Here is a 57,180-nt window from a genome sequence, read left to right as displayed (position 1 = left end):
TCACCGTCGGCGCGTTCTTGCGCGCGAGCTCGAACAGATGCTTGACCTTCTGAATGCCGACGCCGTAGTACTTCGCGCTGAAATAGCTGCCCGTGATCGCGATGAAGTTCGCGCCGCATTCGCCCGCGAGCGCTTGCGCGAGCCGCGTCTTGCCGACGCCGGGGCCGCCCGTCATCAGGATGCCGCAAGGCGCGCGCACGCCCATGCCGGTAAATTGTGCCGGCTCCGTGAGCCAGGCTTGCACATCGGCGAGGGCGGCTTTCGCTTCGCCCGCGCCGATGACATCGTCGAAACGCAGCGTCGGCGAAGTGCCGAGCAACTGCGCGCCGCCGCGCATCTCGCGGCGCATGAACCACAGCAGACCGCCGACCATCAGCAGTGGTAGCAACAGGCTCAGCGCGTCGCGCGAGCGGTCGAACATCTCGGCCCAGCGCGCGGCGCCGGTGCGCACATCGGCGTCCGGCAGCCAGACGAGCTGATAGGGCGAAGTGCTGCCTGGCTTCAGGTCGCCCAGCAGCAGTGAATTGGAAAACGCGCCGTTGTGATCGGCCACGTAGTATCGGTCGCCCTTGAGGGTCGACACGAGGATCGCCTCGCGGCTCACGCCGATCGCCGCGACCTGGCCGCCGCGAATGTCGCGCAGCATTTGCGACGCGTCCTTCTCCTGATGCGCCCATGCCGACGCGTCATGCCGCATCTGGTTCGCCACGCCGCTCAGCGCGGTGGGTTCGGGTTTCGCAAAATGCAGTTCATTACGCCAATGAAGAAAGCCTACGGTGGCCACGACCGCGACGGCGATCGCGCCGCACGCGACATAGCGGCCAATACGCGACCGCAACGAATTCCTTGCCGGTTTCATCAATTCTTTCCTAATGGGGCCGCAATGGCGCCGCATTCAAAATCTGGTCGTCGGGACAACGGGCGTCCGGGCATGCCGGAGTCGTGTATTCCATGCATTCGGTGGTGGGATGCTTGCCGCGCGCGATGAGACGCTCAAGAGGGCGAAGCGATCGACCTTGAACCGCAGATCGTCAATCATGCGAGCATGGCCCTTATTACTGGGGATAGCTCCGCTGAATGGTGCCCGTATTGCATGACCATTCAACAACGCGGAACGGTGCACGAACGGAAGTCAGCCGCGCCGTGTCGATTTGACGTCTTGGTTTTTATTAACGGCAAACGGCGCGCTTTTTTAACGGCCGTTCGTTTAGGCGAGGCAATCCGCGCTCGTAATTCGATCCAGGTTCGATGCAGGTTCGATGGCGTACGCAGGGGCGGAGCCAAGGATATCACGGCAAAACTGTCCGCTCCATCCGGTAAGGAATACTGCTTGCTTCAGTGTGGGCACGGTCCGTGCGAATGCCTTCGCACCGACCCTTTAAAACCCCAAGGAGATACCGTCATGCTCTACTATGCGTTGGTGTTTTTCATCATCGCGATCATCGCCGCGGCGCTCGGCTTCGGCGGCATCGCGGCGGGCGCCGCGGGTATTGCGAAGATCCTGTTCTTCATCTTCCTCGTGATCTTTCTGGTCACGCTCGTCATGGGCCTCATGAGGCGATGACGTCATTGAAATTTCTGCTTACGGCGTCGTGTCCGCATGGGCGGCACGACGCCGTTTTCACTACGCCTGATGATTCATCCCATCGCTCGCTTCGTCGATCAGTCGCAGCGACGCATCCGCATCGTTCATCTGATTGATCGAGAGCAACGCGAAGCGCGCGAGGAACAGCGGCGCGTTTGCTTCGCCGAGTTGCGTCATCGTCTTGCACAGCCGCGTGTAGACGGCGTCGAGTTGTGCATCGGTCATCATGTTCTCCTTCGATCAGATTGAGGCGGACAGCGCGCGTGTAATGGCCGCTTCGAGATCGCGCGGCTGGGCGTCGCGCCAGCGTCCGAGCACATGGCCGTCGGGGCGCAGCAGATACACGGTGCCGGGGTACGCGTCGTAGCGTTCGAAGATGCGTCCCGTGTGATCCCATGCGTGCACGCCGGGCGTCTGAGGATTGAGCCGCGCGCAGAGCGGCACGGTTTTGAGTTGCACGCCGCCCGCGCGCAGCGCATTCGCGAGCACGGCGAATGTGGCGGGCGCATTGCCATCTTCCGTGAAGCACAGCGCGGTGAAGCATGCGCCGGCGAGATCGGTCAGATGCGCTTCGCGACCATGCCCGCCTTCGACGATCGTCACCGGACATTCCGCCAGCACCGAGCCGGGTGCGGGACCGGATGCGAATGCATCGCGATCGGGTACGTTCAGCGGCGAATTCGTATAAGTAATCGCGGAGGTCTGCCGCGGATTGATCAACGAACGCACTTGCGGATGCTTCGCGGCGAGACTCAGCACGGCGGTGCGCATCAGCTCGAACGCGAAGGAGGGCGGCGCCATGAATTCCGTGCTCTTCGTGCCGTAACTCAGATTCTCGTGCGTCGCCGCGACGCGCTCGTCGGAATAGCTGTCGAGCAGCGTGTCGGAAGCGAGCCCCTTCACGACGAACGCGAGCTTCCATGCGATGTTGTCGGCGTCGTCGATGCCCGAGTTCGCGCCGCGCACGCCGAAGATCGGCACGAGATGCGCGGCGTCGCCCGCGAACATCACACGACTGTGGCGATAGCGTTCGAGCGTCAGCGCATTGGCCTTGTAGATGGTGATCCAGATCGGCGACCATGCGCCGGTTTCGCCCATCATGTCGAGCAGGCTTTGCACGCGCGGCATCACGTTTTCGGGCTTCACGGCTTCGTCGGCGTCCTCGCCGTCGCGCAACTGATAGTCGATGCGCCACACGTTGTCGGGCTGCTTGTGCACGAGCACGGTCGAGCCCGGATTCGACGACGGATCGAAGTAGGCGAGGCGCTCCGTCGGCCGCTCGCTGTCGAGTTCGATATCGACGATCACGTAGCGCCCTTCGTAGCTCGTGCCCTGCAGTTGCAGGCCGAGCGCCTCGCGTATCGTGCTGCGGCCGCCGTCGCAGGCCACGACCCAGCCGGTGTCGAGCGCGTAGTCGCCATCGGGCGTCGTGAGTTGCAGCGTTGCGCCGTCGTCGCGCGAGTCGATCGACTTCACGCGCGTCTGCCAGCGGATGTCGATCAGGTCGGCGCGCTTTTGCGCGGCGTCGAGTAAATACTGCTCGATGTGATATTGCGCGAGATTGACCATGGGCGGCAGCTTCTGGTTCTCGTCCTGCGGCATCGTGAAGTGCAGCACTTCGGTGTCGCGATAGAAGCTGCGTCCGCCGGTCCACGGCAGGCCGGTTTTGAGGAAGCCGTCGAGCGCGCCGAGCCGCTCGATGATCTCCAGGCTGCGCCGCGAGATGCAGATCGCGCGGCTGCCGTGGCAGACCGAGTCGTCCGCTTCGATCAGCACCGAGCGCACGCCATGATTCGCGAGCCCGAGCGCGACCGCGAGACCCACCGGTCCGCCGCCGACGATCGTCACCGCATGGCGGGTCTCATCGACGCCTTGCTGCAGCTCGGGAATGCGCGCCGCGTATTTCTTCGCGCTGAACGGATAGGGTTTGAAAGACTTGTTCATCGAATGCTCCTTGCTTGATGCTTCAAACGGCGTGCGTCGGGGTTCGCTTGATCGGCAGCATCATCACGACGACCGTGCCGATCAGGAGCAGCACCGCCGAATAGATCAGCCCGGACGTGAAGCTGTGCGTCGCGTCCCTGAGCCATCCGACGATCAGCGGATTGAGCGCCGAACTGATATTGCCCGTCGCGTTGATGACCGCGATGCCGATTGCGCGAGCCTTGAAGCTCAACGCGTGATCGGGCGTGGTCCAGAAGATCGACATCGCCGTGTACGAGCCCGCCGACGCGAGGCATACACCGAGCATGCGCATCGCCGGATTCGCGGAGTACGCGGTGCACAGCCAGCCGAGCGCGGAGAAGAGCATCGGCAGCATCAGATGCCACTTGCGCTCCTGCTTGCGATCCGAGCGTCGGCCCCACGCGATCATCGCGACGATGGTGCAGATTTGCGGGATCGCCGCGAGCAGACCGATCGTGCGATTGCTCGCATCGGCGCTGAAGCTCTTGACGATGAGCGGCGTCCACACCGCGACCATCGCCAGCGTGTTGACGAGGCAGAAATACGCGATCGCGAACTTCACCACGGCCGGCGACAGCAGCTCGGAAACGAGGTTCGTGCCGTGCGTCTGCGCGGTCGTGTCGCCGCGATGCTCCGCCGCGAGCGTGACGGCGAGCACGCGCTTTTCATCGGCGTCGAGCCAGCGGGCGTCGTCCGGTTTGTCGTCGAGATAGCGATAGACGACGAGGCCGAGCAGCGCGGACGGCAAGCCTTCGAGCAGGAACAGCCACTGCCAGCCCTTGAGCCCGAGCGTTCCGTCCAGCCCGAGAACGAAGCCCGAGAGCGCCGAGCCGACCGCCGCCGTCACCGGCATCGCGATCATGAAGAGCGCATTGGCGCGCGCACGATACGCGCCGGGAAACCAGTACGTGAGATAGAGCAGGATGCCGGGCAGAAAGCCCGCTTCGGTCACGCCGACGAGCACGCGCAAGATATAGAGCGAGGTCGGGCTGGTCGCGAACATCGTGGCCGTCGACGCGAGTCCCCACGCGATCATGATCGTGCCGATCCAGCGGCGCGCGCCGATGCGCGCCAGCACCACGTTGCCCGGAATGCCGAACGCGATGTAGGCGACATAGAACAGCGTGGTCGCGAGGCCGAATTGCGTGCTGGAGAGGCCGAGGTCCTTCATCATCGTCAGCCCCGCGAAGCCGATGTTGATGCGGTCCAGAAAGGAGAAAAAGAACAACACGAACAGGAACCCCAGCAAATGCCGCGAAACTTTCGCGATCACCGCCTGTTCGTGCGTCCGCGATGCGGCGGGGTCGGGGCTCGCGTGCAGCGCGCCGTGTGGGCTGGTCGATTCCATGTCGTCGTCTCCGGTTTGCACATCGCTTCTACGGGCCGGTCATCGGCGCGTGGCGATGCGTCGCAGTATGGAGCGCGCGATCACGCCGCCTGTCCTCAAATTGGGTACAGCGCGGGACCTGGAAAGGCTTGGGGAAAACACCAATGCGCCGGGGCCGTCAGACCTTGCCCGCCCCGATGCACAGCGCGAACAGTTGCCGCTGGCTCGAAATGCCGAGCCTGCGATACGCGCGCTTCTGATAGGTGACGACGCTGGTCGCCTTGATGCCCATCGCGTCGCCGATTTCCTGCGCGCTGCGTCCTTCGAGCACGCCGGTCAGGACGTCGAGTTCGCGCTTCGAGAGGTCGGGGCACAGGCCGCGCAGGCGCGCGAGCATCAGGTGCGAGATGGGCATGTCGCGCTGCCCGCAGATGGCGTAGTGATGCCGCGCCGCGTGCGCGATGAGCGGGGCCATCGCTTCGATCAGCGCGATCTCGCGCGGATGGTAATTGCCGAAGCGCTGGTCGCGATAGAGATTCACCGAGAGCCACAGATCCGCCGAGGGCTGCACCAGCAGCGACACGCGATCCGATACGTTCGGCTGGCGATAGCAGGCGGCGCGGTACGCTTCGTTGGCGATGTCCTCGCTGGTCTGCTGATGCAGCACGAGCATCGCGCCGGGTTTATCGCCGGATTTGTTACTTCGGGCGGATGAGACGATCTTCTGATTGCCGTCGAGCGCGTAGAAATGGCGCGCGTAGGTGTCGGCGACATCGCGCAGAAAACGCCCGCCGCGATGATCCGCCACCGATACCGTGCGCGGCCGGTTGCCGAATTCATACGCGAAGATCGTGCATTGCGAGATCGCGCCGATGTCGCCGAGCAGCTTCAGCACTTCGGCGGCGAGCGCGTTGGAGTCGTCGGCGCCGATGGACGACACGAGCCCCGTCGCGCGGCTCAGATCGAGCTGCCCGGGGGAAGTCGCGCGGTCGAGTCGCCATGAGCGCATGATGTGCGGATTTGAAAGCGTGAGCGTCCCGCCATTTTAAGCGCGCGAGGACGTGGCAACCTGCACGACTCACAAACTCCGCGAACGCGCCATGCGTATCAGCTTTTGCCTCTGCGTGCCGGTCTTTGCGCTCGCCATCGCGGGATGCGCGTCGAAGGCCGGGAAAACCGGGCAGGAGGAATTCGCTTACAGCACCGTCGTCGTCGAGCTGCGTCCGGCTCCCGGCGCCGCCCGCGCGCAAGCCGGCCAGACCGCGCTCGATTACGTAAACGCCCGCCGCGAGGAAGTCGGGCTTCCGGCGATCGCCGCGGATCACGGCATCGAGGCGGCGGCATCGGCGCATGCGCGCTATCTGGCGATGAACCGCGCCGGCACGCACGAGGAAATCGAAGGCAAGCCGGGCTTCACCGGCGCCGACGTGCTCACGCGCGTGCGCCTGCATACGCGCGCCCACAGCGCGAGCGAGGTCGTCGCGCTGATCGGCGCTTCGCAGATGCAGAGCCCACCCATCGAGCATATTTTCGCGTCGCCGTATCATCGCGGCGCGCTGCTGTTCGACTGGGCGCGGGGCGGCGAGGCATCGGCGTTGGTATCAAGCGCGAGCGCGGGCGCGGTGACCGTCGTCGACTTCGCGGATATCGCGCCGGCGCTCGCCGACCACGAACTGATCGCGTGGCCGTACGACGGCCAGACGCAGGTTCCGGCCGCGTGGATCGACAACGAGCAGCCCGATCCGATGGGGCCGGAGAGCCGTTATCGCGGGCAGGTGCTGGGTTATCCGATCACGCTGTCGGGCGGGCCGAACGCGCATATCGAACTGAAGAGCTTCGAATTGCGCGACGCGCGCGGCTCGACCATCCCCTGCAGGATCGCCCCGCTTGCGCTCGCCGACGCGGCGCGCAACACCGCCATCTGCACGCCCTATGAACCGTTGCGGCACGCGACGCGCTACACCGTGCGCGCGCAGGGCACGCTCAGGCAGCTTTCGAAGCGCGCGCGCTTCGACCTGAGCTGGGCGTTCACCACGACGAGCGATGCAGCGCGGCCCGAATCGGTGGCCGTGACCGGGCAGCGCTGAACGTCACGTCACGCGAGCGTCACGCAACTCGCAAGCAACTGGCGCGCTTCGATCATCTGCGCGCAGTCCTGCCCTTCGTCGATGCCGTCGACCACCGGTTCGAGACACGCGCGCGCCTCTTCGCTGCGTCCCTGCGCGTGCAGCAAAGCCGCGAGTTCCATCGACGCGCGCAGTTCGAGCAGACGCAGATTCTGCATGCGCGCCTCGGCGGCGGCGGCGCGCATCGATTCGATGGCCGCGCCCGGCGCGGCGTCGGGATCGAGCCGCTCGATCACGCCGGCGGCATAGGCGAGGTCGACGATGCCGATCTGCTCGCCGGTGCGCAGGCAGTTGTCGTGCGCGGCCGCGATGCTGTTGCGTGCGACGTCGAAGCGTCCGAGATGCGCGAGCGATTGCGCGCGCCACGCGTGGATATAGCCGAGATCGTTGCGCCCGCCGTTGTCCGCTAGGTGCGCGATGGCCTCGTCCAGACGCCTCAGCGCGTTTGCGTGCTGTCCCTCGCGCGCGAACGCGACGCCTTCGTAGACCATCGCCCAGCCTTTCCAGAAGGGCAGGCGCTGCGTGTCGCACAAGTCGATGCAGCGGCGGCACAACTCGCGCGCCGTGCCGATGTCGCCCGCTTCGACGAACGGCCGTGCGCCGACGCTGATCGCCTGCGACAGCACGAACGGCTGCGCGAGCGCATCGGCGTGCTCGACCGCCATGCGCGCCAGCGCGCGCGCCTGATCGAAGCGTCCCGCCGCGAGATGGCAATAGCTGAGCCAGCAGCAGGCGGTCACCTTGGCGTCGTTGAAGCGCCCGTAGCCGCGATAGCGCTCGACTTCGTAGGTATCGATCACGTATTGCAGCAGCGCCGTGCAGCGCGCGAAGTCCGCGCGTTGATAGAGGATCGGGCCGACCGCCGCATAGGCGACGATCTTGCTGTCGGTGTCCTCCGTGTGTTCGGCCAGGCCGATCAGCCGCTCGGTCGTCGCGAACGACTTGCGCGAGTCGGCGGCCGCGTACGCGCAGGTGTTGATGCCGACGAGCGCGAGCACGAGCAGGCGTTCGTACGTGACGCTATCCAGCAGCGCTTCCGCGCGCGCCCACAGCACGGAAACCTCGCTGCACGCATAGCCCTTGAGCGCCCAGTGACACGCGGCGCCCGTCACGAGCAACGCGACTTCGCAGTCCGCGCGCTGCGCCGGATCCGCCTGGGCGACGAGCGCGAGCCCCGAGTCGACATGCGCGAGCGCTTCGCGGTGCCGGTTGCGCGCGATCGCGGCGCGCGCCGCCGCGATCCACTGTTGCAGCGCGCGATCGACCATGCCGGCGCGCGTCAGATGCTGCGCGAGCAGTTCGGGGCTCGCCTTGGCGCGATCGCAGAACTCTTCGGTGAGCGCCCGCGCGATGCGCGCGTGAATCCTCACGCGCTGGCTCTTCAGCAGACTGTCGTAGGCGACGTCGCCGACCAGCGCGTGCTTGAAACGATAGACGGCATCGTCGCCGGAACCGCGCCGGAACACGAGGCCGCTCGCTTCGAGCGCGGCGCACGCTTCTTCGAGGCGTGGCGGATCGATCGCGGCGATCGCGGCGAGCAGCGCATGATCGAATTCGCGGCCGATGCACGCGCCGATCTGCGCCACCGCCTTGACCGGCGCGAGGTGATCGAGCCGCGCCATCAGCGAATCGTGCAGCGTGAAGGGAATCGCGAGCGGCGCGACCGGCCCGCTGGTTTCCCAGTGATCGCCGGCGTCGCGCAGAAAGCCGGCTTCGAGCACCGTATGCGTCAGCTCTTCGACGAACAGCGGCACGCCGTCGGCGCGCTCCAGAATCTGCTCCAGCACGTCCGGCGGCAGCGGCTTGACGGCGGTCAGCTCCCTGGCGATACGCGCGCCCTGACGCCGCGCGAGACGGTTCAGATGCAGCAGCGTGACGTTGCCGTGCGCGGTCCAGGCCGGCGTGAACTCGGGCCGGCAGGTGATCAGCAACAGGATCGGCCAGTGGCGAATCCGCTCGATGAAGCGCGCCATCGTCTCGAGCGTGTCGGCGTCGGCCCACTGCGCGTCCTCGAAGATCATCAGGACCGGCTGGCCGCGCGAGAGCCTGAGCGGCTGCTCCACCAGCGCCTCGATGGTCACTTCGCGCAGCCGCTGCGGCGAATCCATGCGCGGCGGGTAGCGTCCCGTCGGCAGCGAGAGCAGGGCAGCGAACAGCGGTCCGATTTCCTCGCGCTCGGCGGGTGTGAGCTGGAGGCGCGCTTCGAGCTTGTCGAGCTTCGCGTCGGGCGTGTCGTGACGCTGAAAATCGCAGGTTTCGGCAAGATGTCCAATGATCGGATGAAACGACGAACTGGTCAGAAACGGCGAGCACTGGTAGAGCAGCGTCACGTGCTGGCCGTCGATCAGCCGCTCGCGCAGCACATGGGCGATGCGGCTCTTGCCGATGCCCGGTTCCCCCGCGAGCAGCACGGCCTGGCCTTCGCCGTCGCGTGCGGTGCGCCAGCGCGACACCAGCAGTTCGACTTCGTGCTCGCGGCCGACGAAGGGCGTGGTGCGATCCGGGCGGATCGCGCTGAAGCGGCTTTCGCGCTGCGCGAGGCCCACCACGCGCGTAAGTTGCACCGGCGCGCTGAAGCCCTTGAGCGTGTGCTCGCCCAGGTCTTCGAACTCGAAGGTATGGCCGAGCAGGCGGCGCGTGGCGGGCGCGACCACGATCTGATCGGGGGCGGCCAGGGCGCAGAGCCGCGCCGCGAGGTTCGGCGTCGCGCCCACGGCCGTATCGCACGCGGACGAGTCGTCGCCTTCGCGTTCGCCGACCACCACGGCGCCGGTCGCCACGCCGATATGTACGCGCAGCGGCGCGGCGGCCGCGAGCCGGCCGACCTCCGCGGCGATCTCAAGCGCTGCGCGCAACGCGCGTTCGGCGGCGTCCTCGTGCGCCTGCGGAAAGCCGAAATAGATGACGAGGCCGTCGCCGAGATATTGCGCGACGTGGCCGTCGTAGCGCGCGACCACGCGCCCGGCGGTTTCCTGATACATCCGCATGAGCTCGCGCAACTCCTCGGCGTCGAGCGCCTGAGCGAGCTCGGTGGAGCCGGACAGGTCGCAGAACAGCACGGTGAGCTGGCGGCGCTCGCCGGGCGGGCGGCGCGCCCGGGCGGGCTCGGGGATATCGGGCGGCGCGGGAGCGACGGCGGGAACGGGTTTGGGGGCGGGCGCGGCGGACAGCGCGTCGAACAGACGCCGCCGGTGACCGAGCAGTACGCCGAGTTCGATGAGATCCTGTTCGGTCAGAAGCGGAAGCGATTCCAGATCGACGCCGTTGGCGCGGAACACTTCGTCATAGCGTTCGAGTCCGAGTTTCGCGAGCCAGGCCGAAAGCGAATCCATCACGCGACTCCTCCGTGGGAATGGGCGCGCATTGCCGCCGATCGCCGGAGAGCGACGCTTGGCGCGTGGCCGCCGCCGCGCTCCGGCTTCGTGAAATAAGTCTAGTTCATGCACGAAGGGCGATGAGTAGGACTCCGTGTCGGGTGCCGGACGCGCGTGCGGATTGTCGTCGATGCGGCGTGACGTTGCGCGCTCTGCAGTGAAATGCAGTCCGCCGGTATAGGATTGATGTCGATGAGCGGAGCGCCGCCGCATGCCGCGCGCGTTCCGTCAAGGCGGCGCGAAGCGCGTTGCATTTCCGCGTTTTCGGGCACGCCGCAACGATCGCGAGGACGCGCATGGACATATTGATCACCGGAGTGCCCGGACTGTTTCGCGAAGGCGTGGCGGCGCTGCTCGGCCGCTTCGCCGAAGACGCGCGGGTGCGCGTGCAAGAAAGCCTCGACGCGCAGCTAGCGGATGATCCGGCGCCCGACTGCGTCGTCATGGACGGCGACAGCGCCGGCCGCACGCCGGACCAGCTCGAAGCGGTCCGCGTCCGTGCGCGCACGGCGCCGGTCGTCGTGCTGTTGAGCCACGCGAGCCAGGCGCAGGTCGGTGCGCTGATCGCGGCCGGCGTGTCGGGATGCCTCGACAAGTCCGCATCGTCCGACATGCTGTTCGACGCCTTGCGGCTCGCCCTCTCCGGTGGCGTGTTTCTGCCCCGTTCGTTGCGCGCGGAACGCGGCGGCGAAGCGGATGCGCCGCGCGCCGAAGCGGATGCCGAAGCCGCGCCTAACCTGCATCTGACGCCGCGCCAGGTCGAGGTGCTGGCGCTGGTGGCGCGCGGACGCTCCAACAAGGTCATCGCGCGCGAACTGGACATGGCCGAAGCCACCGTCAAGACGCATCTGTCAGCGATCTTCAAGCTGCTCAACGTCACGAGCCGAGGCGAGGCGAGCGCGGCGGCGGCGCGCCTGGAAAGCATCCGCGATGCGCAGGCCGGCAATGCCTCGCTCGGGCGCATCTCGATCGCCCATCTGCTCGCGGATACGCCCGGACATCGCTTTCGCGCGGGCGATGTCCTGTTCCGGCGCGGCGATGCGGGCGGCGAGCTGTTCTATCTCGCGCGCGGCAGGGTGCTGTTGAGCGAGCTCGGCATCGAACTGGAAGCGGGCGAAGTGCTTGGTGAGATCGGCGTGTTTTCGCCCGAGCGGCGGCGCACCGCGACCGCGATATGCAAGACCGACTGCGAGATGCGTATCGTAGGTTCCGCCGATGCGATCCGTCTCTCCTATCAGGACCCCGAATTCGCGATGTACCTGATCCGCCTGCTCACGAGCCGCCTGCAGGCCGACAACGCCCGTCGCGCATAAAGCTCACGCAAGGCTCACGCGCCTGCTTCGAGCGCGAGCAGATTGAGCACGATCAGGATCACGTCGCGGTTCTCGGGCGTGAGCGCGAGGCGCAGTTTCGTCGTGAGCCAGGTGCCGATTTTCGTGTCGCTGAAATCCGCGATCGTCGCGGTTTTCTTGCGCGTGACGCCGAGCTTGCGCGCGCGATAGTGATACGACGGCACTTCGTACTCGATCGCGACGCCCTTCAATCCGCCCTTGCATTCCTGGCCCGCGCCGAGCGCGGCGCGCAGGATCACGCGGTCGGCGGCGCAGAGCGAATTCACGAAAAGGCGCGCGGCGGCGCGCACGCTTGCCTCGCTCAGTCCATGTTCCGCGAGCGCCGTGTCCACCGGATCGTCGAGCGAGCGCGCGTGCGCGTCGACGCGCGCGGCCATGTCGTCGACTTCCAGCGAGACGTTGCGCTGCAGGCTTGCGCTGCGCAGGCAATCGATCAGATAGCGCCGGAAATACGCGCACAACGCATAGACGGTGGAAGGCGCGCTTTCGGCGCAGGCGTGCGACGCGGCGCGATCGGCATCGAGCCGCAGGACGCGCGAGAAGATGAACTGCGCGATGAGTTCCTCCTTGTCTTCCGGCAGCGCGCGCAACTCCGACGGATGGTAGCCGCGCAAGCCGACGCGCACGAGCTGATAGATCTGCCCCATTTCGGTTTGGGTGAGACTCGAACGGCGCTGCCAGAGATCGAGCAGCGTCGTGGCATCGAGCACTAGGCTCGGACCTGCATGCGTCAACGCTTCCATGATGCACTCCGCGACGCATGAAACGTGTTTGGCAAAGGTGACATGACGCCTCCTGTTTCGGTTGAACCAGTCAAGCGGGAGAAGTGGCGCCGCGATGGCCATGACACGCAGCCGGTGCGGCGGAAGCGTCGCGTGCCTTGGGGCGCGCTCGTTTCTGCGTCGAAAATTAGGAGAGGCGCGGGCAGGCAAGAATCAACCGAAGTGGCTACGTCGAAAGTCGTAGAGGGGGGTAAAGCGCCCGGATTCAGGGCAAGAGATGAGGGCGTGAGGCCGCGCAGGCCCGCTGCATATAGAACGCGCTCGAACGGCAAGAATTGCACGGCGCGCGGCACCCAGAAGGAGGGATTCAAAAGAGGGGATGCGTCTTCGTCCTTTTTGGAGCAGGCTGAAAAATCCACATCGATCAGGATTTCAAACGAATCGATGAATCCGCCATGCCGATTGACGAGTCCTGTCAGCCACGAGGAGGCGATCATGACCGAGACACCTGATTCCAGCGATGCCGGCGACCCGGACGAAACACGCTCGATCGCCGTCGATCTCGCGCGTTGCGACAAGCTGATCGCGCACGCGGTGCGCACGGGCGTGCCGCTGCGCGATGCCGATATCGCCGCCGTGAGCGCCGCGCGTCGCGCGCACGAGGCGGGCGCCGTGCATGCGCGCACCCGCCGCGCGCTGCATGCCGCGATGAATCGCATCGCGTGCGACGCGCGGTATCCGAACCCGCGCATCGCGGCGGATGTGGACCGCTGCGGCGATCTGGTGTCCTACGCGGCGCACGCGGGCAAGACCTTGCCGGAAAGCGATATCGCGTGTCTTTCGGTCGCGCGGGCGGCGCAGTTCGAGCTCGCGTGGAACGCGATGACCGAGGCGCTCTTCTATGGCGGCATGGGGCGCATCGCGCGGGCGGTGTCGCCGATCACCGCGGAGACGGCCGGCGAGGAGGCGCGCATCGGTGCGCGCAAGGCGATCAAGGTCTATGCGAGGGCGTCGTATCTGCTGGCCTTCGTGGTCGTGTCGCTGTCGTGCCTGCTGTTCATGGTCGATCAGATTTCAGGCGATGTGACCAAGGTCGTCGCGCAGAACGACGCCGCCGCGCTGAACATGCACAACCTGCTGCAGGCGTATCGCCAGGACATCCTCGAGGCGAAGGACAAAGGCGAAGGCGCGGTGGCGCAGTTGCAGAACTCGCAGCCCGCGCTGGAAATCAAGCAATTGCTGCAGCAGTTCGCGACCAACAACCGGCAGCTTTACGCCGACGTCAAGCGCACCGAGAAGATTCGCTGGCTGCTCTTCATGGGCGGGAAGGAGAGCCCGTACAAGCCGCGCTGCGCGACCAGCGGCAGGCATGCGGGCAAGCGCGGCGAACTGCGCGCGGATCTCGCGATGCCGCTGCTGCCGATAGACGCGACGCAGGAGACCGACAGCATGGCCGACGACAGACCGGCGACCGTCGACTGGGCCTGCGACGCCGATACGCGCCGGCACGCGCTGGAGGTCGACCTGCCGCTGCTCGAAACCGGGCCGAAGACGGAGACCATAGGGGGCAGGAAGGTGCAGGTCTGGCGTCCGGAGGAAGCCGTCGATCAGGGCTTCCAGAAGATGGCCGTGTATCAGGACATCCGCGCGATGGCGGTCAACGATCGCGATGTGATGCTGGGCTTCGTCGGCGCGGTCACGAGCTTTCTGTTGCCGGTGCTGTACGCATGGCTCGGCGCGTGCGCGGCGATCCTGCGGCAGCTCAACGCGGATACTTCGGCGAGCCTGTTCGATCCGGAGCATTCGAAGGTGGCCAATCGCGCGCATATCACGGCGGCGGTGATCGTCGGTATCTCGATCGGCCTGTTCAGCAAGGTGCTGCACGAGGGCGTGGAGTTCTCGCCGCTCGCGGTCGCGTTCGTCGCGGGCTACGCGTCCGACAAGTTCTTCGCCTTCATTGACCGGCTCGTGACGACCGTGTTTCCGGCGCGTCCGCATCTGCGTGCGGAAACGGCGCCGCCCGTCACGACTAAGAAGACGCACTCGCGAGTCGAGGCCGCGCGGGCCGCGCAATGAAATGCGTGGCCTGTGCGGCCGCGCGGGTCAGAACTTATAGCCGACGCGCAGATAAGTCACGATCGGATCGAGCGTGAGCTTGGCCGAACTCTGGCGCGAGAGCGTACCCACCGGCGTCTGCGATTGCGTGTTGAACGTGCCGGTCGTGCTCATCGGAATGTAGGAGACCGAGAAGCCCGCGAACCAGTGCTCGGTGAAGGCATAGGTGAAGCCGACGTTGAACACCGGCGCCCATACGCTGCTTGCGCTGGTGCTGGTCGGCCCGCCGAGCACGCTGGCCTGGAAAGCCTGATTGGTGATCGTGCCGTCGGTGAACCAGGTGCGCGTCACGCCGATCCCCACATAGGGGCGAAACTTGGTTTGCGGGCCGAGGAAGAAGTACTTGAAGAGCAGCGTGGGACTCCACTGCTTCACCGTGCCGAGTTTGCCGTAGGATGCGAGCGAGCCGGTGCCGCTCAGATCGAACTTGGGAGGAATGCCGAATTCGAATTCGGCCGCGATGTGATCCGTCACGAAGTAGCCGACAGTGAAGCCGGCCGTGTCGGCGTCGGAGATGCTGGCGCCCGTGCCCGGCGCCGTGATGTTGACCGGATTGCCCCCGACCTCGTTGATCCTGAACGGTTCGCTGCTGTCCTGCGGCGACAGATGAAACCAGCCGCCCGTGACGTAGATACTGCCGGCGCTTTGCGCGTGTGCGGTGGAGCAGATCGAAGCAAGTGCCGCGCATGTGCACAGAATCCGTTTCGTGTTCAATCGGTCTCTCCCTGGCCGTGAGCATCTCATAAGATGTTTCGCGATCATCGTCTGAATCGTTCGTTAGATCAATCGAAATGAACGGGAGCGTTGTGCGGATACGAAACGGGGCCGGGTCGCACGAATGATCGTTCCGCGCGGCCGGTTTCAGCGGAGGCTGGGGTTCATGCCTTGCGGACGAATTCCGACTTGAGGCTCATCGCCCCGAAGCCGTCGATCTTGCAGTCGATGTCGTGATCGGCATCGACGAGACGGATGTTCTTCACCTTCGTGCCCATCTTGATGACGCCGCCCGAACCCTTGAGCTTCAGATCCTTGATGACGGTGACGGTGTCGCCGTCCTGAAGGATGTTGCCCGCCGCATCGCGGAAGATTTTCGCGGCCGGCTCGGCGGTTTCGGCTGCGTTCGCGGGCCACTCGTGCGCGCATTCCGGGCAGATCAGCATGGCGCCATCCTCGTAGGTGAACTCGGAATGGCATTGAGGGCAGGGCGGCAAGGTGCTCATCGGCGGTCCTTTGGTGCGGGAAAACGCGCAAGTATAGCGGCGGGATTGCGCGGTTTTTTCGAGATGGGCGGTCCGGCATCGGGTGCGTCATCTGGGGCGTTATCCGGCGCCGGGCTCGCGTTTGCCGCAGGCCGTTCCGACAGCGGCCCCCAGACCTGCATAAATCTCTCCCCTTTCTCCCTCCGAATCGCCTTGGCCCACGGCCACGCGGGCCTTTCGCCGGATATGCGGTTGAGTTTTTCTCACGGCTCGCCGAGAACAAATCGATTGTCCCGGCCCTCCTGCCTAACTACAGTGAACATCAGAACAGAAGCAGAACACACATCCGCATGCCTTAAGCCACGACCGGTGAAGAGGCAGCAAATGTCAGGAGACAGACATGAAGATGAAGACGCTCGTCGCCGCTATCGGCGCGCTCTCGCTCGCGCCGGCGCTCGTGCAGAATGCCGCCGCCTCGCCGGACAAACCCGTCATCGCGCTCGCCAACGCCTACTACGGCAACACCTGGCGGCATCAGATGGTCGATTCGTTCGACGCCGCAGCGAAACAGGCGAAGCAGGAAGGCAAGATCGCCGACTACATCGTCGTGAACGGCGATGGCTCGGTGGCGCAGCAGAACAGCCAGATCGCCGAGCTGATCCTGAAGAAGGTCGACGCGATCGCCGTCGACGCCGCATCGGAAACCGCCGTGAACGGCATCATCCAGAAGGCGTGTCAGGCGGGCATCAAGGTGGTCTCGTTCGACTCCGTCGCGAGCGCGCCGTGCAACTATCAGCTCAACTTCGACTTCACGGGCTACAAGAAGCAGGAAGCCGAGTGGGTCATGAAGAAGATCGGCGGCAAGGGCAATGTCATCCAGGTGCGTGGCGTCAAGGGCTCCGCGCCGGATAACGACATGTACAACGCGCAGGTCGAAGTGCTCAAGCACTATCCGGACGTCAAGGTGGTCGCGACCGTCTATGGTCAGGCGACGGCGTCGGTGGCGCAATCGGCGATCGCCAACGTGCTGCCGAGCCTGCCGCACGTCGATGCCGTGCTCGGTCAGGGCGGCAGCGACGACTTCGGCATCGCGCAGGCGTTCGAGCAGTACGGCGGCCAGTACAAGGACAAGATGCCGGTGATCGAAGGCGGCGGCAGCACCGACTTCATCAAGTGGTGGGACGCGCAGAACAAGAAAAACGGCTACACGACCATTTCGATGAACACCACGCCCGGCATCGGCGCGGCGGCCTTCTATCTGAGCCTGTCGCTCGTGAAGGGCGCGCAGCCGCCCAAGAAGATGATCATGCCGGTGGCGACCGTCACGCAGGACAACCTGAAGGATTACGTGGGCAGCCCGTCGGGGATGATCGTCAGCCCGACCTATACGCAGGTCTGGGTCGACAAGAATCTTCTGGCCAGCAAGTAACGGCTTACACGAGGCGGAGGCGTGATGAACCGCGACAACACGGTGCAACTGCAGAATCGCGCGCGGCTCATTGTCCGCGCCAGCAATCTGACCAAGATTTACGGGCCGACCCGCGCCAATGACGACATCTCGCTCACCGTTTCCTGCGGCGACGTGATCGGGCTGGTCGGCGGCAACGGCGCGGGCAAGAGCACGCTGATGCGCATGCTCTGCGGCACGACCCCGCCCGACTCGGGCACGATCGACTTCGGCGACGAAGCGCAGGCCGCCAGCGCCTACGATGCGGGCGTCGCGCAGCAGCGCGGCATTCGCATCGTGCATCAGGAGTTGTCGCTGTGCTCGAACCTCTCGGTCGCGGAGAACTTCTATCTGGAGGCGCCTGAAGACGCGAAAGCGCGGCCCGGCTGGCGCGGCGTGTATCGCGAGCGTGCGCGTGGCGCGCTCGATGCGGTGTTTCCCGGTCACGGCATCGACGTGGACGCCGAAGCGGGGCACTTGCCCATCGGCGAGCGGCAGATGGTCGAAATCGCGCGCACGGTGGCCGCGCCCGGCGTCAAGCTCGTGATTCTCGACGAGCCGACCTCGTCGCTCGGGCTGGAACGCAGCCGGCAGTTGCGCGCCTACATTCACGCGAAGGCGGTGGAAGGGCTCGCGTTCATCTTCATCAGCCACAAGCTGCACGAGATCGTCGATGTGGCGACGCGCGTCGTGCTGCTGCGCAATGGCAGGCTCGAATGGGCGGGGCCTGCCGCGGATGCGTCGGTGCCCGTGCTCGTGCGTCTCATGGGCGGGGAAGCCGCCGCCGCGCTGCGCGAGGCAAGCGACGAACACCACGCCCCAACCGGCGAGGTCTGCCTGCGCCTCTCCGGCGGCGCGGCCCGCAGCGGCACGATCGAGTTGCGGCGCGGGCAGATTGTCGGGCTCGCGGGTCTCGAAGGCAGCGGCCAGAAGGAAGTCCTGCATCAGATTTTCGCGGCGGCGCGCAGGAGTGCGACGAAGGTCGAGCGCATCGGCGCGGCGAGTTTCGTTTCGGGCGACCGGCAGCGCGAAGGCGTGTTTCCGTTGTGGACGGTGCTGTCCAACATTTCGATCGGCAGTCTCGCGTCGGGCTCGCCGTTCCGGCTGGTGACGAATGCGGGCGAGCGCGAGATCGCATCCCACGCGGCCGAACGGCTGCGTCTCGATTCGAGCCGTCTCGCGTCGGGCATTCTCGATCTGAGCGGCGGCAATCAGCAAAAGGCGCTGATGGCGCGCGCACTGGTCTCCGAAGCATCCATCATCCTGCTCGACGATCCCACGCGCGGCGTCGATATCGCGGCCAAGCGCGACTTCTACAAGCTCGTCGCGGAAGTCGCGCGCTCGGGCCGGCTCGTGCTCTGGCATTCGACGGAAGACCTCGAATTCCTCGAATGCGATCACGTGCTCGTGTTCGCGGGCGGCCATGTGGTGCGCGAACTGAACGGCGCGGAAATCAGCGAGCAGGCGATCGTCGATGCTTCTTTCGTGCAGCCTTCGGGCGGCGCCGCCACGTCTCAGGCGGCGCGCAGGGGCGCCGGCGTCGTCGGCCGGCGGGTGGTGCAGATGGCGCCGTTCCTGAGTCTCGCGATCGTCTTCGCCGCGATGATGCTGGCGAATCCGGCCACTGGCAGCGTCTTCGGCCTCGATCTGCTGCTCGGTCCGGCGCTGCCGCTGGTGCTGGTCGCGCTCGGGCAGATGTTCGTCGTCGGCGGCAGCGAGATCGATCTCGGCGCGGGCGCGTTCGCCGGACTCGTCAACGTACTGAGCGCGACGATCCTCTTCAATCAGCCGATGCTCGGGATCGCGAGCCTCATCGCCGCGATGGCGACCTACAGCGCGCTCGGCTGGCTGATTCAGGCGCGGCGCATTCCGGCCATCGTCATCACGCTGGGCGCGTCGTTCATCTGGATGGGCGTCGGACATACGTTGCAGCCGACTCCGGGCGGCGCGAGCCCGGAATGGCTCTCCGCGCTGTTCACGTGGTCCGTGCCGGGCGTGCCGACTTCGCTCGTGCTGATCGTGCTCGCGGGCTTCGCCGCGTGGGTGCTCGACCGCTCGCCGCTCGGCGTCTCGCTGCGCGCGTTCGGCAACAATCCGGTCGCGATGGCGCGCGCCGGCTGGTCCGCGCCGCGTTACGCCGCGTTGCGCTACGTGGTGGCGGCGGCGTTCATCGTCACGGCGGGGCTCGCGCTCACCGCCATCAATACGGCGAGCGACGTCAACTCGGGTTCGAGCTACACGCTGCTGGGCGTCGCGGGCGTGGTCATCGGCGGATGCAGCCTGATGGGCGGGCGCATCTCGCCGGCGGGCGTGGTCGCTGGATCGGTCGCGCTGGCGCTAATCGGCGCGCTGCTCGGCACGCTCAATGTCAGTTCGGATTTCAACGCGGCGGTGCAGGGTGCGTTGCTCGTCGTCATCCTGGCGCTGCGCTCGCTCGTCACCCGCAACGGGAGTGAAGAATGAATCAGCAAATCTCCAGAAAACTCGCGGACTGGTGCGCGCGGAACCGCTGGGCATGGGCGGCGCTCGCCGTCGTGCTGCTGTGGATCGCCTTGTCGCTCGTCACGCGCAACTTCAGCATCAGCTCGCTTTCGGGCGTGGCTGTGTCGAGCTCGTTTCTCGCGCTGTGCGCGCTGGGGCAGATGGCTGTCGTCACGACCGGGCGCGGCAACATCGACTTGTCGATCGCCAGCGTGATGACCTTGTCCGCGTATCTCGCGCTGATCGTGATGGGCGGCAGCGACGCGCGGCTCGTTCCGGGCATCGCGGCGACGCTCGGGCTCGGTCTCGCGGTCGGCGCGGTGAATGCCGGTCTCGTCGTGCTGTGCCGCATTCCGTCGATCATCGCGACGCTTGCCAGCGGCTACATCCTCGCGACCGCGACGCTGCTCGCCAATCGCGCGATCCCCGGCTTCAGGGTCGCGCCGGCGATTCATTACATCGCGACGGGCCGCATCGGCGCGATGCCGGTGATCGTGCTGGTTGCCATCGTCGTGACCGCGCTGTTCTCGCTGACGCTGAAATACACCGCCTATGGCCGCATGCTCTCCGCCGTCGGCCAGAACGTGCGGGCGGCGCGGCTCGCGGGCGTGCGTACGTCGTGGGTGACGGCCAGCGCGTTCTTCACGAGCTCCGTTCTGGCTTCAGTGGCGGGCCTGCTGCTGGGCGGCTACGTGGGCGGCGCGTTCCTCGAAATGGGCCAGCCATATCTGCTGCAATCGCTCGGCGCGGTGGTGCTCGGCGGCACGCTGATCTTCGGCGGCTCGGCGACGCCGCTCGGCACGCTCATCGGCAGCATGCTGCTCGTGCTCGTCGTCACGACGATGCAGATAGCCGGTCTGCCGCCGGGCATGCAGGACGTGGTGCAGGGCGTCGTCATCATCACGGTGCTCGCGCTGGCGGGCGGCGGCGCGGTGCGCAGGACCATCAAAAAGGCGCGCGCGGTGGCGCCGAACGCGGCCTGAAGAAGCCAACGGAGCCAGCAAATCATGTCAGAGCGTGATTTCCTCGAACTGGACGAACGCTTCAACCGGTGCGTGCGCCGCAGCGAGAAAGTGCAGCAACTCTTCACCGGATGCCGCTGGGCCGAAGGTCCGGTGTACGTGCCCGCCGGCCGCTATCTTCTGTGGAGCGATATCCCGAACGATCGCGTGCTGCGCTGGGACGAAACCGATGGCAGCGTGAGCGTTTTCGTGCCGTCGTCGAACTATGCGAACGGCCACACGCTCGACCGCGAAGGACGCGTGCTGAGTTGCGAACACGGTTCGCGTTCCGTCACGCGCATCGAACACGACGGCAGCGTGACGACGCTCGCGTCCCACTATCAGGGCAAGCGGCTGAACAGCCCGAACGATGTCGTCGTGAAATCCGATGGCTCGATCTGGTTCACCGATCCCGCCTACGGCATCGACGACGACTTCGAAGGTCACGCCGCGTCCTCGGAAATCGGCGCGTGTCATGTTTATCGCATCGATGCGCAAACCGGCGAGTGCACGATCGTCGCCGATGACTTCGTGCGCCCGAACGGGCTCGCGTTCAGCACGGACGAGAAGCGGCTTTATATCGCCGACAGCGGCGTCACGCACCTGAAGGACGGCCCGCGCCATATCCGCGTGTTCGAGGTGCACGGACGCGAGTTGCGCGGCGGCGAAGTCTTCGCGACCTGCACGAATGGCATGTTCGACGGATTCCGTTTCGATGACGCCGGCCGCCTCTGGGCCGGCGCGGCCGATGGCGTGCATTGCCATCACCCCGACGGCACGCTGCTGGGCAAGATCCTCACGCCCGAACCCGTCGCCAATGTCGCGTTCGGCGGCCCGCAAAACAACCAGCTTTTCATTTGCGCGACGACCTCGCTTTACGCGGTGAGGCTGCCTGTCACCGGCGCACGCAGGCCCGCCGCTCCATCCGAAAACGAATCGACAAGGAGCAACCCGTGACCGCACGCATCCACGCGACGTACTGGCTCGAAACCGGCGTCGACCCGCAGCTTGCCGCCGAGACAATTGCGGGCGAGCAGTCGAGCGGCACCTTCGTCGCGCTGCCCAACGAGACGCCCGAGCTCAAGGCGCGATCGGGCGCGCGCGTCGAGCGTCTGGAAGTGCTGGGCCACAGCGACAAGCCGAGCCTCACCGGCGGCATTCAATCGAAGCGCCATACGCAGTGCGTTCTGGAGCTGTCGTGGCCGATCGAAAACTTCGGGCCGTCGCTGCCGAATCTGATGTCGACCATCGCGGGCAATCTGTTCGAGTTGCGGCAGGTGTCGGGCTTGCGGCTCACCGGCTTGCGCTTGCCGGCGTCCTTCGCGGCGGCCTATCCGGGGCCGGCGTTCGGCATCGAAGGCACGCGCAGGCTGTCTGGCGTCGCGCGCGGTCCGCTGATCGGCACGATCATCAAGCCGAGCGTCGGGCTCTCGCCGGAGGAAACCGCCGAGCAGGTAAAGGAGCTGGTGGCGGGCGGCATCGACTTCATCAAGGACGATGAATTGCAGGCCGACGGTTCGCACTGCCCGTTCGACGAACGCGTGCGCGCGGTGATGCGCGTCGTGAACGAGCACGCGGAACGGACCGGCAAGAAGGTGATGGTCGCGTTCAACGTGACGGGCGATCTCGATCAGATGAAGCGCCGTCACGATCTCGTGCTCGAACAGGGCGGAACATGCGTGATGGCCGTGCTGAACTCGGTCGGCGTAGTCGGCCTGCACGAGCTGCGCCGCCATAGCCAGTTGCCGATTCACGCGCATCGCGCGGGCTGGGGCTATCTGACGCGCAGCGAAGCGCTCGGCTGGGACTACGCGCCGTGGCAGATGCTTTGGCGTCTCGCGGGCGCGGATCACATGCACGTGAACGGCTTGCGCAACAAGTTCAGCGAACCCGATGAAAGCGTGATCGCGGCGGCGCGCGCGGTGCTCGCGCCGGTGATGAACGAAGCGCCGATGCACGCAATGCCCGTGTTCAGTTCGGGCCAGACCGGATTGCAAGCGGCCGATACGTATGCGGCAATCGGCTGCGCGGATTTGATCCATACGGCGGGCGGCGGCATCTTCGGTCATCCGCACGGCGTCGCGGCGGGCGTCGAGGCCTTGCGCGAATCATGGGTTGCGGCGATGGAAGGCGTGCCGCTCGAACGACATGCCGAGGGCAGTCGCGCGCTGAAGGGCGCGCTCGAATTCTGGAAGTGAGCTGTTGAGCTTGATGAACGCTGGTCCCTATAACGAAACACAAAGGAGACAGACATGAAAGCATCGAAGCACTTGCTCGCGCTCGCGTTGGCTGCTTGCGCGGTCGTCGGCACGACGAGCGCGCAGGCGGCGAACCTGATCGCCATCATCACGCCGTCGCACGACAATCCGTTCTTCAAGGCCGAAGCCGATACCGCCGATGCGCGCGCCAAGGCCCTCGGCTACAGCACCATCGTGCTGGTCCACGACGACGACGCCAACAAGCAGTCGCAACTCGTCGATACGGCGATCGCGCGGGGTGCGAAGGCCATCGTGCTCGACAACGCCGGTTCGGAAGCGTCGATCTCCGCTGTCAAGAAGGCGAAGGACGCGGGTATTCCATCGTTTCTGATCGACCGCGAAATCAACGCGACGGGCATCGCGGTGTCGCAGATCGTCTCCAACAACTATCAGGGCGCGCAACTGGGCGGCCGCGCGTTCGTCAAGGCGCTGGGCGAGAAGGGCAACTACGTCGAGCTGGTCGGGCGTGAGTCGGATATCAACGCGGGGATTCGCTCGAAGGGCTATCACGACGTGATCGACCAGTTCCCGAACATGAAGATGGTCGAGCGGCAATCCGCCAACTGGAGCCAGACAGAAGCGTATCGCGTGATGGAAACCATCCTGCAGAGCCATCCGGATATCAAAGGCGTGATCGCCGGCAACGACACCATGGCGATGGGCGCTTCCGCCGCGCTGAAGGCCGCCAAGCGTTCCGACGTGATCGTGGTCGGCTTCGACGGCAGCAACGACGTGCGCGATGCGATCAAGCGCGACGAGATTCGCGCCACCGTGCTGCAGCCCGCCGCACAGGCTGCGAACGAAGCCGTCGAGCAGGCCGACAAGTATCTGAAAACCGGCGCGACCGGCAAACCCGAGAAGCAGCTCATCAACTGTTCGCTGATTACGAAGGCGAACGCGGGCAAGCTCGACATGTTCGCGTTGCGCTGAACCTCGGCGCTGTGGGGCGCATCGGCGCTCCGCGGCGCGCCTTCCATTCGCGGTGCGGCATGAGGTGAACACATGAGAGGTTGCATCTGCGGCGCGCTCGTCGTCATGGTGATGAGCGGCGCATTGCACGGCTGCAAGCTGGTGAAGCACGACGCCCAGGCGTCGAAGCGCTCGCGCGATGCGTACGCATCGGCGGGCTACGATCCCAATGCGATGGTCGCCTCGATGTGGAGCACGAAGATCGTGCCCGATATCGACAAGCGCGCCACCGACTACAAGACCTTGCGCGACGCGATCAAGGCCGACCCCGACGCGGCCGGCCACAAGTACGGCTATCGCGGCAAGGACGACAGCGCGCCGTGGAATTTCCCGACGAAGCTGCACGGCAAGATCGTGGAAGTCGATACGCAATCGAGCCAGGGCACCGTGGGCGTGGATGTCGATGGCGACGGCAAGGCCGATGTGATCGTCGATATCGGACCGACCGTGCTCGGCACGACCTTGCGCGACACGCTCGACTTCATCGACTTCGCGAGCTTTCGCAATCAAATTGAATATGCGCAATTCGGCACCGCGCTCAACGGCTATGCGGCCACGCACGTGATGAAGCCGCTGCCGCGCGACGCGCTTCAGGGCAAGGAAATCACGGTGACGGGCGCCTTCTCCTACGACTCGTCGGCGGAACAGCCCGAAGTCGTGCCGCTTGCGGTTGCGCTGGGAGAGAAGCCATGAGCGCCGACGATGTCGTGCTTAACGTCGAGGGCGTGACGAAGGTATATCCCGGCACCATCGCGCTGAAGGAAGTCGATTTCGCGGTGCGGCGCGCGGCCGTGAACGTGCTCGTCGGCGAGAACGGCGCGGGCAAGTCCACGCTGATGAAGATCATCGCGGGCGCAGAGAGGCCCACGTCGGGACGACTCGTGCTCGATGGCGAACCGGTCGAGCTGCAAAGCAGCGCGGATGCGTTGCGGCGCGGCATCGGCATCGTGTATCAGGAACTCAACCTGTTCCCGAATCTTTCGATTGCCGAGAACGTGTTCATGGCGCACGAAATCACGCGTGCCGGCGTGGATATCGATGCAGGCGCGCAGCGTCGGCGCGTGCGCGAATTGCTGAAGCGGCTCGAACTCGATCTGAGCCCGGATACGCTCGTCGAGGATCTGCGCATCGGTCAGCAGCAACTGGTCGAGATCGCGAAGGCGCTCGCGCACGACGCCCGCGTGCTGATTCTCGACGAACCCACTTCGGCGCTGAGCGCGGCGGAAGTGGACGTGCTGTTCAGGGTGATCGCTGAGCTGAAGGCGCATGGCGTGGCGATCGTCTATATCTCGCATCGGCTCGAAGAGCTGATCCGCATCGGCGACTTCATCACGGTGCTGCGCGACGGCCGCATCACCGGCCATCAGCCGATGGTGAACGTCGACGTGCCGTGGATCGTGCGACAGATGGTCGGGCGCGATACGAAGGATTTCTCGCGTCCCATTGGCCACACGCGCGGCAAGGAAGTGCTGAACGTGCGCGCCGTGTGTCTGCCGGGCAAGGCGAAGGGCCTGACCGTCGATCACGTTTCGCTTGCGCTGCATGCGGGCGAGATCGTCGGCATCTACGGTTTGATGGGCGCGGGGCGCTCGGAGTTGTTCGAATGCATTCTCGGCTGTCATCCGCTCGCAACAGGCGAGATCGTGCTGAATGGCAAGCCGCTGCAAGGCAAAAGCGTGGCGGGGCGCGTGGCCGCGGGCATCGCGATGATTCCCGAGGACCGCAAGAGCGACGCGCTGCTGCCCGTGCTTTCGATCGGCGAGAACATGACGATTGCGAGTCTCGGCGAGTTCGCGCGCGGCTTTCACATCAGCACGGAGCGCGAGCAGCGTTCGATCGGCCAGCACATTCGTGAACTCGCGATCAAGGTCGCGGACTGGCGCCTGCCGGTCAGTTCGCTATCGGGCGGCAATCAGCAGAAGGTGGTGATCGCGCGCGCGCTGATGACCACGCCCACCGTCCTGCTGATGGATGAACCGAGCCGCGGCATCGACGTGGGCGCCAAGGCCGACATCTTCAAGGTCATGCGCGATCTCGCGGTGAAAGGGCTCGGCATTCTGTTCGTCACGTCGGATCTGGAAGAAGTGATGGCGCTGTCCGACCGCATCCTGGTGATGTCGAACGGCCGCGTGACAGCGGAATTCGAAGCCGCCGAGGCGACCCAGGACGCGCTCGTCGCCGCATCGGCTATCGGGCATCGCGCGGCTCGCGCGGATGCGTCCATCGACACAATCAACGCATGAGGAAACCTGCATGGCGATCATCATGAAGGGCGAGGCACCCGGCGCCGGCTTGAGCGCCGCACCGCTGCTGTTGCTGCTCAAGCTGCGCACGTTCATCGCGCTGTTCGCGGTGGCGATCTTCTTCTCGTTCGCGGCTCATAACTTCCTGAGCTGGGAGAACCTGCTCATCATGTCGCGTCACGTCGCGCTCAACGCGTTCCTCGCGATCGGCATGACCTTCGTGATCGTCGCGGGCGGCATCGATCTGTCGGTGGGGTCGATCGTCGGGCTGTCGGGCATGGTGGCGGGCGGGCTGATCCTCAACGGCATTCCGATAGGCGAGGAATACACGCTCTATCTGAGCGTGCCCGAAGTGGTCGTGGTCGCGTTGCTGACGGGCGTGGCCGTCGGCGCGATCAACGGGCTGCTCATCACGCGGCTGAACGTCGCGCCGTTCATCGCGACGCTCGGCACGCTGTATATCGCGCGGGGCGCGGCGTTGCTGTCGTCGAACGGCGAGACCTTTCCGAACCTCACCGGCAATCCCGACTACGGCACGACCGGCTTTCCGGTGATCGGCGGCGCGAGCATCGCGGGCATACCGTTGACTATCTGGCTGCTGGTCTTGGTCGGCCTCGCTGCCGCGTATATCGCGGGACGCACGCCGCTCGGACGGCAGATCTATGCCGTGGGCAGCAACGAGCGCGCGGCGCAACTCTCCGGCGTGCGCGTGAACCGCGTGAAGATGTTCGTCTACATGTTCTCGGGCTTTTGCGCGGCGATCGTCGGGCTCATCATTTCGTCGGAACTCGTCGCCTCGCATCCGATGAGCGGCGAAACCTTCGAGCTCAACGCGATCGCGGCGGCGGTGCTCGGCGGCACATCGATGTCGGGCGGGCGCGGCAAGATCGGCGGCACGATAATCGGCGCGTTCGTGATCGGCATTCTGTCGGACGGTCTCGTGATGATGGGCGTGAGCGCGTTCTGGCAGACCGTCATCAAGGGCGTGGTGATCGTGGCGGCGGTGGTCGTCGATCAGATTCAGCGGCGCGTGCAGCAACGTTTCGCGTTGCAAAAGCAGGCCGCGACGGGGGCGTGAAGCGATGACGATATTCAAAGGCGCATTGATCGGTTGCGGGTTCTTCTCGCGCAATCATGTGCACGCGTGGCGCGAGATGTCGGATGTGAGGATCGTCGCGCTGTGCGATGCCGATGAGTCGCGGCTTCAGGCTGCCGGCCGCGAGTTCGGCATCGCGCGTCTGTACACGGACGCCGCCGCGATGCTGCGCGACGAAGCGCTCGATTTCGTCGATATCGCGACGACCGTTTCGAGCCACCGGGCGCTGGTCGAACTCGCCGCGAGCGCGAAGGTCGCGGCGATCTGTCAGAAGCCGTTCGCGCGCTCGCTCGACGACGCCCGCGCCATGGTCGGTGCATGCCGCAACGCCGGCGTGCCGTTGATGGTGCATGAAAACTTCCGCTGGCAGAGCGCGATTCAGGCGGTTGGCGCAGCCTTGCATGGCGGCGTGATCGGCACGCCTTTCTGGGGACGCGTGTCGTTCCGATCGGGATTCGATGTATTCAGCGGCCAGCCGTATCTCGCGGAGCAGGAGCGATTCATCGTGGAAGATCTGGGCATTCATGTGCTCGATATCGCGCGCTATCTGTTCGGCGATGTAGAGCGGCTTTGCGCGAGCACGTCGAGCGTGAATCCGTCGATCAAGGGTGAGGACGTCGCGACCATCATGCTGAGTCACGAGCAGGGCGTGAACAGCATCGTCGACTGCAGTTATGCGACGCGGCTGCCGCGCGAGTTGTTTCCCCAGACGCTCATCGAAGTGGATGGTTCGGCGGGGACGCTGCGGCTGTTCGCGGATTATCGCTTGCAGATCCATTCCGGCGAGGGCACGGAAATCCGCGACGTCGCGCCGCGTGCGCTGTCGTGGATGAGCACGCCCTGGGAAGCGATTCAGGGCAGCGTGGCGAGCATTCAGGCGCACTGGATCGACTGTCTGCGCAGCGGTCTCGAACCCGCGACGAGCGGCCGCGACAATCTCGAGACGCTCGCGCTCGTCGAGGCGACTTATCTGTCGGCGCGGGAAGCGCGCAGTGTCGATATGTCGGAGTTCAGAAAGGAGGCGCGATGAGCGTGAATGTCGCGATGGCGCGCTACGGCACGACGCAAGCGGTGGAAGAAGAGCGGCGCATGCAGGCAGGACCGTGGTCGGCGCTTCTGATCGACGGCGCACTGCGCGACATTCGTTATCGCGATGTCGAAGTGATCCGCTCGGTCGCGTTCGTCGTTCGCGACAAGGACTGGGGTACCTGCCGGCCGATGCCGACCGGTATCGCGATCGATGAGAATGAGCGCGAGTTTCGCATTCGCTATCGTGCGCGATGTGCGAATCCCGATGGGCATGCGCTCTCCTACGACCTCTCCATCGTCTGCGACGCCGGTGGCGCGCTGAGCTTCGATGCGTCGGTGACCGCGCATGACGCGTTTCTCACGGCGCGTTGCGGCTTCTGCGTGCTGCATCCTGTCGACGGCGTGGCGGGCGCATCCGCTCGCGTCGAACATGGAGACGGCACGCGCGAGGCGTCCGCGTTTGCGCAACTGATCGATCCGTGGCAGCCGTTCATGGACATCCGCTCGATCGAACACGATCTCGCGTGCGGGTTCACGGTGCGATGTGCATTCACGGGCGACGTGTTCGAGATGGAAGACCAGCGCAACTGGTCGGATGCATCGTTCAAGACCTATTCGCGGCCGCTCGCCTTGCCGTGGCCCTATACGCTCGATGCGGGCGTGACGGAAAATCAGAGCGTCACGCTGAGGGTGGATGCAGGGAACGACGCGCGGGATTCGTCATCCGCGGCGCGGAACGAGCGCGTGACGATCACGCTGGATACTGCACAAGACGCGTTCGAAACGATGCCTGCGCTCGGCGTGGCAATCGCGGCAGGCGAGATAGACGACGCGCTCGCGCATCTCGATCTGCTCGAGGAGCTCGCGCCGCGTCAACTCACGCTTTCATTCGATCCGACGTCGGGTCACGGCGTGCGCGAACTCGAACGATTCGCCGAATTGCAGCGGCGTTCGCGTATCGACGCTGTGCTTGAATATGCGCTGCCCGGCGTCGATGAACCGTGCGCCGAACTCGATGCGCTATCCGTCATGATCGAGGCGGCGACGCTTCGAATCGTGGGTATCGTCGTCAGTCCGTCGGTGCATCGACAGTCGAATCCGCCAGGAAGCATCAGCCCGCCGTGCCCGCCGCTCGACGAGGTGTATCGCGCCGCGCGCCGGGCCTTTCCGGCGCTGCGAATCGGCGGCGGCATGCTCAGTTATTTCACCGAGCTCAATCGCAAGCGTCCGCCGCTGGAACTCGTCGACTGGACGACGCACGCGACCTGTCCCATCGTCCACGCAGCCGACGATCGCAGCGTCATGCAAACGCTCGAAGCCATTCCGCACATCGCGCGTTCGTGCCGCGCGCTGATCGGCGAGCAGGCATATGCGATCGGTCCGGTGTCGATCGGCATGCGGCAGAATCCATACGGTTCGCGCGTGATGCCGAATCCAAATGGCGAACGCATCGCGATGGCGAGCTTCGACCCGCGACAGACCGCGTTGTTCGGCGCTGCGTGGCTGGCGGGTTATGCCGCAGCGCTGGAGGGCGCGCGCGTCGAGACCTTTACCCTCGGTGCGCTGACTGGCGAGCGCGGTCTCGCCGACGTCGCGGACGGCGTGAAGCGCTATCCGATGTTCGCAGTGGCCCGCGCGCTCGCTGCGATGGCGGGATGGAACAGGATCGCGGCGGTGTCGAATGATCGCGCCGGAATCGCTTGCGTGGCTGCGCGTAATGCACAAGGGCAAATGCGTGTGGTGATCGCCAATCTGACCGGCAAGCCGCGCGAGTTGCGGCTCGAATTTCGAAATGTCGATGCATCTTTCGAAGCGTTGCTGATCGACGAAGAGGGTGCGCGCGAGACGGAGATCGATACTCCACGGCCGATATTATTGCGGCCATATGCCTGCATGATTTCGACTTAGTTTCAGATCCCGATTTCAAATCCTCCCCGGCCGATAATTGTTTCGGCCCCACACCTGCTTTATTGCGACCTGCTCGCTTGCGAGCCGCTCGTGGAATCGGTCACCATACCGATTCCACGCACATCCTCAAGTTTCTCTCCCTTCAAGCCGTTATCCCGGACGACAGCCTGATTCCAAGGAATCAGGTGCGGCCTCGGGCTTTGCATATCCGGTGAGTTCCCATCCCGATTCAAAAGCCCGAATTAGCTCATTAATCATCTTGCGACCTGCGCAAGATTCGATATCGGGTCAAGCATGAAACTCGTAGTTGCATTGTCTGCACTGACAATCGTTGCGGCCGGATGCGGTGGTGGTGGATCGGATGACAACTCGAGCGTGTCGGCCGCATCCGCGATCAATGCCGCGCAGGGTCTTTATGGCGGAACCGATGCGAACGACAACACCGTGGGCGGAGTCGTGCTCGATTCGGGCGCATTTTATTTCGTGTATGCGGACTCGTCCACCGATTCGCTAGGCCTGGTCCAGGGCACGGCATCCGCCGCGCACGGCACATTCCAGTCCAGCGACGCGCGCACGTTCGACATCAGCGGCAAAAGCGCCAGCGATACGCCGATCCTCGCGGGCTACAACGAAAAGAACAGCGTTCAGGGCGCGATTTACACGAGCGCGGCGAAACAGAGCAGCACCAAATTCAACGTGCTCTACGACGCAAACTACGAGCGTCCTGTCGCGCTGTCCGCCGTCGCGGGAAAATACTCGGGCTCGGCAGGATCGACGCGAGGCGGCGAGACCGCGACCTTCACGATAGGCGACGACGGTTCGATCAAAGGCGCGGGCGCGAGCGGCTGCACCTTCACGGGAACCGCGACGCCGCACGGCAACACCGACGTGCTCGATGCGACGATCACGTTCGGCCCGTCGCCTTGCTACTATTCCGGCGCGACGCTTTCGGGTGTCGTGTTCGTCAGCAACAATCAGTTGCTTGCGGCCTTGACGTTGCCGAATCGCTCGGATGCGTTCGTCGTCGCGGGATCGAAATGGCTGATGGCCACCGCCGCGGTCAGTGCGCGTTGATAAACGCGGTGACGTCGGCCAGCACCGGCGAGTCGCCAGGTCTCTCCGAGAAAGAATCGACGACCGTAGTGTGGCCGTAACCCGGATATTTTTTCAGTTCGACCGCGTCGTGATGCGCGCGTAACGCAGCCGCGAAACGATCGCTGTTGCGGGGATCGACATCGTCATCGTCGGTGCCGGCGCCGAGCAGCATCGGCGGTTCGTGTCCGGTGACGAGTTCCACGGGCAACGCGCGCTGACGTAGCGCCTGCGGAAAGATTACGTCCATGTGCGGGTCCGTCGTCGGGATAGCGGCATACGGACCCGCGAGTCCGATCATCCCGGCAAGCGACGCGTTCGAGACGCCGTGCGCGGCCAGATAGCGCGGATCGGTGGCCAGCATCGCCGCGATATGGGCGCCCGACGAATGCCCCATGATGAAGATGCGTTGCGGATCGCCGCCGAATTCGCGCGCGTGATCGCGCGCCCAGCGCACGGCGGCCGCGGGGTCGTCGAGAAAGGCCGGAAAGACCGCGTCCGGATAGCTGCGATAGTCCGCCGCGATCGCGACGAATCCCTGCGCGGCGAGCGCGCTCGCCACGCCGCGTGAATCCGAACGTTGCCCGCTTTGCCACGCGCCGCCGTAGAAATACACGACCACCGGCCGGTTCGTGCGTGGGCCGGTATCGGGTGCATACACGTCGAGCCGCTGACGCGGCCCCGTTCCATAAGCGATTCCGCCTGAATTGTCATGCTCGCGCGCCAACGCTGCGATTACGCCAGCCGCACATGCGACCAGTGACAGCGAAAGGAATTTGCGTCTCGTCGTTGCAGCCATATTGCCTTCAACCCTGCTCGTGATGTTCCTGTCGTATTAAACGGGCGACGAGCAGGACTGTACGTGCGGAATGCATCGTTCGGAGCGTTAGGTATCGGCGGCATCGGCCAAAGATCAGCGCAGTGTGCGTCGAATCGCAGCTTCTACGTTGGCCGGCATTCCGAGGCGTACCAGTGATCGACCAGGCGCTGGGCCTGTTGCAGATCGTCCGGATAGTACGGATCGAAGAACGGCGACGGGTCGTAGCCCGCCTTGCGCAGCGCCGACAACTCGCTCATGTTGCGCGCGTGCGTGGGCGGCGCGTTGCTCTTGAGCGCCGTGAGATCGCGGCACTCCGTTGCGCTCAGATGCGGCGCGCCGGGCGGCATGCCGCCGCTCACGCATGCGGTGAGCAGGATCGACAGCGCGAGAACCGTCGGCCAGCGGATCGGCGAGATTTTCATTTCCTGGTCCTTTCAGTCGAGTAATGCACGCGGATACATCAACAAAATAACGCATGCAATTGGGGTTCGGGCGGCTTGTGCTCGGAATTCTCTTACCCAACACTTCATTTCATTCCGGTTGGCCAGATGTCTGTCTGATATATCGGACAGATACCGGAGTAAGACGCGATCGCCCTGTATGCGTCAAACAGTTCTGGAACCGGTTCCTAATTCCACTTTTCCATCAGGACGTGCACATGAAACTCTCGATCATCGGCGCCAGAACTGTCTCTCTGCTGGTCATTGCCGGGGCGCTGGCCTTGTCGGCGTGCACCAAGGTTTCCACGCCCGCCGAAGGCGGGGCGCCGGGCGCGGCGGCGGGTTCTACGCTTCAGACGGTCTTGCAGCGCGGCACGCTGCGCGTCGGCGACTGCCTGACGTTCGCGCCGTTCGGCTTCTACGACAAGGATGGCCAGCCGGACGGCTACGACGTCGATCTGGCCAAAGAGCTCGCCAAGCAGATGGGCGTGAAGCTCGAAGTGGTGAACACGACGAGCGCGAACCGGATTCCGAACCTGCAGACCAGCAAGGTCGATGTCGTGTTCTGCAACTTCACGCGCAATCTGGAGCGCGCGAAGGTCATCGAATTCACGACGCCGTACGTGGTCGCCAGTGAAGCGTTGCTGGTCAAGAAGAGCAGCGGGATTCAGTCGGTCAAGGACATGGGCAATCGCACCATCGCGACGGTGAAGGGTTCGACCAACGGCGACGAAGTCCGCGCGCTGGGCATTCCGGTGAAGATCCAGGAGTACGACAGCTCGCAGGCCGCGATTCTTGCCGTGAAGCAGGGCCAGGCGGACGCGATGATCGAGGACAACAACTTCCTCGCGTATCAGGCGAAGCTCGATCCCGAGCTGACCGTCACGAATGAAGCACTGGTGCCGCTCGAATACAACGCGTTCGGCGTGAAGCCTGGCGATCAGGCGTGGGTCAACTACCTGAACCTGTTCCTCTTCAACATCAACGCGTCGAAGCTGAACGCGCAGCTCTACAAGAAGTGGTTCGGCACCGATCCCCGTTATCCGCTCAATCCGCAGTTCTGAGCCGGGGAAAACGTGATGTCGATATCGCATGAGACCGGAACGATGCGGAGGCTCGGATGAGTTATCAGTGGCTAACCTTGTGGGGCTATGTGCCCGAGTTCCTGAAAGCCGGCTGGCTGACGCTGCAGGTGACGCTGCTTGCGTTCGTGCTCGCGGTGTTGCTCGGGCTGGTGACGGCGCTGGCCAGCATGTCGCCGATGGGCGTCGTCCGCTTCATCGCGCGGGCTTACGTCGAAATCATCCGCAATACGCCGGTGCTGCTGCAGATCTTCATCGTGTTCTTCGGCCTGCCTTCTGCGGGCATTGCGCTCGATGCGTACTGGGCGGGCGTGATCGCGCTGGGGCTGAACGTCGGCGCGTATCTGTCGGAGGTGTTTCGCGCGGGCATACAGTCGGTGCCGCGCGGGCAGATCGAAGCGGCGGGCATTCTCGGCCTCGAACGCGGACAGATCTTCAGCGAGATCGTGTTGCCGCAAGCGGCGCGCGCGGTGTATCCGGCGATCGTCAATTACCTGATTCAACTGCTGCTCGGCACGTCGCTGTTGTCCGCCATCGCATTGCCGGAACTGACCGGCACCGCGACCGTCATCAACTCGCGCACGCTGCTTTATATCCAGACGTTCGCGGTGGTGCTCGTCGCGTATCTGGTGCTGAGCAACGTGCTGTCGTGGCTCGCGGGCCTCTTCGGCGCGCGGGTGTTTCATCCGCCGCTGGTCGTACGGCCGCGCGCGCGCTTCGGCGGCCTTGGCTTGCGCCGCGCGAATCGCGCCTGATGCACGCAACGGAGTCGGAACATGTCAATTGAATTGCTCAGAACCAGTCTGTCGATCCTGCTTCAGGGTCTCGTGACGACGTTGCTGCTGTCCATCGCGTCGATCGTCGGCGGCACGCTGATCGGCTTGCTGGCCGCCGTGCTGCGCTCGTTCGGACCGTGGGGCACGGATCGCGTCGCGAGACTCTATACAGAGCTCTTTCGCGGCACGCCCGTTTTGATCACGCTGATGTTCATCTACTTCGGCGTCTCTTACTTCGGTTACGCGATCGATGTGTTCGCCGCAGGCGTGATCGGCCTCTCGGTGTACCAGGGCGCGTATATCGCCGAGGTGTTCCGCGCCGGGATCGAGGCGGTGCCGAAGGGTCAGTGGGAAGTCTCGCAGATTCTAGGTCTGTCGCGCACTCAGGCGTTTGCGTTCGTCGTGCTGCCGCAGACCGGCAGGATCGTACTGCCGCCGCTGATCGGCCAGTATCTCTCGCTCATCAAGGACACGTCGATCGTCAGCATGATCGGCATGTCCGAGCTGATGCACGGCGGCCAGGCGATCGTCGATCGCATCGGCAAGCCGGTGGAGATCTACGGGCTCGTCGCAGTTATCTATTTCGTCGTGTGCTTCCCGCTTTCGCAATGGGTGCGCCACCATGACCGCAGGAGATTGTCGTGAACGATCAAGGCCAGACCAAGTCCATCATCTCGCTTTCGGGCGTCAGCAAGGCGTTTGGAGCCACGCGCGTGCTCAACGAGATCAATCTCGAGGTGCGCGCGGGCGAAGTGCTCGTGCTCATTGGCGCATCGGGTTCGGGCAAGAGCACGGTGCTGCGCATCATGGCGGGCCTCGAAACCACGGACTCGGGCGAAGTATGGGTCAACCAGGTGCCGCTGCACGATCCGAAGCGCGCGCGGGAGATTCGCGGTCACGTCGGCATGGTGTTCCAGCAGTTCAATCTGTTTCCGCACAAGACCGCGCTCGGCAATGTGACGCTCGCGCTGATCAAGGCGCGCAAGATGAGTCCCGTCGATGCCCGCAAGCGCGCAATGGAAGTGCTCGATCGCGTCGGACTCGCGGAACGCGCGGACCATTACCCTAGCCAGTTGTCCGGCGGACAGCAGCAGCGCGTCGCGATCGCGCGGGCGCTCGCGGTCGAGCCGGGCATCATGTTCTTCGATGAAGCGACCTCGGCGCTCGATCCCGAACTCGTCGGCGAAGTGACCGAAGTGATGCGCGGACTCGCGCGCGACGGCATGACGATGGTCGTCGTCACGCATGAGATGGGCTTCGCACGCAAGACCGCGGACCGCGTCGTGTTCATGGACCGTGGCGTGATCGCGGAGCAGGGCGAGCCGGAGCAGATCTTCGTCAATCCCGCGAACGAACGCACCCGGCAGTTCCTGCATCGCGTGCTCGATCATTGATGCAGCGGATGAACGTGGCGCGTTGGCATATCCAGACCGTACACTCGCGTTACTCGAAACCAATGCACTGACGGAGTGAATGCATGGCAGTTACAGAATCATCGCGCGCGCGAGGCGTGGACAGGGTCATCGACATGTTCCGGCAATTGCATCTCGCGCAGCGTCCCATGACCATGCGCGAGCTGATCGAAGCCACGGGTGCGCCGCGCTCGAGCATCTATGAACTGGTCGCGATTCTCGCCGAAGTGGGCTGGCTCGAGACATCGGCCGATGGCAGCGTCTTCTTCGGACGGGAGATGCATTACTACGGCTCGGACTACGCGACTCATAATGATCTCATCAGCCGCGCGCATCAGTCGATTCTCGCGCTGGTTCGCAAGTACGACGAGACCACGCAGTTGTGCATGCTCGAAGGTAACAAGTACACGGTGGTGCTGTCCGAGAACAGCGCGCGGCCGTTCAATATCAGCTCGGACATTGGCGTGAGAGTGGCTATTCCGTGGACCGCGACCGGACGCCTTTTGCTCGGCCACATGAACGCGGACGAAATCCGCGCATTGATTCCCGAGGAGGATTTCACGCTCGACAACGGCGTGCGTATCGACTTCGATGAATTCATGCGCGACGTGCAGATCGCGAAGGACCTGGGTTATTGCTGCACCGAAGGACTGTCGAACGCATTTCGCCTGTGCATGGCGGCGCCCGTGCGCGATCGCGCCGGCCTGCCGATCGCGGCGCTGTGCTTCATGACGGGACGCGATACCGACCCTGAACGGCGTCAGGCGATGCTCGACGATCTTCTGCAATCGGCGAAGGCGCTGTCGCAACGATAGCGCGCGTGGACGTTAGCGTCGGCGTCTTTCACTTTGATATCGGCCAGAGAACATGACAGGGCAAGTCGCGAATGATGATGACGAAGGCACACTTCAGGCGCAGCTTCGGCGGATAAGTGAACTCGAAGAAGAGAACACGGCGCTCAGGGAAGTGAACGACCTGTTGCGCAAGGCCGTCGCGTATTACGCACCGGTGAGTGCAGCGTTGTTTCCGCGCGATGACGCCTAGAGCGGCTCAGGCGGCCTGCGCAGGAACATCGTCGGGTGTTGCGCCGATATTCTCGTCGGCGACCGATGTAAAGGCCTGCGCCGCCGCACGCGCCGCGACCTTTCTCGTCCTGCCCGCGCGTGACGGCGGCTGACAAGCGCCGCACACGACGCCTCGCTGCAAGTCGTGCTTGTGCGCGACGAACTTGCCGGTGCATCGGCAGCACGGTGTGAGTTGCAGCATCTCGGCCTCGAAGAAGCGCACTAGGGTCCAAGCGCGCGTGAGATCCAGCACGGGTTCGGCATCGTTACGGACGCAATGTTCGAGATACAACCGATAACCCTTGGTCAGCGCATCGAGATGCGAGCAACTCGCTTCTTTCTTCATGAAGAGATACGTATTGAAGAACAGCGATGCATGGATGTTCGGCAGCCACGGCATGTACCAGTCGGCCGAAAACGGCAACATGCCCTTCGGCGGTGACACGCCTCGCACTTCGCGATAAAGCCTGATCAGACGTTCGCGGGACAGCGCCAGTTCGCTCTCGAGCACTTGCATCCGCGCGCCGAGTTCGATCAGCGCGACCGCGCGAAACACTTCTTGCGCGTCTTCGGTCACGGTTTTTTTGTTCATCGCGCTCATGATGTGTCGGGCCTCAGGTGAACTCCGCGATATGCTGGCCCGCCATCAGAATGGCCGCATGCGTGGAGGCGATATCTGCGTGTCTGGGAGGCTGCGTGAGCGCGCTCAGCAGCCGATGATCGTTGAAGCGGAACGCGCACAGCAATTGATCCGATGACGCCAGTTTCGCGACCTGAGGCAGCGAGAGATTAGCCAGCAGATCGGCGACTTCAGCGGACAACGCGAGTCGGAACATGCCGATCGCACGATCCTCACGCAAAAGACGCTGCGCCAGAATGAGATAAGAAAGATTGATCTCGCGAATGATTTCCTGCGTTTCAGAAGTGCTCATGGATTGATCCATTTTCATTCTGGAGAGGAATGCCCCGCAGCGACTAAACGATAACAGTCTAGGCGGCGGCTTTTCGCAGATCAATACTCATACAAATAGAATTAATCAATAGGTAAGGGCGATCGGTTAATAGTTGGTATCCGCGACACAAGGCGGGGAACGGTCGTTGCGCGACACGCGGCGCGCAACGGACAAAGCCGGACGCTCTTTCCGTCTCCGGGTTTTCCCGTAAAACATGCAATTCCGCGTACGGCTTCGAACACGGGACTTGGACAATTCGACGTACTTCTTGCAGCCATCCATGAACGTCGTGCCGTTCGCTTGACCGGTATTTCCGGGTCCCGCAAAGTGGGTTCAACGCGATGCGCACGAGGCAAACAAAGCCGCCGGCGCAAGCGATATTCAAGCGGGCCGCATACGCGGCCACTCCCCTGAACACGCTGGAGACGCCGGATGAACATGGTCACCGAACCCGCCTTCAAAGAGGCTTCGTTCAATATTCCTTCCACGATGCAGGCCTGGGTGCTGGGCGACCCGAATCAACTCACGCTCGCCGAGAAGCCCGTGCCGCAGCCCGGCTCCGCCGAAGTGCTCGTGCGCATCGACGCCATCGCCGTGTGCGCGACCGACCTCGAAATCATTCATCGCGGGCCGCCCGCGCAGATTCAAGGCGGTCTGCCGTTCAACAAGAACTTCACGCCGGGCCACGAATACATGGGCACCGTGGTGAAGCTCGGCCCGGGTGTCGACGAATACAAGATCGGCGATCGCGTCGCCGTGGAAGTCCACGCGGGCTGCGGACGCTGCGAGCGCTGCCGCGAAGGCATGTACACGTCGTGCCTGAACTATGGCAAGAACTACGGCGACATGAACAAGGGCCATCGCGCCAACGGCTTCACGACCGACGGCGGATTCGCGCAATACGCGATCAACAACGTCAACACGCTCGTGCATGTGGCCGACGACATGAGCGACGAAGAAGCGACGCTGATCGTTACGGCCGGCACGGCGATGTACGGTCTCGATGTCACGGCGGGTCTGATCGCAGGTCAGTCCGTCGTGGTGATGGGTCCGGGACCGATCGGCCTGATGGGCGTGGGCGTCGCGAAGGCGCTGGGCGCGAGCGAAGTCATCCTCACCGGCACGCGCGACAATCGCCTCGAAATGGGCAAGCGTCTAGGCGCGGACCATACCATCAACGTCCGCAACGAGAACGCCGTCGCGAAAGTGCGCGAGTACACCCACGGTGGCGCGCATTACGTGCTCGAATGCTCGGGCGCGCCGAACGCCGTCAACGACGCCGCATTGATGCTGCGCCGTGGCGGACGCATCTGCCTCGCGGCATTTCCGTCGGAGCCGGTGCCCATCGACGTCGCGGCGCTCGTGCGCAACAACATCTATCTCTACGGCATTCGCGGCGAAGGCAAGAGCGCGACACATCGCGCGGCGGAGCTCATGAAGCAGAAGCGCTTCGACGCGAAGCTGATTCACACGCATACGTTCCCGCTCAAGGATGTGCCCGAGGCGCTGCGCTATGCACGCGAGCGTATCGACGATGCGATCAAGGTCGTCGTGAAGATCGATCATCCCGAAGGCTGCTAAGGACGCGAGGACAAAGCGATGCTGACGTACGACGAATACGTCAGCGCATCGAGCCTCGACGAGGCTTTCGATGCGCTCGACCGCATTCCCGGCGCGCGAATCGTCGCGGGCGCGACCGATCTGTTGCCGTGGGCCCGCGAAGGCCGCGCCGGTGACGTGCATCTGCCCGCGCTCGTCGACGTGAGCGCGATTGCCGAGCTCGGCATCGTGAACGACGCGGGCGATCGCATCCAGGTCGGCGCTGCCGTGCCGCTGATCTCGTTCGAAGAAGATGCGCGCCTCGTTGCCAAGGCGCAGGTGCTGGGACGCTGCGCCGTCTGGTTCGCGGACGATCAGATTCGCGAGCAGGCGACGCTCGGCGGCAACATCGTCAACGCGTCGCCGGCCGGTGATTCGCTGCCCGCGTTGCTCGCGATGAATGCCGGGCTCGTGCTCGTGCGTCGTGTGGAAGGCGCGCTGATCAAACGTCGCATGATGCTTGCCGAGTTCATCACCGGTCCCGGCAAGACGCAGTTGCTGCCGCGCGAGATTCTTCTGCGCGTGGAATTCGATCCGACGCCGGGTTATGGCGCGAGCTTCGAAAAGGTCGGGCATCGCCGTTCGCTCGCGATCTCGACAGTATGCATGGCCGCGCTTGCCAGACTAGACGCGAACGGCGCGATCGATGACGTGCGCGTTGCGATCGGCGCGGTGGGGCCGGTGCCGGAACGTCTGGTCGATGCAGAGCGCGCGCTCGCAGGCACGCAACCCGATGCAGCGAACGTGCGCGAAATCGCCGAGCAAACAGCGGACCGCGTGCGCTCGCGCAGCCGGCAGGCGTATCGCCGTGAGGTGCTGGTGAACTTCGTCGAACGAGGATTGATCGATGCGCTGCGCCGCGCCGGTGCGTCCATCGAGCGCCTGGAAAAGGAGATGTCGAATGTCTGATGCCACGCCTGTGCAGACGTGCGTGAGCGCGGAGCCCTGCGAGACCTGCCACTACGATCCGCTCAACGAAGCGCGCGTGATGATCCCCGCGACCGTCAACGGACGCAAGGTGGCGCGCTCGGTGCCGGTGCATTATCGCGTGATCGATTTCGTGCGCGAGGAACTGAAGCTGACGGGCAACAAGGAAGGCTGCGGTTCGGGCGAATGCGGTACGTGCTCGCTTTTCGTGGATGGCTCGCTCGTCAAGAGCTGTCTCATGCCGGTGCAGAAAATCGCGGGCCGCTCGCTCGAAACGGTCGACGATCTCGATCGCGACGCCGGTCTCACCACCGTGCAGCGTGCGTTCCACAAGTGCGGTTCGAGCCAGTGCGGCTACTGCATTCCCGGCATGGTGATGGCCGCGACATCCACGTTGAGAAAGCGCCCGAACGCAAGCATCGCGGAGATTCGCGAAGGTCTCGGCGGCAACGTGTGCCGCTGCACGGGCTACCAGAAGATCGTCGATGCAGTGGAACTTGCGCGCGACGTGATGAACGGCACGAAGCCCGAAAGCGCGCTTGACGAAGAAGAGACCGAGCACTTCATCGGCGCGCGCACGCGCAGGCTCGATGCGCCCGCGAAAGTGTCCGGCGCAATCAAGTACGCGGCGGACATGTGGATGCCCAACATGCTGCACATGCAGGTGTTGCGCAGTCCGCATCCCTATGCCCGCATCGAGCGTATCGATGCATCGCGTGCGGAGGCGCTGCCGGGCGTGGAAGCGGTGCTCACCTGCGACGACGTTCCGGGTATCGATAACTTCGGCGTGTTCATCGAGGATCAGCCGGTGATGGCGCGTGGGGTCGTGCGTCATACGGGCGAGGCGATTGCCGCGGTCGTCGCGGAGACGCCGGAGATCGCGCATGCGGCCCTGTCGCTGATTCGCGTGACGTACTCGCTGCTCGAAGGCGTGTTCGATCCCGAGCTCGCGCTGCGCGTCAACGCGCCGCAATTGCATGACTTCGCGCCGAACAACATCTGCAAGCACACGAAGATCCGCAAGGGCGATGTCGAGGCGGGCTTCAGGGAAGCGGACATTATCGTCGAGGAGACGTATCGCACGTCGGCGGTCGAGCATGCGTATCTGGAGCCGGAAGCGGGGCTCGCTTATGTCGAGGCCGATGGCTGCGTCACCGTGCATTCGCCGAGCCAGAACATCACGCATCATCGTCATATGCTCGCGAAGATTCTCGGCCGGCCGATCAACAAGGTGCGCATGATCATGAGCACGGTCGGCGGGGGCTTCGGCGGCAAGGAAGACATGCTGTATCAGGGCATGCTCGCTCTGGGCGCGATCAAGACGAGAAGACCGGTGCGTTATGTCTTCACCCGCGAGGAGAGCTTTATCGCGAGCGCGAAGCGGCATCCGTTCACCATCCGCTACAGGATGGGTCTGAAGCGCAACGGGCGCATCGTCGCGACCGAGATGAAGATGATCGCCGATGGCGGCGCGTATGCGATGTCCTCGCCCGGCGTGATGAACAAGTCCGCGATTCTCGGGCCCGGGCCGTATGCGATACCGAACGTCTGGGTCGATGCCATCGCGGTCTACACGAACAACACGCCGAGCGGCGCGTTCCGGGCGTTCGGCGCGTTCCAGTCGGAGTTCGCGACCGAGTCGCATCTCGATCTCTGCGCGGAGCGGCTCGGCATGGACCCGATCGCGTTGCGCCGCGTGAACCTCATGCAGGACGGCGCGATCACGCATACCGGGCAGGCCCTCGACCGGGTGCTTGCGAGCGCATGTCTTGACGGCGCTATCGCGGCGGCGGGATGGCACGAAGGCGTCACGTACCGCGCGGGACGCGGCGAGAAGCAACGCGACGACCTCGGGCGTGAAGGCACACGGCCCTCGTGTGAACCCGGCGTGCGGCTGGAAAACTTCATCGGTGCGCTCGCGGAAGACGCGTCGCAAGGTTAAGGAGATATCTCGATGAAACGCAGAGGAAGAGGCATTGCATGCGGCTGGTACGGCATCGCGCGAACCGCCGCGATGGACCGCGCGGCGGTGTGGGTCGAATACGACGACGGCGGCACGTTGAAGATCGCCACGGGCGTGACCGAGATCGGCGAAGGCGTCTTGACGGGCCTGTGCCAGATCGCCGCCGCGCAGACCGGCGTGCGCCCGCAGGACGTGGTGCTCGGCGACAACGACACCGCCCGCGTGCCCGAAGCCGCGCACGCAGGCGCCACCCGCATGACCTACATGATCGGCAACGCGGTGGTGGTCGCGTGCCAGGAAGCATTCGGCAAGTTCGCCGATGCGATGGCCGCGTACTGGGGCGTCGCATCGAGCGCGATCGTCGCGCGTGCGGGCAACGTATGGGTCGAAGGCTCGCCCTCGAAGCGCATGACGCTCGACCATGCGGTGCACGTGCTCAAGAAGGAACGCGGCATCGTGATCGTCGGCAGCGGGCTGTTCACGTCGGCGCATACGACGCTGCATCCCGAAACCGGCGCAGCCACGCCATGGCGCAGCTATGTATTCGGCACGCAGATCGCCGAAGTCGAAGTCGACGACGACACCGGCGAAGTGCAGGTGCTGGGCGTCTGGGCCGCGCATGACGTGGGACGCGTGGTGAACCCGCAGCAAGTGGAAGGGCAGATCGAAGGCGGTGTCGCGATGGGCGTGGGACATGCGCTGATGGAAGCCTACGAGCAACGCGATGGGCATACCACGACCCCGGCGTTCGCGAAGTACATCCTGCCGACCGCGCTCGACGTGCCGCACGTGACCTCCATTCTCATCGACGAACCGGACCCGAATACGCCGCTCGGCGTGAAGGGCATCGGCGAGCCGTGTCTCACGCCGACCGCGCCCGCGATCTGCAATGCGATCTACGACGCAATCGGCGTGCGCATGACGCATCTGCCGGCCACGCCCGAACGCGTGCTCGAAGCACTGCGAGAAAAGCGCGAAAGGCAAGAGTCCGCGCCGCAACGCAAGGTCGCATAGCGCGTCCCGCGTTTCAAATTCCAACCGATGCGCCGATGGCCGCTCATGCGAGCGGCCCGGCCGAACTCATCCTCGAAATACGTCGCGATCAACAGGAGCTACGCATGAACCAGACGACCGAACTGCCGCCAACTCATTTGCCGGGTCTCGCGGGCGCGGCGCATCGCGCGGCGGCGATCGTCGCGGCGGGCAGCATCGAAGGCGCGATTGCGCGCGGCGCGATTCCGCGTGAAGTGAGCGTGACGCTTTCCGAAGCGCTCGTGCTCGGCTTTCTGCGTCAGGGCGTGACGAAGTTTCTCGCAATCTTCGGGCATGGTTCGACCGATCTGGGTGAAGTGCTGCGCATTTATACCGACGCCGGCGCGACGCAGGTCTTCAACTTCCGCAACGAAGTGGAAATGGCGCATGCGGGTACCGCGCTCGCATGGGTGTATCGCGAGACCTGCGCGGTCGTGACCTCGATCGGACCGGGCGGCTTGCAGGCGATGGCCGGATCGCTCGCGGCGGCGAGCAACGGTGTCGGCCTCTATCACGTCTACGGTGATGAAACCACCTATGGCGAAGGCTATAACATGCAGCAGGTGCCGAAGCCGCAACAGCACATCTACGGACAGATGACCGCGTTGATGGGGCAGTCCTACGTGTTGCACACGCCCGAGGCGATCCGCGATGCATTGAGGCGCGGCACGCACTGCGTGCATCACCCGGTGAAGGCGGGGCCGTTCTATCTGCTGCTGCCGCTCGACGCGCAGCCGCGCATCATCGAATCGCTCAATCTGCTGGCGCTGCCGCAACGCATGAAGCTGCCGCGCCAGACCGTGGGCGATGCTGCCGCGCTTGAAGAAGCCGCGCGCCTCGTCGGTCTGCATCAGAAGATCGTCATCAAGGCGGGCGGCGGCGCGCGCGCCTTCTCGCAAGAGGTGCGCGAGCTCGCGGAAGCGACCGGCGCGGCTGTCGTGCTCTCGCCGGGATCGACGGGCGTGCTGCCGGATGCGCATCCACAGAACATGCACGTCGGCGGCTCGAAGGGCTCCATCAGCGGCAATCATGCGATGTCGCGCGGCGAGTTGCTGGTCGTGATCGGCTCGCGCGCGGTATGTCAGGCCGACTGCTCGGGTATCGGTTATCCGCGTGCGGAAGCGGTCATCAACATCAACGGCGATACGGCCGATGTCTCGCACTACAACGCGACGGTCGCGCTGCCGGGCGATATCGGTCTCGTCATCGAGCAATTGCTTGCGGCGATCCGCGCGCGCCGCAACGGCACGGATCGAACCATGAAGCTCGCGTGGCTGCGCGAATGCGAAGAGAAGAAGCGCGAATGGAAGGAGTTTCTCGCCGCGCGCCAGGACGTGCAGCAGCTTCGCGATGCGGCATGGAATCGTCCGGTGCTGACGCAGCCTGCCGCGATCAAGACGGTCTGCGACTTCGCGAAGCGCATCGATGCGATCAAGTTCTTCGATGCCGGCGACGTGCAGGCGAACGGCTTTCAGACGGTCGAGGACGATGCGCCTTATCAGACCTTCACCGAAACCGGCGCGTCGTACATGGGATTCGCGACCTGCGCGCTGATCGCGAACGGACTTGCGCGCGCACCGCGCCACGGCATCGCGTTCACGGGTGATGGCTCGTTCATGATGAATCCACAGGCGCTGATCAGCGCGATGGAGCACGGAGCGCGCGGCACGATCGTCATCTTCGACAATCGGCGCATGGCGGCGATCTCGAGTCTTCAGCACGCGCAATATGGCATCGATTTCAAAACGAACGACGGCGTCGCCGTCGACTATGTGCGGCTCGCATCGAGTATCGCGGGCGTGAAGGCGTTCGAGGGCGGCTTCGATTGCGTATCGCTCACCAGGGCGCTGGAAGCGGCGCATGCGCAAGGCGGCCTGTCGGTCGTGCACGTTCCGGTCTATGCGGGCGAGGACCCGCGCGGCGGACTCGGCGCGTATGGCTCGTGGAACGTCGGCAACTGGTGCGGCGATGTCGAGCGTCGCTATCTGTCGGCCACCATCTGAACGATCATCGGAGAGACATCTTGAAGCGCGAACAAATCGGGCTGTACCGCAATTTCGGTCTTTATATCGATGGCGAGTGGCGGCAGTCGCGCACGCTCGCCACGCGCGAAGTGATCGATCCGTCGACGGAAGAAATCGTCGGCCTGATCCCCGCCGCGGACGAAAGCGATCTCGACGATGCCTTGCAGAGCGCGACCTACGGACTCGCCGCCTGGCGCGCGACTTCGCCGTGGGATCGTGCCATGGTTCTGCGCCGCGTGTCGTCGGTTATCCGCGAGCGTGCCGAGGACATCGCCACGCTGATGACAGCGGAAACCGGCAAGCCGCTCGCGGAGTCGCGGGGCGAGACGCAGGCTGCGGCCGATCAGTTCGAGTGGTACGCGGAGGAGACGAAGCGCATTTACGGCCAGACGATCGAAGGCCGCACGTCGGATGTGCGCATGCAGGTTCGCTACGAACCCGTGGGCGTGGTGGCCGCGTTCTCGGCATGGAACTTTCCGGCGCTTCTTCCCGCGCGCAAGATCGCGGCGGCGCTCGGCGCGGGATGCAGCGTGATCGTGAAGCCCGCGAGCGAAGCGCCCGGTTCGTGCATGGCGCTCGTGCAGGCATGCCATGACGCGGGATTGCCCGGGGGCGTGCTCAATCTCGTTACGGGCGATTCGTCGCTGATCTCGCGGCATCTGATTGCGTCGCCTGCTGTGCGCAAGGTCACGCTGACCGGATCGACGGAAGTGGGCAAATCCATTTTGCGGCTCGCGGCGGATGGGATCAAGAAAGTGTCGATGGAACTGGGCGGGCATGCGCCCGTCGTCGTGTTCGATGACGCCGATCCGCAGTGGGCCGCGGAAACCGTGGCGCGGGCGAAATTCCGTAATTGCGGGCAGGTGTGCATTTCGCCGTCGCGGTTCTTTGTGCATGAGCGCATTTACGAGCCGTTTTGCGAGGCGTTCGCTCGTTTTGCTGCCGCGCTGGCGATCGGGCCCGGGAGTGATGCGTCGAGCGAAGTCGGTCCCCTTGCGAACGCGCGTGGACTGAGGCATGCGGAAGCTTTGGTCGCGGATGCGCTTTCGCGCGGAGCGCGCTTGCTTGCCGGCGGCAAGAGGCCGGAAGCGCATCGGCGTGGGTACTTCTTCGAGCCGACCGTGCTCGCGGATGTGCCTTCCGATGCACGCATCATGCGGGACGAACCTTTTGTGCCGATTGCGCCGATCACACGATTCAGTGAGTTCGACGAAGCCATCGAGGCGGCTAATTCGGTGCCTTTTGGGCTGGCGGGTTATGTGTTCTCTTCTTCTCTGAGGACCTCGACGCTGGCGGCGGAAGCTCTGGAATGCGGGATGGTCGGGGTGAATGAGATGCTGCTTGCGTGTGCGGAAGCCCCATTCGGCGGGATGAAGGAAAGCGGCATGGGACGGGAGGGTGGTTCGCTCGGGATTCGCGATTATCTCGAGGCCAAGTACATACGTACGCGGCTCGTCTGAGGGGATCGGGGGCTGAATTGAAGCGCAGGCAAGCAAAGCAAAGTAAACAAAAGCATTGAGGAGACAAGCATGTCGCAAGACCAAAAGGGCACCGGCCTGTCCAGCGGCCTGACGAACTACGGTGATCGCGGTTTCGCCCTCTACCTGCGTCGCTCGTTCGCGAAGTCGATGGGATATTCCACCGACATGCTGAAAAAGCCGATCGTTGGCATCGCCTCCAGCGGCTCGGGATTCAACAACTGCCACCGCGCGATGCCCGAACTCGTCGAAGCCGTGAAGCGCGGCGTTCTCGCAGCAGGCGGCCTGCCCATCGACTTCCCGACCATATCGCTGGGCGAAGTCTTCCTGAACCCCACCTCCATGATGTTCCGCAATCTGATGAGCATGGACGTCGAGGAAATGCTGCGCGCCCAGCCGATGGATTCCGTCGTGCTGATCGGCGGTTGCGACAAGACCGTGCCCGCGCAACTGATGGGCGCCGCCGCCGCCGATATCCCCGCCGTGCAGCTCGTCGTCGGTCCGATGATGACGGGACGTCACCAGGGCGAGCGCCTGGGCGCATGCACTGACTGCCGCCGCTTCTGGGGAAAGTTCCGCGCGAACCAAATCAGCGAACAGGAAATCGATCAGGTCGAAGGCCGCCTCGCGACCACCGCCGGCACCTGCGCCGTCATGGGCACCGCGAGCACCATGGCCTGCATCGCCGAAACGCTCGGCATGTCGCTGCCGGGCACCGCCGCCATTCCCGCCGTGCATGCGGACCGCATCCGCGCGGCCGAAGCGAGTGGCGCGCGCGCCGTGCAACTCATTCGCGAGCCGCTGCGCCCGAGTCAGATCATCACGGCGAAGTCGGTCGAAAACGCCTTGCGCGTGCTGCTCGCCATCGGCGGATCGACCAACGCGATCATTCATCTGACCGCCGTCGCGGGAAGGCTCGGCATTCCGGTATCGCTCAGGCGTCTCAACGCGATCTCCGATGAAACGCCGGTGCTCGTCGATCTCAAGCCTACCGGCGAGCACTACATGGAAGACTTCTTCGCGGCGGGCGGCATGACCGCCGTGCTGCGCGAACTCGAACCGCAACTGCATCTCGACGCGATGACCGTGACCGGCGAAACGCTCGGTGAACGCATCGAGGGCGAGCGCGATGCGTGGGTCGATCATCGCATTGTGAAGAAGTCTTCAGAACCGGTCGAACCGCAAGGCGGACTCGTCGCGCTGTTCGGCTCGCTCGCGCCGCGCGGCGCGATTCTCAAGCGTTCGGCGGCGGACAAAGCGCTGTTCGAGCAGGAAGGCCGCGCGGTGGTGTTCACATCGCTCGAAGACCTGGCCGCGCGCATCGACGATCCCGGGCTCGATGTCGACGCGAACGACATTCTCGTGCTGCAGAATGCCGGCCCCGCGAGCGGCACGGGCATGCCGGAAGCGGGCTATCTGCCGATTCCGAAGAAGCTCGCGCAACAGGGCGTCAAGGACATGCTGCGGATCTCCGATGCCCGCATGAGCGGCACCGCCTACGGAACCATCGTGCTGCACGTGACGCCCGAAGCGGCGCTCGGCGGACCGATCGGACTCGTGCGCAACGGCGACCGCATCCGGCTCTCCGTGCGCGAGCGGCGCGTCGATCTGCTCGTCGACGAAGCCGAACTGAAGCGCCGCGCAAGCGACGTGAAGCCGCCGAAGCGCGTGCTGCGCGGCTATCAGAAGCTCTATCAGGAGCATGTGCTGCAGGCTGACGCCGGCTGCGATTTCGACTTCCTGCAAGCCGCCCAAGATTCCTCATCGACTCAAGAGAGCTGACCATGCTGATCGGCATTCCGACTGAAACCGCGAACGGCGAAACGCGCGTCGCCGCATCTCCCGAAACTGTGAAGAAATACGTCGCGCAGGGACACAGCGTGCGTATCGCGCGCGGCGCGGGCAAGCACGCCGCCTTTACGGACGAAGCCTACGTAACCGCAGGCGCTTCGTTGTGCGACGACGAGGAAGCGCTCGCCGCCGAACTCGTGCTCAAGGTGCGCGCTCCGTGCGATGAAGAAGCCAGGCATCTGAAGCGCGGCGCGCTCGTCGTCGGCATGCTCGAACCGAAGAACGACGCATGCGTCGCCCGTCTTTCGAATGCGGGCGTCATCGGCTTCGCGCTCGAAGCCGCGCCGCGCGTGACGCGCGCGCAAAGCATGGACGTGCTCTCGTCGCAGGCGAACATTGCCGGATACAAGGCCGTGATGATCGCGGCGAATCACTATCCGCGCTTCTTCCCGATGCTCATGACCGCAGCCGGTACCGTGAAGGCCGCGCGCGTGCTCGTGCTCGGCGCGGGCGTGGCGGGCCTGCAGGCCATCGCTACCGCCAAGCGTCTCGGCGCAACGGTGGAAGCATCGGACGTGCGGCCGGCGGTGAAGGAGCAGATCGAATCGCTCGGCGGCAAATTCGTCGACGTGCCGTTCGAAACACCCGAGGAAGAAGAGATCGCGAAGGGCGCGGGTGGCTACGCGCGACCGATGCCCGCTGCATGGCTGCAACGTCAGGCTGCGCTCGTCGCCGAACGCGCGAAGATCGCGGACATCATCGTGACGACGGCGCTCATTCCCGGCCGCGCCGCGCCGGTGCTCGTGACGCAAGACATGGTGAAGTCGATGAAGGCGGGCTCGGTGATCGTCGATCTCGCCGCGGCCGCAGGCGGCAATTGTCCGCTGACCGAAGCGGACCGCGTCGTCCTGAAGCACGGCGTGACGATCATTGGCCACACCAACCTGCCCGCGATGGTCGCAGCCGATGCCTCCGCGCTCTACGCGCGCAACGTGCTCGATTTCACGAAGCTCATCTTCGACAAGGACGGCGCTTACAAGCTCGATCTCGACGACGAGATCGTGAAGGCCTGCGTGCTGCAGCCGCCTGCCGCAGACCCGGCCGAAGCCGCGAGCGTCGCCACGCTCGCCGAATGATTTCGTCACTTTGAAATGAGGCACAGATGCATTCCATCGATCCAACCCTCGTGCACGTCATCATCTTCGTGCTCGCGATTTATGTCGGCTATCACGTCGTGTGGAACGTGACGCCAGCGCTGCATACGCCGCTCATGGCGGTGACCAACGCGATCTCCGCGATCGTGATCGTCGGCGCGATGCTCGCGGCCGGTCTCACGCATCACGCATCGAGCCAGGCGTTCGGCGTGATCGGTGTCGCGCTGGCATCGGTCAATGTATTCGGCGGCTTCCTCGTCACGCGCCGCATGCTCGACATGTTCCGCAAAAAAGGAGCTTCGAAATGAACGCCGCCGTCAACATGAACCTCGTTACGGCGAGCTATCTCGTGGCTTCCGTGTGCTTTATTCAATCGCTCAAAGGTCTTTCGACACCGAAGACCGCGCTCGTCGGCAATGTGTTCGGCATCGCGGGCATGGCGATCGCCGTGGTCACGACGCTCGCGATGGTCGCCGCGTTGCGCGATGCGCCCGGCATGGGCGTGGGTCTCGTCGCGGCCGGTGTGGTGATCGGCGGCGCGGTGGGCGCGCTGCTCGCGAAGAAGGTCGAAATGACGAAGATGCCCGAACTGGTCGCCGCGATGCACTCGCTGATCGGGCTCGCCGCCGTGTGCATCGCGGTGGCGGCGGTGATCGAGCCTTCGGCGTTCGGCATCGCGAGCGCGGCCGACGAGATCATCCCGCGCGGCAATCGAGCCGAGTTGTTCATCGGCACGCTGGTCGGCGCGATCACGTTCTCGGGCTCGGTCATTGCGTTCGGCAAGCTCTCGGGCAAGTACAAGTTCCGTCTGTTCCAGGGCGCTCCCGTGACGTTTCGCGGCCAGCATGCATTGAATGCGCTGCTCGCGCTCGCAATGATTGCTTGCGGCGTCGGCTTCTTCCTCACGCAGGCATGGGCGCCGTTCGTCGCGATGACCGCCATCGCGTTCGTGCTCGGCGTGCTCATCATCATTCCGATCGGCGGGGCGGACATGCCCGTTGTCGTGTCGATGCTGAATTCGTACTCGGGCTGGGCCGCGGCGGGGATTGGCTTCTCGCTCGGCAATCCGATGCTGATCATCGCGGGGTCGCTGGTCGGCTCGTCCGGCGCGATTCTCTCGTACATCATGTGCCGCGCGATGAACCGCTCGTTCTTCAGCGTGATTCTCGGCGGCTTCGGCGCGGAGGCTTCGTCGTCGAATGTGGCGGGCGACGCGGCGGCGCGCCCGGTGAAGAGCGGCAGTGCGGACGACGCCGCGTTCCTCATGAGCAACGCCGAATCGGTCGTTATCGTGCCGGGCTACGGACTCGCCGTGGCTCGCGCGCAGCACGCGCTCAAGGAACTCGCCGAAAAGCTGCACGAAAAGGGCGTGACGGTGCGTTACGCGATTCATCCGGTCGCGGGCCGCATGCCGGGCCACATGAACGTGTTGCTCGCCGAAGCCGAAGTGCCGTACGAGCAGGTGGCGGAAATGGAGGACATCAACGGCGAATTCGGCCAGGCCGATGTGGCGCTCGTGCTCGGCGCGAACGACGTGGTGAATCCCGCCGCGAAGAACGATCCGAAATCGCCGATCGCCGGCATGCCGATTCTCGATGCGTACAAGGCCAAGACCGTGATCGTGAACAAGCGTTCGATGGCGGCGGGCTATGCGGGTCTCGACAACGAACTTTTCTATCTCGACAAGACCATGATGGTCTTCGGCGATGCGAAGAAGGTCGTCGAAGACATGGTCAAGGCTGTGGACTGAACCGGAGCACGCGATGGAATCCGCCGATATCTCCGTGCTGAAACACGCGCTTGACTGGCGCACGGCCGCCCACGCGGTCACGCTCGTGACGGTGGTCAGGACGTGGGGCAGCGCGCCGCGTCCGCCGGGCGCGTTGCTCGCGATTCGCGGCGACGGCGTCGTGGCGGGTTCGGTGTCGGGCGGATGCGTCGAGGACGATCTGATCGATCGCATCCGGCGCGGCGAGCGTGCGATGGCGCCGCGATTGATCCGCTACGGCGTGTCGCGCGAGGAAGCGGCGCGTTTCGGGCTGCCCTGCGGCGGCACGCTGGAACTGGTCGAAGAGCCGTTGACCGATGCGCGCTGGATCGCGCGTCTCTTCGACTGCACGGCGCGCGGCGAACTCGTGCGCCGCGAACTGCGCATGGTCGATGGCGCGGTGTCGCTGCGCGCGGGCGAACGCAACGACGCGCTGCACTTCGACGGCAACACGCTAGCGGTCACGTTCGGTCCGCGCTGGCGTCTGCTCCTGATCGGCGCGGGACAACTGTCGATGTGCGTGGCCGGCATCGCGCGCGCGCTCGATTTCGAGGTGCTCGTGTGCGATCCGCGCGAGGAGTTTCGCGCGCTGCTCGATGCGTCCGTCGCGCGCTGGTTGCCCGGCATGCCCGACGATGTCGTGCTGGACATTGGAGTCGATGCTCATACGGCCATCGTCGCGCTCACGCACGATCCGAAGCTCGACGACATGGCGCTCATGGAAGCGCTGCGCTCCGACGCGTTCTATGTCGGCGCGCTCGGCTCGCGGCGCAACTCGCAAAAGCGCCGCGAGCGCCTTCAGGAATTCGATTTATCGGCGCGGCAGACCGCGCGTCTGCATGGACCGGTGGGCCTGCACATCGGCGGGCAGACGCCTGCGGAGATCGCCGTGTCGATCGTGGCGGAAATCGTGGCGGTGAAGAACGGCATCCCGCTGCTACAGAAGAAGCGTGAGGAACAACACGACGCAACGGCCGAAAGCTCTCTCGATGGAGACACATCATGCTCGTCAGCGACATCCTCAGACACAAGCGCAACCCGCTCTTCACCGTCGAGCCAGGCACGCGTCTGTCCGATTGCGTGATCCTCATGTCCGATCGCGACATCGGCTCGCTGCCGGTGATGAGCGAGGGACAACTCGTCGGCCTGCTGACGTTTCGCGAGGTCATCAACCTGCTCGCGCAGCGTCAGCGTGAATTGCGTCGTGGACCGACGCCGCCTGTCGCCGAGTTGCAGGTGCTTCACGTGATGAATCCGGAGCCTGTCGTTGCGTCGCCAGAGATGGATGTATCGGAGCTGCGCGCGCTGATGGTCACGCATCATCAACGCTATCTGCCGGTGATGGAGAACGGGCGCCTGCACGCGGTCGTGTCGTTTCACGATGTCGCGAAGGCGGTGCACGAAGAGCAGAGCTTCGAGAACCGCATGCTCAAGTCGTATATCGGCGACTGGCCGGTTGAAGAAGCGGTGGCATCGCACACATGAAACGATCGCCCGGCATGCGCACCTATGCAATGGCCGAGCGCGCGAGTCATCTTGACTTCGATATTCGTGACCAGTCGGTGCGGCAGCAGCTCACGCAGCCACACCGGCACGAATACTTCCAGGTGCTCGTGACCTTGCGCGGCGAGGCCACGCACTTGATCGGCGGAAGCGTACGAAAAGTGCGCGCGGGCACCGTGACCTTCGTGCTGCCGTACCGCTCGCATGTATGCGTGATGCCGCCGGGCGCGGAGTATGTCGTGATCAGTTTTTCGCTGCGCTTTCTCAGGCCCGACTCGACGCTCGATCCGCTCGGGCTCGAATACGCGAACGCGAACGCGAGCGCGCTGCCGGAGATCGCGCCGTTTCTCGCGCAGGAAGTGGTGGACTTCATGGTCGGCGAAAGCGACATGCCGTGGCTTCACGCGACGCTCGACGCGATGCTGCGCGAGAACCGCGAACGGCGTGCCTTCTCCGCGATGATGTTGCGCGCTTTCCTGCTGGAGCTGATAGGCGGCGTATGCCGGCGCAACGATCGCGTGCTCGCCGAAGCGCTCGATGCACGGCGTGCGTTGTCGAACAGGCAGGACTGGCTGGTTCGCGTAACACGGCTGATGCAGGAGCGTCTCGGCGGCGATCTCGCGCTGAAGGACGCGGCCGATGCCGCGAATCTCTCGCCCGGACATCTCGCGCACGCACTGAAGCGCGAGACCGGCCGCACGTTCACGGAGCTGCTGACGGAACGGCGCATGGAGCGCGCGCGCGAACTGTTGATGAGCTCGTCGCTCAGGCTCACCGAGATCGCGCACGCCACGGGCTTCACCGACGAGAGCTATTTCGCGCGGCGTTTCAGGCAGCATTTCGGCGTGTCGCCCGGAGCGTTTCGCAGGCAAGGAGAGCAGGAAACTACCGGAAAAGCACAGTTCTGTCCGATAGACTCGCAGCAGCCATCAATAAGCTAGATCCAACGACAGCCGTCCGCGAAGAGACGGTGCGGAGTCCCGGAGAAGCGCGCAGCACGACACGCGTTTCAACCTCATAAGACGAACGCCTCATCAGGAGACAACTCATGGAGCGTAACGCAAGCGATGGTGCGGTTCACGCCCGCGACGCGGAAGGCAAGGGCGCAAGGAAGCGCCCGCATTTCTGCAGCCGGCTGTATGTGCAGGTGATTTTCGCGATTTTCGCCGGTGCGCTCGTCGGCTACCTCTACCCGAAGTTCGGCACCTCTCTTAAGCCGCTCGGCGACGTGTTCGTCAAGGGCATCAAGATGGTGGTCGCGCCGATCATCTTCACGACCGTCGTGTGCGGGATCGCGAAGATGGGCAATCTGAAGCGCGTCGCGAACATCGGCGTGAAGTCGCTGATCTACTTCGAAGTCGTGTCGACGATCGCGCTGCTGCTCGGCTGGTTCGGCGCCGACATGGTGCGCCCCGGCGACGGCATCAACGCGAATCCGGCGAGCTTCGATCCGGCGCTCGTCGCGGGCTATGTGAAGACCGCGCATCAGATGAGCATCACCGACTTCCTCATGTCGATCGTCCCCTCCAGCATGTTCGATGCGTTCGCGAAAGGCGAAATGCTGCCGGTGCTGTTCGTCTCGGTCATGTTCGGCATCGCGCTGTCCGCCATCAACGAGCGCGCACAGCCGGTCATCGACCTGCTCGACAGCTTCTCAAAAGTGTTCTTCGCGATGGTGAAAATCGTCATGTACTTCGCGCCGCTCGCCGCGTTCGGCGCAATGGGCTTCACCGTCGGTGCATACGGCATCGCGTCGCTCGCGAAGTTCAGTCTGCTGCTCGGCACCGTGTTCGTGGTGAGCGTCGCGTTCGTCGTCGTGGTGCTCGGACTGCTGCTCGCCGCATGCGGCCTCAGCCTGCGAAAGGTGCTGCGCTTCTTCCGCGATGAAATCCTCGTCGTATTCGGTTCGACCTCCGCCGAAACCATGATCCCGCGCATCATGGTGAAGCTCGAACGGCTCGGCTGCACGAAGGATGTCGTCGGCCTCGTGATTCCGACGGGCTACTCGTTCAACATGGACGGCACCGCGATCTACATGAGCATCGGCGTGCTGTTCATCGCGCAGGCGTGCAACATCGACCTGTCGCTCACGCAGCAGATGACGATTCTCTTCGTGATGCTGCTGACCTCGAAGGGCGCGGCCGGCGTGACGGGCGGCGGCTTCATCGCGCTTGCGGCGACGCTGCCGGTGATCGGCGTGCTGCCCGTGGGCGGGCTCGCGCTCCTGATCGGCGTAGACCGCTTCATGGCGCAGATTCGCGCGGCCACCAACCTGACCGGAAATGTGATCGGCACGATCGTGATCGCGCGCTGGACCGGCACGCTGGATGTGGAACTCGCACGCCGCGTGCTCAACGGCGACGAGGACGATGGCCGTCCGTCGCGCAGCACGATGCCCGAAGGCGCGCTCGCCTCGGCGCATTCGATGAACGTGCGCTCCGGCGTCAACGCATAAGGGGAGCGGCGAGATGAAACGCACAATCATGCTCGCGTGGGCGAGCCTCGCGGCGACTCCGGCATTCGCGCAAAGCAGCGTCACCTTGTACGGTATCGTCGACGACGGCATCGTCTACGTGAATCATTCGGCGCCGCGCGCGACGGCGCAAGGCCAGAAGGTATTCCAGATGGGCAGCGCGAACGAATCGCGCTGGGGTCTCACCGGGCGCGAGGATCTCGGAGGCGGGCTGCGCGCGATCTTTACCCTGGAGAACGGCTTCAACATCAACAACGGCACGATGGGCTCGGGCGGGCGCCTCTTCGGCCGGCAGGCTTACGTCGGTCTCGACAGCACGCGCTTCGGCCAGCTGACGCTCGGGCGGCAATACGACTTCGGCGTGCTGTATGTCGGGCCAATGGCGTCGTCGAAGCAATGGGCGGGCGGCTATGGCGCGCATGTCGGCGACTCGGACAACTTCTACAATTCGTTCCGTCTCAACAATTCGGTGAAGTACGCCATGCCCGCGTGGCACGGTTTGGAGGCGGGCGCGGGCTACGCGTTCAGTAATCAGGCGAGCGACGGCGCAGGCGGCGGCTTCGCCAACAACCGCGCGTACACGTTCGGTGCTCGCTACGGCGCGGGGCCGTTCGCGGTGGCGGCGTCGTATCTGCAACTGAACCATCCGGTCGCGGGCAACACGGGCGGCAGCAATACGGGCGGCGCGGTCGCGGGCGACTACTCCAACATCCGCAACATCTTCTACGGCAACGTCGCGCGGCAACGCGTGGCGGCGGGCGGAGCGACCTATGCGTTCGGCCCGGCGAGCGCGGGTTTTGTCTATAGCTGGGTGGGCTTCGATTACAACGACAGCACCGCGTCGCATCTGTCCAACTACGAAATCAACGCCAAGTACAACATCACCAGCGCGCTGCTGGTCGGCGCGGCCTTCATCTATACGGATGGCCACATGGGCGGCGGCCAGAGCCGCGGCAGTTTCGCGACGGGCGACGACACCAACTGGAAGCAGGTGAACCTCGGACTCGACTATGCACTGTCGAAACGCACCGAGCTGTACACCATCGCCGTGTGGCAGCGCGCGGGCGGCGATGCGCGGCAGGCGGCGATCTTCAATTCCGGCGGACTCTCCGGATCGTCGAGCCGTGACCAGATCCTCGTCGCGGCGGGACTGCGCGCGAAGTTCTGATGGAGGCAGGCCGGCAGGACGGACGCGGCGCATGAATCGGCATGTTTGCCCGGCATGCGCCGCACCGTCCGGGTACGTCTGGATTGTCAGGCTAACGAAAGTTGCGCTCTCATAGGAAAGTCGCCGACCACTTCCCGAACCAGCGGCGTTCTTGCGCCGCGCTGCGCCGTTTTCAGTGATTCCCATGAACGACGATTCGTTGCAGGACATCAAGACTTACCGAATGGGCGACCGCTCCGACCGGCTCGACTTCGACATACGCGACCAGAGCGTGCGCCCCGCGATCGCCGTCGCGCACCGGCACGAGTTCTTCCAGATGCAGGTGAACACGAGCGTCGGCCATACGCATGTGATCGGCGGACAAAGACGCGAGCATCCGTCGCGCTCGATCATTTTCGTCATGCCGTATCGCGTGCATTGCGCGTATAACCCGCCGGACGCGCGCTATCACATCATCAATTTCG

General features: G+C 64.6%; 52 protein-coding genes (2 of these 52 cut by a window edge). 38 read left to right on the top strand and 14 right to left on the bottom strand.

What is annotated here, in order from left to right:
- Positions 1 to 859: the 5' end (the start) of an AAA family ATPase gene (locus tag AWB79_RS05585; protein WP_061166503.1), read on the bottom strand. 1,058 nt of this gene lie to the left of the window's left edge; 859 of the gene's 1,917 nt are visible here — the first part of the coding sequence; the start codon lies at positions 857 to 859; its stop codon lies beyond the left edge, outside the window.
- A 543-nt stretch (positions 860 to 1,402) separates the two neighbouring features.
- Between AWB79_RS05585 and AWB79_RS37985 the strand changes: the two genes are divergently transcribed.
- Positions 1,403 to 1,564 (top strand): DUF1328 family protein, encoded by a 162-nt coding sequence (locus tag AWB79_RS37985; protein ID WP_008346326.1) that lies wholly within the window; start codon positions 1,403 to 1,405, stop codon positions 1,562 to 1,564.
- Positions 1,565 to 1,624: 60 nt separating this feature from the next.
- Here AWB79_RS37985 and AWB79_RS05580 read toward each other — a convergent pair whose 3' ends face one another.
- The 4 genes from AWB79_RS05580 to AWB79_RS05565 form a co-directional block, all read right to left on the bottom strand.
- Positions 1,625 to 1,810 carry a hypothetical protein gene (locus AWB79_RS05580; protein ID WP_082862285.1) on the bottom strand — a complete coding sequence of 62 codons (186 nt, stop codon included), beginning with the start codon at positions 1,808 to 1,810 and terminating at the stop codon, positions 1,625 to 1,627.
- A gap of 15 nt (positions 1,811 to 1,825) precedes the next feature.
- Complete coding sequence (locus AWB79_RS05575) at positions 1,826 to 3,529, bottom strand: FAD-dependent oxidoreductase (RefSeq protein WP_061166361.1); 1,704 nt, start codon at positions 3,527 to 3,529, stop codon at positions 1,826 to 1,828.
- Between the two features lie 22 nt (positions 3,530 to 3,551).
- A complete protein-coding gene (locus AWB79_RS05570; RefSeq protein WP_061166502.1) occupies positions 3,552 to 4,898 on the bottom strand; it encodes an MFS transporter in 1,347 nt (448 codons plus the stop codon).
- 157 nt (positions 4,899 to 5,055) lie between these two features.
- A complete protein-coding gene (locus tag AWB79_RS05565; protein ID WP_061166360.1) occupies positions 5,056 to 5,886 on the bottom strand; it encodes a helix-turn-helix transcriptional regulator in 831 nt (276 codons plus the stop codon).
- A gap of 91 nt (positions 5,887 to 5,977) precedes the next feature.
- Here AWB79_RS05565 and AWB79_RS05560 point away from each other — a divergent pair, with 91 nt between their 5' ends.
- Positions 5,978 to 6,964, top strand: coding sequence for a CAP domain-containing protein (locus AWB79_RS05560; protein ID WP_157695694.1), 987 nt, complete (start codon positions 5,978 to 5,980; stop codon positions 6,962 to 6,964).
- An 8-nt stretch (positions 6,965 to 6,972) separates the two neighbouring features.
- Here AWB79_RS05560 and AWB79_RS05555 read toward each other — a convergent pair whose 3' ends face one another.
- A complete protein-coding gene (locus AWB79_RS05555) occupies positions 6,973 to 10,335 on the bottom strand; it encodes an adenylate/guanylate cyclase domain-containing protein (protein WP_061166359.1) in 3,363 nt (1,120 codons plus the stop codon).
- Between the two features lie 338 nt (positions 10,336 to 10,673).
- On the opposite strand from AWB79_RS05555, the gene AWB79_RS05550 reads away from it, so the two are divergent.
- Complete coding sequence (locus AWB79_RS05550) at positions 10,674 to 11,690, top strand: LuxR C-terminal-related transcriptional regulator (RefSeq protein WP_061166358.1); 1,017 nt, start codon at positions 10,674 to 10,676, stop codon at positions 11,688 to 11,690.
- A gap of 14 nt (positions 11,691 to 11,704) precedes the next feature.
- Here AWB79_RS05550 and AWB79_RS05545 read toward each other — a convergent pair whose 3' ends face one another.
- Positions 11,705 to 12,472 (bottom strand): hypothetical protein, encoded by a 768-nt coding sequence (locus tag AWB79_RS05545; protein ID WP_061166357.1) that lies wholly within the window; start codon positions 12,470 to 12,472, stop codon positions 11,705 to 11,707.
- Entirely contained in the window at positions 12,460 to 12,948 is a 489-nt protein-coding gene (locus AWB79_RS39320; protein WP_157695693.1) for a hypothetical protein, read from the bottom strand. The genes AWB79_RS05545 and AWB79_RS39320 overlap by 13 nt, the downstream gene beginning before the upstream one ends.
- On the opposite strand from AWB79_RS39320, the gene AWB79_RS05540 reads away from it, so the two are divergent.
- Positions 12,947 to 14,527 (top strand): hypothetical protein, encoded by a 1,581-nt coding sequence (locus AWB79_RS05540; protein ID WP_061166500.1) that lies wholly within the window; start codon positions 12,947 to 12,949, stop codon positions 14,525 to 14,527. The two genes, AWB79_RS39320 and AWB79_RS05540, sit on opposite strands and share 2 nt — an antisense overlap.
- A gap of 27 nt (positions 14,528 to 14,554) precedes the next feature.
- On the opposite strand, the gene AWB79_RS05535 is transcribed toward AWB79_RS05540, so the two are convergent.
- Positions 14,555 to 15,280: an OmpW/AlkL family protein gene (locus AWB79_RS05535; RefSeq protein ID WP_374728523.1), complete on the bottom strand. Its 726-nt coding sequence runs from the start codon at positions 15,278 to 15,280 to the stop codon at positions 14,555 to 14,557.
- A gap of 164 nt (positions 15,281 to 15,444) precedes the next feature.
- Positions 15,445 to 15,786: a zinc ribbon domain-containing protein YjdM gene (locus tag AWB79_RS05530; RefSeq protein ID WP_061166356.1), complete on the bottom strand. Its 342-nt coding sequence runs from the start codon at positions 15,784 to 15,786 to the stop codon at positions 15,445 to 15,447.
- Between the two features lie 379 nt (positions 15,787 to 16,165).
- Here AWB79_RS05530 and AWB79_RS05525 point away from each other — a divergent pair, with 379 nt between their 5' ends.
- From AWB79_RS05525 to AWB79_RS05470, 12 genes are all read left to right on the top strand, one after another.
- Complete coding sequence (locus AWB79_RS05525) at positions 16,166 to 17,194, top strand: ABC transporter substrate-binding protein (protein ID WP_061166355.1); 1,029 nt, start codon at positions 16,166 to 16,168, stop codon at positions 17,192 to 17,194.
- Between the two features lie 24 nt (positions 17,195 to 17,218).
- Entirely contained in the window at positions 17,219 to 19,675 is a 2,457-nt protein-coding gene (locus AWB79_RS05520; protein ID WP_061166354.1) for an ATP-binding cassette domain-containing protein, read from the top strand.
- The gene (locus AWB79_RS05515; RefSeq protein ID WP_061166353.1) at positions 19,672 to 20,676 is read left to right on the top strand and encodes an ABC transporter permease; all 1,005 of its coding nucleotides are present in this window, start codon (positions 19,672 to 19,674) and stop codon (positions 20,674 to 20,676) included. The genes AWB79_RS05520 and AWB79_RS05515 overlap by 4 nt, the downstream gene beginning before the upstream one ends.
- Positions 20,677 to 20,700: 24 nt before the next feature.
- Positions 20,701 to 21,651 (top strand): SMP-30/gluconolactonase/LRE family protein, encoded by a 951-nt coding sequence (locus tag AWB79_RS05510; RefSeq protein WP_061166352.1) that lies wholly within the window; start codon positions 20,701 to 20,703, stop codon positions 21,649 to 21,651.
- The gene (locus tag AWB79_RS05505) at positions 21,648 to 22,892 is read left to right on the top strand and encodes a ribulose-bisphosphate carboxylase large subunit family protein (protein WP_061166351.1); all 1,245 of its coding nucleotides are present in this window, start codon (positions 21,648 to 21,650) and stop codon (positions 22,890 to 22,892) included. The genes AWB79_RS05510 and AWB79_RS05505 overlap by 4 nt, the downstream gene beginning before the upstream one ends.
- Positions 22,893 to 22,946: 54 nt before the next feature.
- On the top strand, positions 22,947 to 23,882 hold the full coding sequence (locus tag AWB79_RS05500; protein WP_061166350.1) for a D-ribose ABC transporter substrate-binding protein: 936 nt from the start codon (positions 22,947 to 22,949) through the stop codon (positions 23,880 to 23,882).
- Positions 23,883 to 23,954: 72 nt separating this feature from the next.
- Positions 23,955 to 24,614, top strand: coding sequence for a DUF2291 family protein (locus tag AWB79_RS05495; protein WP_061166349.1), 660 nt, complete (start codon positions 23,955 to 23,957; stop codon positions 24,612 to 24,614).
- The gene (locus tag AWB79_RS05490; RefSeq protein ID WP_061166348.1) at positions 24,611 to 26,164 is read left to right on the top strand and encodes a sugar ABC transporter ATP-binding protein; all 1,554 of its coding nucleotides are present in this window, start codon (positions 24,611 to 24,613) and stop codon (positions 26,162 to 26,164) included. The genes AWB79_RS05495 and AWB79_RS05490 overlap by 4 nt, the downstream gene beginning before the upstream one ends.
- A gap of 10 nt (positions 26,165 to 26,174) precedes the next feature.
- Positions 26,175 to 27,242 carry an ABC transporter permease gene (locus tag AWB79_RS05485; RefSeq protein ID WP_061166347.1) on the top strand — a complete coding sequence of 356 codons (1,068 nt, stop codon included), beginning with the start codon at positions 26,175 to 26,177 and terminating at the stop codon, positions 27,240 to 27,242.
- Between the two features lie 4 nt (positions 27,243 to 27,246).
- Complete coding sequence (locus tag AWB79_RS05480; protein ID WP_061166346.1) at positions 27,247 to 28,290, top strand: Gfo/Idh/MocA family protein; 1,044 nt, start codon at positions 27,247 to 27,249, stop codon at positions 28,288 to 28,290.
- Complete coding sequence (gene apnL / locus AWB79_RS05475) at positions 28,287 to 30,197, top strand: D-apionate lactonase (RefSeq protein WP_061166345.1); 1,911 nt, start codon at positions 28,287 to 28,289, stop codon at positions 30,195 to 30,197. The genes AWB79_RS05480 and apnL overlap by 4 nt, the downstream gene beginning before the upstream one ends.
- 294 nt (positions 30,198 to 30,491) lie before the next feature.
- A complete protein-coding gene (locus AWB79_RS05470; protein WP_061166344.1) occupies positions 30,492 to 31,271 on the top strand; it encodes a hypothetical protein in 780 nt (259 codons plus the stop codon).
- Here the strand turns inward: AWB79_RS05470 and AWB79_RS05465 are convergent.
- Positions 31,258 to 32,088, bottom strand: a complete 831-nt coding sequence (locus AWB79_RS05465) for an alpha/beta hydrolase (RefSeq protein WP_061166343.1) — start codon at positions 32,086 to 32,088, stop codon at positions 31,258 to 31,260. The two genes, AWB79_RS05470 and AWB79_RS05465, sit on opposite strands and share 14 nt — an antisense overlap.
- Before the next feature lie 143 nt (positions 32,089 to 32,231).
- Positions 32,232 to 32,531, bottom strand: coding sequence for a DUF4148 domain-containing protein (locus AWB79_RS05460; RefSeq protein ID WP_061166342.1), 300 nt, complete (start codon positions 32,529 to 32,531; stop codon positions 32,232 to 32,234).
- Between the two features lie 236 nt (positions 32,532 to 32,767).
- On the opposite strand from AWB79_RS05460, the gene AWB79_RS05455 reads away from it, so the two are divergent.
- The 6 genes from AWB79_RS05455 (at position 32,768) to AWB79_RS39995 (ending at position 36,863) form a co-directional block, all read left to right on the top strand.
- Positions 32,768 to 33,613 (top strand): ABC transporter substrate-binding protein, encoded by an 846-nt coding sequence (locus AWB79_RS05455; RefSeq protein WP_061166341.1) that lies wholly within the window; start codon positions 32,768 to 32,770, stop codon positions 33,611 to 33,613.
- A 56-nt stretch (positions 33,614 to 33,669) separates the two neighbouring features.
- Complete coding sequence (locus AWB79_RS05450; RefSeq protein WP_061166340.1) at positions 33,670 to 34,386, top strand: amino acid ABC transporter permease; 717 nt, start codon at positions 33,670 to 33,672, stop codon at positions 34,384 to 34,386.
- A 21-nt stretch (positions 34,387 to 34,407) separates the two neighbouring features.
- A complete protein-coding gene (locus AWB79_RS05445; protein WP_061166339.1) occupies positions 34,408 to 35,052 on the top strand; it encodes an amino acid ABC transporter permease in 645 nt (214 codons plus the stop codon).
- Positions 35,049 to 35,801 carry an amino acid ABC transporter ATP-binding protein gene (locus AWB79_RS05440; RefSeq protein ID WP_061166338.1) on the top strand — a complete coding sequence of 251 codons (753 nt, stop codon included), beginning with the start codon at positions 35,049 to 35,051 and terminating at the stop codon, positions 35,799 to 35,801. Before AWB79_RS05445 ends, AWB79_RS05440 begins: the two co-directional genes overlap by 4 nt.
- 83 nt (positions 35,802 to 35,884) lie before the next feature.
- A complete protein-coding gene (locus AWB79_RS05435; protein WP_061166337.1) occupies positions 35,885 to 36,634 on the top strand; it encodes an IclR family transcriptional regulator in 750 nt (249 codons plus the stop codon).
- Positions 36,635 to 36,686: 52 nt separating this feature from the next.
- Positions 36,687 to 36,863: a hypothetical protein gene (locus AWB79_RS39995; protein WP_198398970.1), complete on the top strand. Its 177-nt coding sequence runs from the start codon at positions 36,687 to 36,689 to the stop codon at positions 36,861 to 36,863.
- A 6-nt stretch (positions 36,864 to 36,869) separates the two neighbouring features.
- On the opposite strand, the gene flhC is transcribed toward AWB79_RS39995, so the two are convergent.
- Together flhC and flhD are read right to left on the bottom strand one after the other, a co-directional pair.
- Entirely contained in the window at positions 36,870 to 37,475 is a 606-nt protein-coding gene (gene flhC, locus AWB79_RS05430; RefSeq protein ID WP_061166498.1) for a flagellar transcriptional regulator FlhC, read from the bottom strand.
- A 22-nt stretch (positions 37,476 to 37,497) separates the two neighbouring features.
- On the bottom strand, positions 37,498 to 37,827 hold the full coding sequence (gene flhD, locus AWB79_RS05425) for a flagellar transcriptional regulator FlhD (protein ID WP_061166497.1): 330 nt from the start codon (positions 37,825 to 37,827) through the stop codon (positions 37,498 to 37,500).
- A 441-nt stretch (positions 37,828 to 38,268) separates the two neighbouring features.
- On the opposite strand from flhD, the gene AWB79_RS05420 reads away from it, so the two are divergent.
- From AWB79_RS05420 to AWB79_RS05345, 16 genes are all read left to right on the top strand, one after another.
- On the top strand, positions 38,269 to 39,417 hold the full coding sequence (locus tag AWB79_RS05420; protein ID WP_198398969.1) for a zinc-dependent alcohol dehydrogenase: 1,149 nt from the start codon (positions 38,269 to 38,271) through the stop codon (positions 39,415 to 39,417).
- Between the two features lie 18 nt (positions 39,418 to 39,435).
- Positions 39,436 to 40,344: an FAD binding domain-containing protein gene (locus tag AWB79_RS05415; RefSeq protein WP_061166336.1), complete on the top strand. Its 909-nt coding sequence runs from the start codon at positions 39,436 to 39,438 to the stop codon at positions 40,342 to 40,344.
- Positions 40,337 to 42,304, top strand: coding sequence for a molybdopterin-dependent oxidoreductase (locus AWB79_RS40905; RefSeq protein ID WP_061166335.1), 1,968 nt, complete (start codon positions 40,337 to 40,339; stop codon positions 42,302 to 42,304). Before AWB79_RS05415 ends, AWB79_RS40905 begins: the two co-directional genes overlap by 8 nt.
- A gap of 12 nt (positions 42,305 to 42,316) precedes the next feature.
- Positions 42,317 to 43,339 carry a xanthine dehydrogenase family protein molybdopterin-binding subunit gene (locus tag AWB79_RS40900; protein ID WP_198398968.1) on the top strand — a complete coding sequence of 341 codons (1,023 nt, stop codon included), beginning with the start codon at positions 42,317 to 42,319 and terminating at the stop codon, positions 43,337 to 43,339.
- 104 nt (positions 43,340 to 43,443) lie between these two features.
- Positions 43,444 to 45,360, top strand: coding sequence for a thiamine pyrophosphate-dependent enzyme (locus tag AWB79_RS05400; protein ID WP_061166495.1), 1,917 nt, complete (start codon positions 43,444 to 43,446; stop codon positions 45,358 to 45,360).
- 20 nt (positions 45,361 to 45,380) lie between these two features.
- On the top strand, positions 45,381 to 46,841 hold the full coding sequence (locus tag AWB79_RS05395) for an NAD-dependent succinate-semialdehyde dehydrogenase (RefSeq protein WP_232470826.1): 1,461 nt from the start codon (positions 45,381 to 45,383) through the stop codon (positions 46,839 to 46,841).
- 69 nt (positions 46,842 to 46,910) lie between these two features.
- The gene (locus AWB79_RS05390) at positions 46,911 to 48,641 is read left to right on the top strand and encodes an IlvD/Edd family dehydratase (RefSeq protein ID WP_061166333.1); all 1,731 of its coding nucleotides are present in this window, start codon (positions 46,911 to 46,913) and stop codon (positions 48,639 to 48,641) included.
- Between the two features lie 2 nt (positions 48,642 to 48,643).
- Positions 48,644 to 49,786 (top strand): Re/Si-specific NAD(P)(+) transhydrogenase subunit alpha, encoded by a 1,143-nt coding sequence (locus AWB79_RS05385; protein ID WP_061166332.1) that lies wholly within the window; start codon positions 48,644 to 48,646, stop codon positions 49,784 to 49,786.
- Positions 49,787 to 49,812: 26 nt separating this feature from the next.
- Positions 49,813 to 50,112: a proton-translocating transhydrogenase family protein gene (locus AWB79_RS05380; protein WP_061166331.1), complete on the top strand. Its 300-nt coding sequence runs from the start codon at positions 49,813 to 49,815 to the stop codon at positions 50,110 to 50,112.
- Positions 50,109 to 51,554: an NAD(P)(+) transhydrogenase (Re/Si-specific) subunit beta gene (locus AWB79_RS05375; RefSeq protein ID WP_063963444.1), complete on the top strand. Its 1,446-nt coding sequence runs from the start codon at positions 50,109 to 50,111 to the stop codon at positions 51,552 to 51,554. Before AWB79_RS05380 ends, AWB79_RS05375 begins: the two co-directional genes overlap by 4 nt.
- A gap of 13 nt (positions 51,555 to 51,567) precedes the next feature.
- Positions 51,568 to 52,656, top strand: coding sequence for an XdhC family protein (locus tag AWB79_RS05370; protein WP_061166330.1), 1,089 nt, complete (start codon positions 51,568 to 51,570; stop codon positions 52,654 to 52,656).
- A complete protein-coding gene (locus tag AWB79_RS05365) occupies positions 52,575 to 53,057 on the top strand; it encodes a CBS domain-containing protein (protein ID WP_061166329.1) in 483 nt (160 codons plus the stop codon). The genes AWB79_RS05370 and AWB79_RS05365 overlap by 82 nt, the downstream gene beginning before the upstream one ends.
- Positions 53,054 to 54,016: an AraC family transcriptional regulator gene (locus tag AWB79_RS05360; protein WP_082862276.1), complete on the top strand. Its 963-nt coding sequence runs from the start codon at positions 53,054 to 53,056 to the stop codon at positions 54,014 to 54,016. The genes AWB79_RS05365 and AWB79_RS05360 overlap by 4 nt, the downstream gene beginning before the upstream one ends.
- A gap of 107 nt (positions 54,017 to 54,123) precedes the next feature.
- On the top strand, positions 54,124 to 55,530 hold the full coding sequence (gene dctA, locus AWB79_RS05355) for a C4-dicarboxylate transporter DctA (protein WP_063963443.1): 1,407 nt from the start codon (positions 54,124 to 54,126) through the stop codon (positions 55,528 to 55,530).
- A 13-nt stretch (positions 55,531 to 55,543) separates the two neighbouring features.
- On the top strand, positions 55,544 to 56,716 hold the full coding sequence (locus AWB79_RS05350) for a porin (protein ID WP_061166328.1): 1,173 nt from the start codon (positions 55,544 to 55,546) through the stop codon (positions 56,714 to 56,716).
- 184 nt (positions 56,717 to 56,900) lie between these two features.
- Positions 56,901 to 57,180 carry the start of a helix-turn-helix transcriptional regulator gene (locus tag AWB79_RS05345; RefSeq protein WP_061166327.1) on the top strand. It continues 647 nt past the right edge of the window, so the window shows 280 of its 927 coding nt (coding positions 1–280); the start codon lies at positions 56,901 to 56,903; the stop codon falls past the right edge of the window.

Source organism: Caballeronia hypogeia (assembly GCF_001544875.2).
GTDB lineage: Bacteria > Pseudomonadota > Gammaproteobacteria > Burkholderiales > Burkholderiaceae > Caballeronia > Caballeronia hypogeia.
The sequence above is the reverse complement of the archived record's forward strand: the minus strand, read 5'-3'. Positions and strand labels throughout refer to the sequence as shown.

Coding starts and splice junctions, on each gene's coding strand:
- AWB79_RS37985 (WP_008346326.1), top strand. CDS start 1,403: ATGCTCTACTATGCGTTGGTGTTTTTCATCATCGCGATCATCGCCGCG.
- AWB79_RS05580 (WP_082862285.1), bottom strand. CDS start 1,810: ATGACCGATGCACAACTCGACGCCGTCTACACGCGGCTGTGCAAGACG.
- AWB79_RS05575 (WP_061166361.1), bottom strand. CDS start 3,529: ATGAACAAGTCTTTCAAACCCTATCCGTTCAGCGCGAAGAAATACGCG.
- AWB79_RS05570 (WP_061166502.1), bottom strand. CDS start 4,898: ATGGAATCGACCAGCCCACACGGCGCGCTGCACGCGAGCCCCGACCCC.
- AWB79_RS05565 (WP_061166360.1), bottom strand. CDS start 5,886: ATGCGCTCATGGCGACTCGACCGCGCGACTTCCCCCGGGCAGCTCGAT.
- AWB79_RS05560 (WP_157695694.1), top strand. CDS start 5,978: ATGCGTATCAGCTTTTGCCTCTGCGTGCCGGTCTTTGCGCTCGCCATC.
- AWB79_RS05555 (WP_061166359.1), bottom strand. CDS start 10,335: ATGGATTCGCTTTCGGCCTGGCTCGCGAAACTCGGACTCGAACGCTAT.
- AWB79_RS05550 (WP_061166358.1), top strand. CDS start 10,674: ATGGACATATTGATCACCGGAGTGCCCGGACTGTTTCGCGAAGGCGTG.
- AWB79_RS05545 (WP_061166357.1), bottom strand. CDS start 12,472: ATGGAAGCGTTGACGCATGCAGGTCCGAGCCTAGTGCTCGATGCCACG.
- AWB79_RS05540 (WP_061166500.1), top strand. CDS start 12,947: ATGACCGAGACACCTGATTCCAGCGATGCCGGCGACCCGGACGAAACA.
- AWB79_RS39320 (WP_157695693.1), bottom strand. CDS start 12,948: ATGATCGCCTCCTCGTGGCTGACAGGACTCGTCAATCGGCATGGCGGA.
- AWB79_RS05530 (WP_061166356.1), bottom strand. CDS start 15,786: ATGAGCACCTTGCCGCCCTGCCCTCAATGCCATTCCGAGTTCACCTAC.
- AWB79_RS05525 (WP_061166355.1), top strand. CDS start 16,166: ATGAAGATGAAGACGCTCGTCGCCGCTATCGGCGCGCTCTCGCTCGCG.
- AWB79_RS05520 (WP_061166354.1), top strand. CDS start 17,219: ATGAACCGCGACAACACGGTGCAACTGCAGAATCGCGCGCGGCTCATT.
- AWB79_RS05515 (WP_061166353.1), top strand. CDS start 19,672: ATGAATCAGCAAATCTCCAGAAAACTCGCGGACTGGTGCGCGCGGAAC.
- AWB79_RS05510 (WP_061166352.1), top strand. CDS start 20,701: ATGTCAGAGCGTGATTTCCTCGAACTGGACGAACGCTTCAACCGGTGC.
- AWB79_RS05500 (WP_061166350.1), top strand. CDS start 22,947: ATGAAAGCATCGAAGCACTTGCTCGCGCTCGCGTTGGCTGCTTGCGCG.
- AWB79_RS05495 (WP_061166349.1), top strand. CDS start 23,955: ATGAGAGGTTGCATCTGCGGCGCGCTCGTCGTCATGGTGATGAGCGGC.
- AWB79_RS05490 (WP_061166348.1), top strand. CDS start 24,611: ATGAGCGCCGACGATGTCGTGCTTAACGTCGAGGGCGTGACGAAGGTA.
- AWB79_RS05485 (WP_061166347.1), top strand. CDS start 26,175: ATGGCGATCATCATGAAGGGCGAGGCACCCGGCGCCGGCTTGAGCGCC.
- AWB79_RS05480 (WP_061166346.1), top strand. CDS start 27,247: ATGACGATATTCAAAGGCGCATTGATCGGTTGCGGGTTCTTCTCGCGC.
- apnL (WP_061166345.1), top strand. CDS start 28,287: ATGAGCGTGAATGTCGCGATGGCGCGCTACGGCACGACGCAAGCGGTG.
- AWB79_RS05470 (WP_061166344.1), top strand. CDS start 30,492: ATGAAACTCGTAGTTGCATTGTCTGCACTGACAATCGTTGCGGCCGGA.
- AWB79_RS05465 (WP_061166343.1), bottom strand. CDS start 32,088: ATGGCTGCAACGACGAGACGCAAATTCCTTTCGCTGTCACTGGTCGCA.
- AWB79_RS05460 (WP_061166342.1), bottom strand. CDS start 32,531: ATGAAAATCTCGCCGATCCGCTGGCCGACGGTTCTCGCGCTGTCGATC.
- AWB79_RS05455 (WP_061166341.1), top strand. CDS start 32,768: ATGAAACTCTCGATCATCGGCGCCAGAACTGTCTCTCTGCTGGTCATT.
- AWB79_RS05450 (WP_061166340.1), top strand. CDS start 33,670: ATGAGTTATCAGTGGCTAACCTTGTGGGGCTATGTGCCCGAGTTCCTG.
- AWB79_RS05445 (WP_061166339.1), top strand. CDS start 34,408: ATGTCAATTGAATTGCTCAGAACCAGTCTGTCGATCCTGCTTCAGGGT.
- AWB79_RS05435 (WP_061166337.1), top strand. CDS start 35,885: ATGGCAGTTACAGAATCATCGCGCGCGCGAGGCGTGGACAGGGTCATC.
- AWB79_RS39995 (WP_198398970.1), top strand. CDS start 36,687: ATGACAGGGCAAGTCGCGAATGATGATGACGAAGGCACACTTCAGGCG.
- flhC (WP_061166498.1), bottom strand. CDS start 37,475: ATGAACAAAAAAACCGTGACCGAAGACGCGCAAGAAGTGTTTCGCGCG.
- flhD (WP_061166497.1), bottom strand. CDS start 37,827: ATGGATCAATCCATGAGCACTTCTGAAACGCAGGAAATCATTCGCGAG.
- AWB79_RS05420 (WP_198398969.1), top strand. CDS start 38,269: ATGAACATGGTCACCGAACCCGCCTTCAAAGAGGCTTCGTTCAATATT.
- AWB79_RS05415 (WP_061166336.1), top strand. CDS start 39,436: ATGCTGACGTACGACGAATACGTCAGCGCATCGAGCCTCGACGAGGCT.
- AWB79_RS40905 (WP_061166335.1), top strand. CDS start 40,337: ATGTCTGATGCCACGCCTGTGCAGACGTGCGTGAGCGCGGAGCCCTGC.
- AWB79_RS40900 (WP_198398968.1), top strand. CDS start 42,317: ATGAAACGCAGAGGAAGAGGCATTGCATGCGGCTGGTACGGCATCGCG.
- AWB79_RS05400 (WP_061166495.1), top strand. CDS start 43,444: ATGAACCAGACGACCGAACTGCCGCCAACTCATTTGCCGGGTCTCGCG.
- AWB79_RS05390 (WP_061166333.1), top strand. CDS start 46,911: ATGTCGCAAGACCAAAAGGGCACCGGCCTGTCCAGCGGCCTGACGAAC.
- AWB79_RS05385 (WP_061166332.1), top strand. CDS start 48,644: ATGCTGATCGGCATTCCGACTGAAACCGCGAACGGCGAAACGCGCGTC.
- AWB79_RS05380 (WP_061166331.1), top strand. CDS start 49,813: ATGCATTCCATCGATCCAACCCTCGTGCACGTCATCATCTTCGTGCTC.
- AWB79_RS05375 (WP_063963444.1), top strand. CDS start 50,109: ATGAACGCCGCCGTCAACATGAACCTCGTTACGGCGAGCTATCTCGTG.
- AWB79_RS05370 (WP_061166330.1), top strand. CDS start 51,568: ATGGAATCCGCCGATATCTCCGTGCTGAAACACGCGCTTGACTGGCGC.
- AWB79_RS05365 (WP_061166329.1), top strand. CDS start 52,575: ATGCTCGTCAGCGACATCCTCAGACACAAGCGCAACCCGCTCTTCACC.
- AWB79_RS05360 (WP_082862276.1), top strand. CDS start 53,054: ATGAAACGATCGCCCGGCATGCGCACCTATGCAATGGCCGAGCGCGCG.
- dctA (WP_063963443.1), top strand. CDS start 54,124: ATGGAGCGTAACGCAAGCGATGGTGCGGTTCACGCCCGCGACGCGGAA.
- AWB79_RS05350 (WP_061166328.1), top strand. CDS start 55,544: ATGAAACGCACAATCATGCTCGCGTGGGCGAGCCTCGCGGCGACTCCG.